Origin of the sequence: uncultured Parvibaculum sp., from assembly GCF_963975745.1 — a bacterium.
Classification (GTDB): domain Bacteria; phylum Pseudomonadota; class Alphaproteobacteria; order Parvibaculales; family Parvibaculaceae; genus Parvibaculum.
This window is the reverse complement of sequence record NZ_CAXBIB010000003.1, coordinates 166639-224051: the sequence shown is the minus strand read 5'-3', so window position 1 is coordinate 224051 and position 57413 is coordinate 166639. Positions and strand designations below refer to the sequence as shown.

Sequence of the window (57413 nt, the reverse complement as noted above, 5' to 3'; positions counted from 1 at the left end):
CTGTCAGATGGTCACGCCATGACTGGCAGCAAAATCGGCCAGCCGCTCGCGGACCGACCGGTCCGGCAGGTCGTAAAGCCCCTCCATGAAGCCCGCCAGCCTGGCCGCATCGAGCGAGCGGACCATCATCTTGACCGGGCCGATCGCCGCCGGCGACATCGAAATACGGCGGAATCCAAGACCCAGCAGCGCCATCGCCTCGAGCGGCTTGCCCGACATCTCGCCGCACAGCGTCAGGGCGGTGTCATGGGCACGACACTTCTCGACGATGTGCTTGAGGAAGCTCAGCACGGCCGGGCTGAGAAAGTCGTAACGCGAGGCCACCCGGGCATTGCCCCGGTCGGAGGCAAACAGGAACTGCAGCAGGTCGTTGGAACCGACCGAAACGAAATCGACCATCGGCAGCAACGTGTCGAGCTGCCAGGCCAGCGACGGGACTTCGAGCATGGTGCCGATTTCAAGCAGCGCCGGCCTTTGCTTGCCGAACTTGTCGAGCCGCGTCAGCTCCTTGTCGACCAGGGCACGGGCGCGCTGGAACTCGGCCACCTCGGCCACCATCGGGAACATGATCCGGAGCGAACGGCCGGCGGCCGCCGTCAGCAGCGCCCGGACCTGGTGGCGCAGCAGGCCCGGCCGGTCGAGGCTGATGCGGATCGCGCGCCAGCCCAGCGCCGGATTCTCCTCCTTCAGCGCCGCGAAATTCATGTAGGGCAACATCTTGTCGCCGCCGATATCGAGCGTGCGGAAGACGACCGGATTGTCGCCCGCGACATCGAGCACGGCACCATAGAGTTCGATCTGGTCGCGCAGGGAGGGCAGCGTCGAGGCGATCATGAACTGGAGCTCGGTGCGGAAGAGACCGATGCCCTCGGCGCCCGATTCCTCCAGATGCGGCAGGTCGACCTGCAGACCGGCATTGACGTAGAGCGAAACGCGCTCGCCATCGAGCGTGATCGCCGGCTCGCCCCGGATCGCCTTGTACTGTTCCTGCTTGCGGGCCCGGAAGCGCGCCTTTTCCGAATAGGAAGCGATGACCTCCTGCGAGGGCCGGAGATAGACCTCGCCCGTGTCGCCGTCCACGATGATCGCATCGCCCGGTTCGACATGATCGAGAATGTCGGCGGCGCGGCCGACAGTGGCGATGCCGAAGGCGCGCGCGACGATCGAGACATGCGCATTGGCCGCACCTTCTTCGAGAACGAGGCCCCGAAGCCGCGTCTTGTCGTAGTCGAGCAGTTCGGCCGGGCCCATGTTGCGGGCGATGATGATCGCGTCATTGGGCAGATTGGCCGACAGCGAGGCCAGCGTGACGCCGGTCAGCTGGCGCAGCAGCCGGTTGGCCAGATCGTCGAAATCATGCAGCCGGTCGCGGATGTAAGGGTCGGCCGCCCGCTGCAACCGCGCCCGCGTGTCGTTCTGCACACGTTCGACGGCAGCTTCGGCGGTCAGACCCGTGCGCACGGCCTCGAGCATGCGCTGCAGCCAGCCGCGGTCGTTGGCGAACATGCGATAGGCCTGCAGCACTTCGCGATGCTCGCCCGCATGGCTGAGATCGGCCGTCTCCAGCATGTCGTCGATCGAGCCCCGGAGCGCATAGACCGCCTGTTCGAGCCGCTTCAGTTCGAGGTCGGTGTCTTCGGCGATCAGCTTGGTGACATGGACGCGCGGCTCGTGCAGCACGGCATGGCCGAGCGCAATGCCCTCGCAGAAGGCTGTCGCCTGGATGTAGTGCGGGATCTGGCGGGCCTGGTCGGGCGACTCGAAGGCCTGCGGGTCGACCAGTTCGGCGGCGGCCACGACTTCGGCCAGCACCATCGCGACCGTCTGCAGCGCCTCGACCTCTTCCTCGGTGTAGTGACGTTTGGTGCGGTTCTGCACCGCCAGCACGCCGACGACCTTGCCGCTCCTGAGGATCGGCACGCCCATCAGCGACTTGTAGATTTCTTCGCCGGTTTCCGGCCGGTAGGCAAAACCCGGATGCGACTGCGCATCGGCGAGATTGAGCGGCCGTGCATGCTCGGCAATGTCACCGATCAGGCCTTCGCCGATCTTCAGCCGCGTATTGTGGACGGCCGACGGCTTCAGGCCTTCGGTGGCCGAGAGTTCGAGTTCGCGCTGCCGGTTGACCAGATAGACCGAGCAGACTTCGGCGACCATGTTGGAAGCGATCAGCACGACGATCTTGTCGAGCCGCTTCTGCGCGCTCTCCGGCTCCGCCATGACTTCGCGCAGCCGGCGGAGCAAAATGCGCGGACCGCCGACGGAGCCCGGCATCAGTCCGGATCCCGTTCGCTGCAGAGGGGGCGGCGAAAGCGCGTCAACGATCTGACCTCCGTTATCCGGCGTCGAGCTCGTAGGCCGTGTGCAGGGCGCGCACGGCAAGCTCGGTATATTCCGACGAGATCAGCACACTGACCTTGATCTCCGACGTGGTGATCGCGAGGATGTTGATGCCCTTTTCGGCCAGCGTCTGGAACATCGTCTTGGCGACGCCGGCATGGCTGCGCATGCCGATGCCGATGATCGACACCTTGACGACATTGAGGTCGGTCCGGACCTCCTGGCAGCCGATGCGGTCCTGCACCTTGCGGATCACGTCCTCGGCGCGGGTCAGTTCGGCCTGCGGCACGGTGAAGGTGATGTCGGTGCTGCGGCCGTCGTCGGACAGGTTCTGGATGATCATGTCGACATTGATGGCCGCATCCGCCAGCGGCCCGAACACGCTCGCGGCAACGCCCGGCTTGTCCTCGACCTTGACGAGCGTGACCTTGGCCTCGTCTTTCGAATAGGCGATGCCGCTGACGACCTGCTGTTCCAAGATTTCATCCTCGTCGCAAACAAGAGTGCCCGGTCCGGTGGCCTCGGGTCCATTGCCCTGCGCCGCATCGGGCGCATCGAAGCTCGAGCGGACCTGAAGGCGTACGCGATGGACCATGGCGAGTTCGACGGAGCGGGTCTGGAGAACCTTGGCGCCGAGCGACGCCATCTCCAGCATTTCTTCGTAACTGATCTTATCAAGCTTTCGCGCCTTCGCAACGATGCGCGGATCGGTGGTGTAGACGCCGTCGACATCGGTATAGATGTCGCAACGGTCGGCATGGATCGCGGCCGCGATGGCGACCGCGCTGGTATCGGAACCGCCGCGGCCGAGCGTGGTGATTCGGTTGTCGGGCGCCAGACCCTGGAAGCCGGCGACGACCGCCACTTCCTTGCGCGCCAGACGTTCGATCAGCAGCGCGCCGTCGATCTCCTGGATGCGCGCGGCGCCATGCGCATGGTCGGTGCGAATCGGAATCTGCCAGCCGAGCCAGGAGCGCGCCGGAATGCCGATGCGCTGCAGTTCGATCGCCAGCAGGCCGACCGTCACCTGCTCGCCGGTGGCGACGATCGCGTCATATTCGCGCGCATCATGCAAAGGCGCCGTCTCGCGCGCCCAGGCGACGAGCTGGTTGGTGGTGCCCGCCATTGCCGAGACGACGACGGCGACCTCGTGGCCGGCCTCGGTCTCGCGCCGGACATGCTGCGCCACATTACGGATCCGCCCGATATCCGCCACCGAGGTACCGCCGAATTTCATGACCAGTCTGGCCATTGTCGCTTCCATAATTCAGCGCCGCCGATCCCGCTCGGCGGCTGTCATTAGTTGGCCGGCGCCGAGGGTCCACTGGACCAATCCGGCCGCAACGCCCTATATCATATCGAGATGAAGGCCATGCCCCGCGCCCGCCGGGCGCGGCCATACATACAAGCCCCGCCCCGCCCCCGCAACCGGCGGAAACGGGCCGAAATGCCAGAGCGACGCAAGGGAACCCGCCATATGGCCCAGCCGGCCGCAGACAAGACCCCGAAGCAGGCGCCGAGCAGCGTCGATCCGGCCGAGATCGCCCGCTTTTCGGCCATGGCCGCCGAATGGTGGGACCCGGCGGGCAAGTTCCGCCCGCTGCACAAGTTCAACCCGGTGCGTCTGGGCTATATCCGCGATCATGTGTGCGCCCGCTTCGGCCGCGAGGCCCACGGCCTCCGGCCCTTCGAGGGGCTGCGCCTGCTCGATATCGGCTGCGGCGGCGGCCTGCTGGCCGAACCGATGGCCCGGCTCGGCGCCGAGGTGACGGCCGCCGACGCCTCGGAACGGAATATCGCGACCGCCCGCGTCCATGCCGCCGAGCAGGGGCTAGCGATCGACTATCGCTGCACGACCGCCGAAGCGCTGGCCGAAGCCGGCGAAAGCTTCGACGTCATCCTCAATATGGAAGTGATCGAGCATGTCGCCGATCGCGACCGGTTTCTGCAGGATTGCGGACGGATGGTGAAGCCGGGCGGGCTGATGTTCGTCGCCACGCTCAACCGCACGCTGAAGGCGCATGCGCTGGCGATTATCGGCGCCGAATACATTCTCGGCTGGCTGCCGCGCGGCACGCATGACTGGAAGAAATTCGTGACGCCGGCCGAAATGGAAGCCGGCCTGACCGGCGCCGGGCTCGATATCCGCGAGATGTCCGGCGTCAGCTACAATCCGCTCTTCGACCGCTGGTCGCTGTCGCGCGACACCGATGTCAATTACATGGTGGTCGCGGAAAAACCGGCGCGTTAGTTGGCGCGGGCCGGCGGCACGATCGGCAGCGGCGCCACCTCGACACCCTCCTCGATCAGTTCGCGCGCCTCTTCCGGCGTCGTCTCGCCATAGATGTCGCGGTGATCGGTTTCGCCGTAATGGATGCGGCGCGCTTCCTCGGCGAAGCGGTCGCCGACATAGTCGCAATTCTCTTCGACATGCTTCCGCAGCGCCAGCATCATCATGCCGAGCTTCTGTGCCGCATCGGGCAGGGCGGCCGGCGCGGCCGCCGGAGCGCCCTTCCTGGTGCCACGGCCCAGCTGCGGCGCCATCAGCGCCTTGCGCACCTCGCGGCTGCCGCAGACCGGGCAGACGAGGTCGCCCGATGCCGCCTGCGCCTCGAAACCGGCAGACGATGGAAACCAGCCGTCGAAAGGATGCTCGTGCTCACACAGCAGCGCATAGCGGATCATGACACCGGCCCCGCCGTCGCGACGACCGGCAGCGCAAAGGCGCGATCGTGACCGAGGCTCGGCACGCGGCGCCGCGCTTCGGCGACGCGGCCCCCGTCGATTTCGGCGATCAGCACGCAGGGTTCGTCATGTGCGGCCTCGGCAACGATCTCGCCCCAGGGGGCAACGACGAGACTGTGGCCGAAGGTCTCGCGGCCGCAGGCATGTCTGCCGCCCTGCGCCGGCGCGAACACGTAGCAGCCGGTCTCGATCGCCCGCGCCGTCAGCAGCGTGTGCCAATGCGCCGCCCCGGTCTGGCGCGTGAAGGCGGCCGGCACGGTCAGGAAATCGGCGCCCGCCTTGGCCAGCGCCCGGTAAAGATGCGGGAAACGCAGATCGTAGCAGATGCTCAGGCCGAGACGCCCCCAGGGCAGGTCGGCCAGAACCGCCTGCTTGCCGGGCTCGAATTGCCGGCTCTCGCGATAGCTTTCGCCGCCGGCGAGATCGACATCGAACATGTGAATCTTGTCGTAGCGCGCCGCCACGACGCCGTCGGGCGCGATCAGAAACGAGCGGTTGACGAGCTTTGTGTCCGAGAATCTCACCGGCAGCGAGCCGATCAGCAGCCAGATCTTCTTCTGCGCCGCCAGCGCCCGCAGCGTGGTGAGTGCCGCATCGTCCCTTTCCTCATGCGCATTGGCAAACAACGCCGCGCTCTTCGTCTCGAGCAGCGAGGTCATTTCCGGCGTCATGACGAAATCGGCGCCCTTGCCGGCGGCCTCTTCGATCAGCGCCGACACGTCGGCGATGTTGGCGGCAACGTCACGCCCGGCACGCATCTGGATGCAGGCAGCGGTGAACTTTCCGGCAGCGGTCATGGTTTCAGGCCGCCAGCAGAGCGTCGAGCTTGCCGGCCGCGTCGAGCGCCCAGAGATCGTCGCAACCGCCGATATGCGCATCGCCGATGAAGATCTGCGGCACGGTATGCCGGCCATGCGCGCGGGCCATCATTTCGCGGCGCTTGTCGACATCCATGCCGACATCGATTTCGGTGAAGGCAACGCCCTTGCGCCCGAGCAGTTCCTTGGCCCGGTAGCAATAGGGGCACATCATCGTGGTGTAGATGGTCACATCGGCCATCGCGGCACTCCGGAAACGGGGCCGGCAACCGCGCGGCCCGAAAAGTAACTATATATCATATAGATATGCCCCCGCCCGGAACAACCCGGGCCACGCAGAGCACCGCCACTTCGGCCGCCCCGCCGCGCTTCAGCGCCCGCGCACAGGCCTCCGCCGTCGCGCCGGTGGTCATCACATCATCGACCAGCACCACCTTGCGGCCATCGACAAACGCCGCCGCCCCGGCGGCAAGCCGGAAAGCGCCGGCCACGTTGCGCCGCCTGGCATCGGCGGTCAGGCCGACTTGCGGCCGGGTGGCCCGGACCCGCTGCAGCAGGTCGGGCCGGTGCGCCAGCCCGGTCAGCGCCGCCAGCCGCCGCGAAAGCTCCGCGGACTGATTGAACCGCCGCGAAAACAGACGCCGCTTGTGCAACGGCACCGGCACAAGGAGATCGGCATCGGCCAGCAATTCGGCACCGCTGCGCGCCAGCCAGCGCGCAAGGGCGGGCCCGGCTTCCATCCGGTCGCCATATTTGAAGCGGTGGAGCAAGGCGGCGCTGCGGTCGTTGTAGCGCATCACGGCCCGCGCCCGCGCATAAGCAGGCGGCTGCGCAAGCGCTACCGCGCTGACCGTCTCCGGGCCGGTATCGAAGGCGAAGGGCAGGCCGGTCACCGCGCAGAAGGGCCGCTCGATGAACTCGGCCTCGCTCCAGCAGCGGCCGCACAAGGCACCATGTGCATCGACGCCGCGTCCACAGCCGAGACAGAGTGGCGGCAAGGCGATGTCGGCAAACCGCAAGGCGTGCCGCCAACCGGCCGACCAGCTCTCAGAAATGTCCGCCGCAATCCCCATGCCGCCCCCGATCCTCTGCCAGACTAACATGGCGCGGGCCTTGCGGGCCACGGCAGGGCCCACCATGATGCGCGCCATGTCAGCCCCTGCCGCCATGCGCATTTTCGACCGCACGACCCATGCCCGCCACCGCGCGCGGGCGGCGGCCGGCTTTGCAGAGCATGATTTTCTGGTTCAGCGCGCGGCCACTGACATTGCCGAGCGCCTGGCCGGCATCAATCGCGACTTCGCCCTGGCGCTCGATCTTGGCTGCCACCGGGGGGCGCTCGCGACCGCCACCGCCGAACCCGGCATCAAGCGGCCGGCGTTCATCGTCTCGGCCGATATTGCGCCCGCCATGCTGGCCCATGCGCCGGGCCAGCGCGTGGCGGCCGACGAGGAGGCACTCCCCTTTCGCGACGGGAGCCTCGATCTCGTGACCAGCATCCTGTCGCTGCACTGGGTCAACGACCTGCCCGGTGCGCTGATCCAGATCCGCCGCGCCCTGAAAGCCGACGGGCTTTTCATGGCAGCCCTGTTCGGGGGTGAAACGCTGACCGAATTGCGGCAGTCACTGGCTCAGGCCGAGATCGAATGCGAAGGCGGCCTCAGTCCCCGGGTTTCGCCCTTTGCCGATATCCGCGACATCGGCAGCCTGATGCAGCGCGCGGGCTTCGCCCTGCCCGTCGTCGATGCCGACCGCGTGACGGTCCGCTATGCCGATCCGCTTCGTCTGATGGCCGAGCTTCGCGGCATGGGCGAGAGCAACGCACTCAGCGAGCGCCGCCGGACGCCGCTGCGCCGTGCGACATTGCTGCGCGCGGTCGAAATCTATCGTGAGAGGTTCGGACTGCCGGATGACCGTGTGCCGGCCACTTTCGAGATCGTCACGGCAACCGGCTGGGCACCGCACCAGAGCCAGCAACAGCCGCTGCAACCCGGCAGCGCCGCGACGCGGCTTGCCGACGCGCTGGGCTCCGAAGAACGCAAGGCCGGCGAGAAGACCGGTCGGGACGGTTGAAGCGGTATCCTAGAGGCCGACGGCCTCGGCGATCTTGCCGAACAGCGCCGTGTTGAGCGCTTCGCCGGCAATCCCGACAGCGATCGCGATCACAATCGACAGGCCGGCTGCGATCAACCCATATTCGATGGCGGTCGCACCGCCTTCATCAGCCGCAAACGACATCAACCGGCTTCTGAGCTTGCCCATCATCGCCCTCGTCCCTCCTCATCGATCGCGATGAGGAACGCAGGCACGCCCTCACAGCAAATCGCGCAACACGGCCACCAGCGGCTCGTCCGCCGGCGGCATCGGATAGGCCCGCAGACCGGCAGGCCTGACCCATTCGAGCGCCTGGCCCTCGCAGGACCGGACCTGACCCTCCCAGCGCCGGCAGACATAAAGCGGCATCAGGAGATGGAATTCCTCATAGGCATGGCTCGCAAAGGTCAGCGGTGCGAGACAGGCCCTGGTAACATCGATACCGAGTTCCTCATGAAGTTCCCGGATCAGCGTGTCTTCGGGCAATTCGCCCGGCTCCACCTTGCCACCCGGAAATTCCCAAAGACCCGCAAGCGGCTTGCCTTCGGGACGGCGGGCAATCAGCACCCGCCCATCGGCATCGACAAGCGCGCAAGCCGCAACAAGCAGGAGCCGCCTCGGCTCCCCTGTCCTGCTTTCGCGCTCATCGGCCATGCTGTTCCTGTCGGGTTAACGATTGGTGGCCGGCCGGGTATCAAGACCGCCCGCACCGTGTGCCTTGGTTAAATTGGGGTTACGCCGACCGCGTTCAGCTCCGGTAGTCGGCATTGATGCGGATATATTCGTAGGTGAGATCGCAGGTCCACACGACCGCCGACGACTTGCCGACCCCGACATCGACTTCGATATCGATTTCGCGCCCCTTCATGTGCCGGGCAACGGGCGCCTCGTCATAGCCGCGCACCGCCATGCCGCTGCGGGCCACGTCGATGCCGCCGATCCGGATCGCCAGCCGATCGCGATCCGCCGCCTCGCCGGACTTGCCGACGGCCATGACAATACGCCCCCAATTGGCGTCCTCGCCGGCAATCGCGGTCTTGACCAGCGGCGAATTGCCGATCGCCATGGCGATCCGCCGCGCGGCCTGATGGCTCTGCGCGCCGGACACGGCGATGCGCACGAACTTGGTCGCGCCTTCGCCGTCCTTGACCACCTGATGCGCGAGATCGAGCATCAACTCATCGAACGCCTGGCGGAATTCGCGCAGCCGCGGATCGCCTGCCCGCGTGATCGGCGTTTCGTCCGCCATCGCCGCTCCGGTTGCGAACGCCATGACGGTGTCGCTGGTAGAGGTGTCGCTGTCGACCGTGATGGCATTGAAGCTTTCCCGCGCGCCGAGCATCAGCAGCGTCTGCAGAATCTTCGACGGAATGGCCGCATCTGTGAAAATGAAGGCCAGCATGGTGGCAAGATCGGGAGCGATCATGCCCGAGCCCTTGGCGATACCGTTGATCGTGACCTCGGCCCCGCCGATCCGGACCCGCCGCGTCGCCAGCTTGGGATAGGTGTCGGTGGTCATGATGGCCCGCGCCGCCTCGTCCCAACGATCGGGCGCTGCGCCGGCAAGCGCCGTCGCGATACCTGCGACAAGCGGCGCCGGATCCATCGGCTGACCGATGACACCGGTCGACGCGATGAAGACATCGCGCTGCCGGCAATTGCCGGCTGCGGCCGCTGCCGAGGCGGTTGCCTTGACGGTGGCGATACCGGCCTTTCCCGTGAAGGCATTGGAATTGCCCGAATTGACAATCAGCATGCGGCCCTCGCCGCCATCGGCGAGATTGGCACGGCACCAGTCGACAGGCGCGGATGCCGTTTTCGAAGTCGTGAAAATGCCGGCCGCCTGCGTTCCCTCGATCATCCTTGCGACCAGCAGATCGGTACGTCCCTTGTATTTGATGCCGGCCGCCGCGACGCCCAGCGTGACGCCGCCGACCGCCGGCAATTCGGGAAAGCTTTGCGGCGCCAGCGGGGAGACCTTCGCGGCCGGCTTCTTTTTCGCCCGGGTCTTGGGCTTTACCGGCTTTTGCGGCCGCGCCAGCTTGCGTTGCGCCCGCGGCTGCCTGGCCTTGCTGCGCGGGCCCGCCTTGGCCTTGGGCTTGCTCTTCGCCTTGCCGCTGACCTTGCGCTTCGGCTTTGCCGATGCCCGAACGCTCGCGCGCGCACTCTTCTTGACCGCCATGACCGCCTCTGCCCCGAAACTGAAATCCGATTCCGCCCTTATTGCGCCTGCGGCACGATCTGCGGCCGCCCGCCAGACGGCGCCGATTCGACGCCGACCACGTCTATCTTCGCATCGGCACGCATTTTCTCCATGAGCTTTTGTCCTTCCGCGCGCACGATCGCGCGGACAATGTCCTCATGCGCCTCCTCGAGACTTGGCTTCGGCAGTGCGCGCGTATCGGCAAGCTGGATAATGTGCCAGCCGAAATCGGTCTGAACCGGCGGCGAGATCTCGCCGGGCTGCAGCGCAAACACCGCATCGCCGAATGCCGGCACCATCTCCTCGCGACGGAACCAGCCGAGATCGCTGTCTTCGGGCGTGCCGGCACCGCCGCCATAGCGGGTAACCGCATCGTCGAAGCTCAGACCGCCCGCGATCTCGGCCGCGATCTTGTCGGCTTCCGCCCTGCTCTGCACCAGGATGTGCCGCGCATTCGCCTCCTTTTCGGCCGGCGCCTTGGCGATGTTGGTCTCGTACCAGGCTGCGACCGCCGCGTCGGAGACCTTGTCCTGCATCAGTTGCGACCAATAGAAGTCGCGCAACGCCTTTTCGCCGAAATAGGCGCGGCGGCGCTGGACTTCGGGGTGGTCCTCGACCTGGGCGGCCCGCGCGGCCTCGGCCACGACGCGCCGGTCGATCAGCATGCCGAGCAGATACTGGAATCGCATCTCGGGTTCGAGCCGCGCCAGCGCCGCGCCCATCTCTTCATCCGCCATGGCCACGTCCGAATAGCGGATCGGCGTCCCCTGAACCGTCACAATGACAGCGTCCTGTCCATCATCCTGGGCCTGGGCCGGCGCGACAAACCCACCGGCAAGAAACGGGACGGCAAGCGGGAGGGCCAGCGCAAGAGCGGTCAGACGGCGCAAAAAGAACATCGGGGAACCTTCCTGTAACGTGATCCGGGGCCCCGTCTCGGGGGCCGGTTGCGGCTGCCGGCCGGTCTGTCGCCGACCGCCAGTTGAAATAGGCCGCGCTTTCGAGGCGGAATTTTGGCGCGCCATCATGGGCCCGCCATCCGGGTCGCACAAGCACCGGCCCATTACAGTAAATTAAAGAAAATCCGCCGCTTTCCGCCCTTCACGAGCCGGCCCGCCGGGCCCGGTTTCATTGACAAGGCATCGGCGCCCCCTTACATCGGGAGCGCACCGCATAGAGGATTTTGACCTGATGGCAAGCTTTGGCGCGTTCGCCAAGCGTCTTTTCGGCTCATCCAACGACCGAAGGATCAAGGCTTACAAGGCCCGGGTCGAGGCGATCAACGCCCTCGAGCCGGAACTGGCTCAACTGGACGACGCAGCCCTGCGCGGCAAGACGGCCGAATTCCGGGCCCGCCTCGAGGCGGGCGCGGCACTGGACGACCTCCTGCCGGAGGCCTTTGCGACGGTGCGCGAGGCTGCCAAGCGCACGCTGGGCCAGCGGCACTACGACGTGCAGCTGATCGGCGGCATGGTGCTTCACGAAGGCAACATCTCGGAGATGAAGACCGGCGAAGGCAAGACGCTGGTCTCGACCCTTGCGGCCTATCTGAACGCGTTGCCGGGCAAGGGTGTCCACCTGGTCACCGTCAACGATTACCTGGCCAAGCGCGACGCCGAATGGATGGGCGAGATCTATCGTTTCCTCGGCCTCAATGTCGGCGTGATCATGCACGGCCTCGACGACAACCAGCGTCGCGAAGCCTATGCCGCCGACATCACCTACGGCACCAACAACGAATACGGCTTCGACTATCTGCGCGACAACATGAAATACCAGCTCGCCTCGATGGTGCAGCGCGGACATCATTTCGCGATCGTCGACGAAGTCGACTCGATCCTGATCGACGAAGCCCGCACGCCTCTGATCATTTCCGGCCCGCTCGACGACAAGTCCGATCTCTATCTCTCGATCGACGAGATCATTCCGGATATTGCCGAGACAGATTACGAGATGGACGAGAAGGCGCGTACCGTCAATCTCACCGATGACGGCAATGAGCATGTCGAGGAACTGCTGCGTGCCCGCAACATTCTGACCGAGGGCAATCTCTACGACATCGAGAACATCACGATCGTCCATCACGTCAACAATGCATTGCGTGCCAACAAGCTGTTCCAGAAGGACAAGGACTACATCGTCAAGGCCGGCAAGGTGATCATCATTGACGAATTCACCGGCCGCATGATGGAAGGCAGACGCTATTCCGATGGATTGCACCAGGCGCTCGAAGCCAAGGAGCGCGTGCAGATCCAGCCCGAAAACCAGACGCTGGCCTCGATCACCTTCCAGAACTATTTCCGGATGTACAAGAGACTGTCCGGCATGACCGGCACGGCGCTGACGGAAGCTTCGGAATTCGGCGACATCTACAATCTCGAAGTGCTCGAGATTCCGACCAACCAGCCCGTCGCCCGCGTCGACGAGGACGACGAGGTCTACCGTTCGACGCGCGAGAAGTACGACGCCATCATTCTCCAGATCGAGGATTGCGCCAAACGCGGACAACCGGTCCTGGTGGGCACGACCTCGATCGAGAAATCGGAGAGGCTGGCCGAGCTTCTGAAGCAGAAGAAGGTCAAGCACAACGTCCTCAACGCACGGTATCACGAACAGGAAGCGCACATCATCGCGCAAGCCGGCGTGCCGGGCGGCGTGACAATCGCCACCAACATGGCCGGCCGCGGCACCGACATTCAGCTCGGCGGCAATCTCGACATGCGCATCGCCGATGAAACAGCCGGCATCGAAGATGAAGCCGCCCGCGCGCGCAAGATCGCGGAAGTGAAGGCCGACGTCGCAGCGAAGAAAGAGCGCGCACTCGCGGCCGGCGGTCTCTATGTCATCGGCACCGAGCGGCACGAAAGCCGCCGCATCGACAATCAGCTGCGGGGCCGGTCCGGCCGCCAGGGCGATCCGGGCCGTTCGAAATTCTATCTGTCGCTTGAAGACGACCTGATGCGCATTTTCGGCACCGACCGCATGGACGGCATGCTGCAGAAACTGGGGCTCCAGGAAGGCGAAGCGATCGTCCATCCGTGGATCAACAAGGCGCTCGAAAAGGCGCAGCAGAAGGTCGAGGCGCGCAACTTCGACATCCGCAAGAACCTGCTGAAGTTCGACAACGTCATGAACGATCAGCGCCGCGCGATTTTCGAGCAGCGCATCGAACTGATGAAGGCCGAGGACGTATCCGAAACCGTCGGCGACATGCGCCGCCAGGTCATCGACGACATGGTCGCGCTGCATGTGCCGGAAAAGGCCTATGCCGAACAATGGGACATGGTGGGCCTGAAGGCTGAAGTCGAGAAGACGCTCGGCCTCGATCTCCCGGTGGAAGGCTGGGCCGAGGAAGAAGGCATTGCGGAGGAGGAAATCCGCGAGCGCCTTTATGCGGCGACCGACCGCCACATGGCGGCCAAGTCCGCGCAGATCGGACCCGACCTGATGCGTCAGGTCGAAAAGGCCGTGCTGTTGCAGACGCTCGACATGCACTGGCGCGAGCATCTGATGATGCTGGACCATCTGCGCCAGGCCGTGGGCCTGCGTGGCTACGGCCAGCGCGATCCGCTGAACGAGTACAAGTCGGAGGCCTTCGAGCTGTTCGAAAGCCTGCTGCGCCGCCTGCGCGAGGACGTGACACGGCAACTAGCGGTCGCCCAATTCGTGACCGAAGCGCAGGCGCCGCGTATCGAGGATGCACCGCTGCCCGAAATGCATGCGCATCACATGGATCCGGCGACCGGCGAGGACGAAATGGGCGACGGCGACACGGCAACCCTGCAGCGCCCGGTCCGCAACGATCCGGGGGTGGCGCTCAACCCCGGCGATCCCGCGACATGGGGCAAGACATCGCGCAATGCGCCCTGCCCTTGCGGTTCGGGCAAGAAATACAAGCACTGCCACGGCGCGATCTGACGCCAGCTGTTGCCTTTCGAAACCGAAAGAGCCGCGCCCGGAAACGGGCGCGGCTCTTTCCATTTGAATGGCAGCAAGCCGCTAGGGCCGGATGCCCGCTTCACCGGAAGCTTTCAGCGCATGACCGGCAAGAAAGTAGTGGGCCGCCGCCCAGAGATTGAGCATCGCCGTGCCGAACAGCGCCCAGCGCAGCGACTGATTGCCGAAATCGAAACTGAAGTACAGCACGTCCGACAGGATGCCGACGAATTGCGGGCCGAAGCCGAGGCCGATGATGTTGATGATGAACAGCATCACGGCCGAGGCCAGCGCACGCTTGGCCGGAGGCGTCAGCGTCTGGATCATCGCGAAGCTTGGCCCCAGATAGAAGGCGCCGAGAAATGCGATCGGCACATAGACGACCCAGAGGATCGAGACCGGATAGCCGAACGCATGGAAGGCAGGCCAGTTGTCGATCAGGTAGAAGACGACGATGAAGGGAACCACCGCCACCTTGGCCCAGGCGACGACCCAGCTGTTCCAGCGCACATCCTTCCTGGCGAGATGGTCGGTCAGCCGGCCGCCGATATAGGCCCCGAGCCCGCCAACGATGCCGACCAGCGGCGCGAGGAACGAGGAGACTTCCCCGATCGACATGCCATGAGTGCGGATCAGGAAGGCCGGGCCCCAGATGACGCCGCCATAGCCGACGAACGAAGTCAACGTGACGCCTGCCACCACATGCCGTGTCGGCGCCGTTCGCCAGAGATGCGCAAAACCGTCCCTGACGACGGCGCGAGCCGCCCGGAAATCGGCGATCTCGACCTTGGCCGGTGCCATGCCGTCGGCATGGCCTCGCGGCGGCTCGACCAGCGTGTAGCGCACGATCAGCGCCAGCACCAGACCCGGCAGGCCCACCACGAAGAAGGCCGCACGCCAGCCGTACCACTCGGCAACCCAGCCGCCGACCAGAAAGCCGATCATCACGCCGAAATAGACACCCAGAGAGTAGATCGCCATGGCGCTGGCGCGCTCTTCGGGCGGATACATGTCGGCGATCATCGAATGGGAGGGCGGCGTCGAACCGGCCTCGCCGATACCGACGCCGATACGCGCCGCGGCCATCTGCACGAAATTCTGCGCCAGACCGCAAAGCGCCGTCATGCCGCTCCAGATCGCGATCGCATAGGCAATGATGTTGCGCCGGTTGCCGCGATCGGCCCAGAGCGCGATCGGGATGCCCAGCGTCGCATAAAACACCGCGAAGGCGATGCCCGACAGGAAACCGATCTGCGTGTCGGAAAGAAGCAGGTCGCGTTTGATCGGCTCGACGAGAATGCCGACAATATTGCGGTCGACATGGCTCGACGTGTAGCCGAGCACGAGCACGAACAGCGCATAGCGCCTGTAGGCCGGTGAGAAGGCGGCCGGCGCCGCCTGACCTGTCGGTGCAATATCGGCCATTCCCCGGGTCCCCCTCCACATTTCCGAGCGGTCACATTACGTTTGTCTGCCGCTCCCGGCAATCGCTTGCGGGCAGGCGCACCCCTGCCATAATCCGATCAAACAGAAACGACCCGCCGAGGAGGCCACGCCCCATGTCATCGCCCACACCCTTCACCGTCGACATTCCGCAGGAAAAGATCGACACAATCCTGAAAGAGGTCCGCGCCTATGAATGGCACGAGATGCCCGAGATCGCGCCAGACGGCGACCGCTGGGCCTATGGCACGGACATGGACTACATGCGTGAACTTTGCGGCTACTGGACGGAGAGTTTCGACTGGCGTGCGGCGGAGGCGAAGCTAAATGCCGTCCCGCAGTTCCTCGCGGAAGTGGACGGGCTGACAGTCCATTTCATCCACGTCAAAGGCTCGGGCGCCAACCCTGAAACGTTACTGCTCACCCATGGCTGGCCGGGTTCCGTCTTCGAGTTCTACGACGCGATCGAAACTCTGGCTCACCCGGAGAAATTCGGCGGCAAGGCGGAAGACGGGATCAACCTCGTCATTCCCTCGCTGCCGGGCTATGGCTTCTCGGGCAAGCCCAAAAAGCCGATGGGCCCGCGTGCCACCGCCGCGCTCTGGGACAAGTTGATGCGGGAGGTGCTCGGCTACGAAACCTACATCGCGCAAGGCGGCGACTGGGGCTCGGTTGTCACCGGCTGGCTTGGCTATGAGCATGGCGTGGACAAGAAGGGCGGCTGCAAGGCGATCCACGTCAACATGAACGGGCTGCGCCCGCCCGCACTGCCGGAGACGGAGGAAGAAGTGGCCTGGACCGATGCAGCGGCCGCCGCCTTCGCTTTCGACGGAGCCTATCTCCAGATTCAGATGACGAAACCGCAAACGCTTTCCTATGCGATGATGGACAGTCCCGTGGGCGCAACGGCATGGATTGTCGAGAAGTTCCATTCATGGTCCGACCGTCGGCATGGCGAGGTGCCGGGCCATCTGGAAAATGCATTTTCCAAAGATGCCATGCTGACGGGCATCATGATCTATCTCGTGACCCGTAGCTTCAACACGGCAATCTGGTTCTATCGTGGCATGATGGAGGAAGGCGGCACCAGCATGGCCCCCGGAACAAGGGTGGAGGTACCGACCGGTATGGCGAAGTTCCCACAGGAGGCGCAGGCCTATTGCATCGGGCCGCGCAGCTACATGGAAAAGGGCTTCAACATCGTGCACTGGTCCGAGCTTGACCGCGGCGGCCACTTCGCCGCCTGGGAGACAGGCCGTCTCTTTGCCGATGAAGTGATGAACTTCGTGAAGAAGATCAAAGGCTGAAAAGTTCCATGACCCATCGCATTGTGCCGGCCGATCCCTTCACGATTCGCATTTCCGAGGCGGAAGTCACCGACCTCAAGCGGCGCCTGCGCGCCACACGCTTCCCGAACGAACCGCTCGGCAACGAAAGTTGGGAATACGGAACGAACCTCGCCTACATGGAACGTCTCATCGAATACTGGCGCGACGATTTCGATTGGCGGAAGGCGGAGGAGAACCTCAACCGCTTTCCGCAATTCCTGACGACACTCACCGACGCCGACGATGAAGATCACACGATCCACTTCCTCTATGAACGCGGCTCCGGCGACAACGCGATCCCGCTGGTCCTGACGCATGGCTGGCCCTCGACCTTCCGCGAATTCCTCGACGTGGTCGATCCACTGGCCCATCCCGAGAAATATGGGCGCGAAGGCCCCGCCTTCGACGTCGTCGTACCCTCGCTGATCGGCTACGGCTTTTCCTCATTGCCGCGAAAGCCGATCGGCCCCGCCGCCATCGCCGATCTCTGGCACCGTCTGATGACCGAAGTGCTCGGATACGATCGCTATGCGGCACAGGCCGGCGATTGGGGCAGCTTCGTGACCTCACGGCTGGCGCTGCAGCATGCCGACGCGCTGCTCGGCATTCACCTGACCATGCTGCCGCTCCGGCCGACGCTGAAACACGAAAGCCAGCCGCCGGTCAGCGAGGAAGAGGGCCGCTGGATCGCCGAGATGCAGAAATGGTGGCGTCAGGAGGAAGGCTATCGTTCGATCCAGTCGACCAAGCCGATGGCGCTGGCTTTCGGTCTGACCGACAGTCCGGCCGGCCTCGCCGGCTGGCTGGCCGACAAGTACTACCGTCTCGGCGACACCGACAAGCGCACGACGATGGACGGCATGATAGCGCGCTTCCCCTTCGACGACATCCTGACCCAGTTCTCGATCTACTGGTTCACCGGAACGATCAATTCGGCCAACACGCTCTACAAGGCAGGGCCCGCCGAAGGTTCGGCCGCGCTGAAGCCGGGGGAAAAGGTGACGGTGCCGACCGCCTATTCCGAGTATCCCATCGACGTGCTGCCGGATACGCCGCGCAGCTGGGCAGAGCGCAGCTACAACATCGTCCGCTGGAAGATCATGGACAGGGGAGGTCACTTTGCGGCCATGGAAGAGCCGGAGCTCTTTGCCGACGACGTCCGCACGGCCTTCGCCGAAATGGATATCGGCTAGCCCCGCAGCGCCAACCGGAAATCAGGACAGTCCCAGCCGTCCCATTGCGAGAAACTTTTCCCGCCTGACGCGCCGGAGCGAATCGGCGTCGAGCTTTTCGAGGCCGCGCAACTCCTCGGCAATGGCGTCACCCGTTTCCTTGATCGTCTGGTTGCGCTCGCGATGCGCGCCGCCCACAGGCTCCGGCAAGACCCGGTCGATGACGCCGAGTTCGTGAAGATTCTGCGCCGTGATCTTCATCGCCGTCGCCGCATCCTTCGACTTGTCGGAACTGCGCCAGAGGATCGAGGCCGCACCTTCGGGTGAGATCACGCTGTAAACGGAATGTTCGAGCATCAGAACGCGATTGGCCGTGGCCAACGCCACGGCGCCACCCGAACCGCCTTCGCCGATAATGACCGAAACCAGCGGAACGCCCAGCGACAGGCAGCGGTCGGTCGAACGCGCAATCGCCTCGGCGACGCCGCGCTCCTCGCTGTCCATGCCCGGATAGGCGCCCGAGGTGTCGACCAGCGTCACCACCGGAATACCGAACCGCTCGGCCGTCGTCATCAGCCGGATCGCCTTGCGGTAACCCTCCGGACGCCCCATGCCGAAATTCCGCTTCATGCGGCTCTGCGTGTCCGATCCCTTTTCATGTCCGATGAACATGACCGATCGGCCGCGAAAGCGCCCCAGCCCACCGACGATCGCCGCATCTTCGCCATAGAGCCTGTCGCCAGCGAGCGGCGTGAAATCTTCGACCAGGCGCTCGATATAGTCGAGAAAATGCGGTCGTGCCGGATGCCGGGCGACCTGCACCTTTTGCCAAGGGGTCAGCGCCGCATAGATGTCGCGCAGGAGCTGAGCCGACTTCTGTTCGAGCTTGGCCACTTCGTCGGAAATGCTGACGGACGGATCATCATGCGCAAGGAGCTTCAGCTCCTGCACCTTGCCTTCCAGTTCCGCAATCGGTTTCTCGAAGTCGAGGTAGGTGTGCATCGCGCTCCGGCAACTCCCGCCCGCCCGCGAACCCGGCAACATGCCGGGAAGGCCCGGCCGCGGGCCCGCTTTTTCGCAAGTGCGCGGCACACTGGCCCGCGCCCGCGCCCTTGTCAACCGCGCTGTCCCATAAGGGTAAATGGCGGAATCCTGCGGCTCGCGGCCTTCCCCGCGTACAGCTGTCACAACTCCGGCCGCTGCCGCGTCTTGAGGACGAAACGCCACACTCCGGAGCACAGCCATGAACACCCGCGCGAGCCGACACCCGACCCTGCGTCTCCCCAAAGCCGTCGCGCTCGGCCTCTGGGGCACACTCTGGCTCGGCAACGCCCTCTGGATGCTGGCCGATCCCGCCGGCTGGTATGCCGGCGTCGATGGCGTGGCCAATACCGGCCCCTACAATCCGCATTTCGTCCGCGATATCGGCATGGCCTATCTGACGCTTGCACTGCTGGCCTTCGCGGCAATCCGCTGGACCGCCCATGCGGTGGCGCTGATCGGCGCCGGCACGCTGTTCCTCGGCCTCCATGCAATCTTGCACATCTGGGACATCGCGGCCACGCGCCTTCCGGCCGAACACATCCTGATGGACATGCCGGGCGTCTTTCTGCCGGTCCTGGTGGGCGCATCGCTGATGTGGTGGTGCCTGCCCGTCCGCAGTTGAACCCACAACAAAGGAGACGAACATGTTCGGATTTCTTGCCCGCCGCCTCATCGACGCACAGGAACGGATGACCGGATCGAGTGCAGACTATGCACGTGACCTCCATGCCGGTTCGCCCGGCGCCTTCTGGCGCTTCGTGATTTCCACGACGTCGACCCGCTATGTAAAGACGCTACCGCCGGAAGTCTATTGCGTCGCGGGCCTTGCCGCGCTGCGTGCCGAGGATTGCGGGCCTTGCGTCCAGATCGGCGTCAACCTCGCGCTCGCGCAAGGCATCGCGCCCGCCGTGATCCGCGCCGCCGCAACCGGCGACACGGCATCGCTCAGCGAAGAAAACAGGCTGGCTTATGACTTCGCCCATGCGGTCGCGACGGGTGACTTCCGCGCCGAGGAACTTCGGCCCATGATCGAGCGCAACTGGGGCAAGGCCGGCCTTGCCGAACTGGCGCTGGAGATTGCAACCGTGCGGGCCTATCCGGCAATGAAGCGCGCCTTGGGTTATGCTCGAACCTGCCAGCGCGTCGTCATTGGAGACGAAATCGCCGACGCGCGGCCAAGGGAGGCGACGGCGTGACTGCGGGGACGAATTCGACGGAGAGCGACGCGGTATTCGAAAACCACCGCGCCCGCGCCTTTTCGGTCGCTTACCGCATCCTCGGCTCGGTAAGCGACGCCGAGGACACCGTGCAGGACGCCTGGTTCCGCTGGCGCCGGTCGGACATTTCCGCGATCCGCAATCCGGAGGCCTGGCTGGTGACGACCGTCGCACGGCTCGCCATAGACCAGCTGCGCGCCGCCCGTGCGCGCCGAGAAACCTATGTCGGCTCATGGCTTCCCGAACCCATCGTCACCGCCGCCCAGGAAACCGACCCCACACCTGAAGAACGGCTCTTGCTGGCAGACGACATATCGATGGCACTGCTGCATCTTCTCGAGCGGCTCGCCCCGGAAGAGCGGGCGGCCTTCCTGCTGCATGACGCTTTCGACTATGACTATGGCGAACTGGCTGCGCTGCTCGGCAAATCGGAAGCAGCCTGCCGGCAGACGGTCAGTCGCGCCCGTCGCCGGGTCCATGACACACATCCCCGTTTCGACACCAGCGCGCGCGAACATGCGCGCCTGTCGGCCGCCTTCAATGCCGCAATCTCGGCGGCAGACCCGCAGGCGCTGATCGCCTGCCTCGCCGAGAATGTCACACTCTACTCAGACGGCGGCGGCAAGGCGATCGCGGCGCTCAAGCCGATCCATGGCGCCGATCGCGTGATGCGGTTCTTTTTTGGTGTAATGAAAAAAAGGCCCGAGGCCTTCAGCATCGTGCCGGCAAGGATCAATGGCCTGCCCGGCTTCGTCATGCGGGAGGGCGTCGCAATCCACTCGACACTTGGCTTTGCCGTGATCGACGGAAGAATTTCAGCGCTCTACATGACGCGCAATCCCGACAAGCTTGCGCATATAGACCATGATCCGAAACCTCAGGACGCCTTGTCCTTCTTCGCCAGGGGATGATGGGTCTCCACAAGCTCTTTCAGCCGCTCGTCCAGTACATGTGTATAGATCTGGGTCGTCGAGATATCGGCGTGGCCAAGCATCTGCTGCACCGCGCGCAGATCGGCACCATTGGCCAGCAAATGGCTTGCGAAAGCATGTCGCAACGTGTGCGGCGATACACGTGATGGATCAAGGCCAGCGGCAGCCGCAAGGTCTTTCAGCAATTGCGCAAAACGATGCCGCGTCAAGTGACCCTGCCGGCCGCGGGACGGAAACAGCCATGGCGACCCCTTGTCGCCAAGCCGCTGATCGCGCAAAGGCAGATAGGCATCGATCGCAGCACGTGCGGTTTCCGACAGCGGCACCAGCCGCTCGCGTCCGCCCTTGCCGCTGACCGCGAGAAACCGCTCATCGCCACGAACAGCCGAAAGCGGCAGGCCGACCAGCTCCGAGACGCGCAAGCCGGTCGCATACAGAACTTCCATCAGACAGACGAGCCGCGCGCGCTTGTAAGCGAGAACAGCCTCTTCATGCGTACGTCCGTCCGCCGCGCGCCGGGCGGCCGCCAGCAGCCCGTCCACTTCGTCGACACTGAGCGTCTTCGGGAGCGGCCGCGCGCGGCGCGGTCCCTCGATCGAACCGCAGGGATCGTCCTTGCGCACACCATCGGCAAAAAGAAATCCATGAAACTGCCGAATTGCCGAAAGTCGCCGCGCGGCCGTTGAAGCCGACAATCCCTGCCCGGCGACATGCTCGAGATAGTCACGAATGTCCTTTGCCGTCGCCTCGGTCTGCGTCTTTCCGCATGTCGCAAGAAACGCCGAAAAGTCTCGCAGGTCGCGCTCATAGGCGTCGAGCGTGTTGCGTGCCGCCCCCCGCTCGGCGCTCAGCATTTCGAGAAAGGCCTCAAGGTGAAGCCCGCGCTGCGCGGATACTTTCGACATTCCAATCACCCGATGTTACTCAACCACGTCCGGCATAGCTGCGCGCCAGAAGCGCTTCAAGAGCGAGTCGCCGGGCCTCGCTTTCAAGACCGATCGCCTTCAGGCTGGCCACCGCCTGCGCCACCGCTCTTGGATGCGCGGCGCCGGGTCCGCCCGGACCCAGCACGTCGAGTGTCAGCAAAATCGTCTCGCCGACGGCTTTCTTGTGACCGGCCATCTGCAGTTGATTGAGCTGCGCCTCGGTCGACGCGTCGCCCGACAGGACATTGCGCGCATCAAGCAGCGCTTCCCATACCTCCGGCGTCGGCGAATGCCCGAGCGCATCGAGAAGCAATGCTTCACAGGCTGCAAAGGCTTGCGCCGCGCGCTCACCGGAACGCAGATCGGCGACAATATCGGCCGACACACGCTCTGCATCGAATCCGGAAGCCGTTGCCCCGGAAATCCGCATTAATGCGGCAAATTCGCGACCATCGCGACCGAATCCGGGCGCATATTGCGTCAGTGCATACCACTCGGCAGCCTTCGCGCTCTCCCCCAACGCAAGAAACGCACGCGTTGCGCTCGCGGCCATCGGACGCAGAGCATCGGACGGCGTCATGCTGCCAAGATCGCTATATAGTGCTTCGATTGTCGGATAGTAGAGGCTGGCCGACTCCGCCGTGGCAAAGGCAAGCTTGAAAAGACGGATTCGGTCGTCGGCGGCAACGGCTCCATCGATCGCCTGGTGGATCATTGCACGCCGAAGTGGCGATATTTCAGGAATATCGGAGGTCAGAAGACCGGCCATCTGTTCGTCGGTAAAGGCCGGCATCCGGTAGTAAGTGGCAAGTTCGCGGCCGTCGATCAGATCGTAGCGTGCCGCCCGCTCGGCCACCGCCAGCCGCACTTCATCGCTTAAATCGCCATTGTGCAGAAGCCCCCGCAAGAGGGCCGCTTCGGCAATCTCGGCAACATTGCCCGGCAGATTTCTGCCGGCCAGCCGGTAGAAAGCAGCATCGGCAATGCCGAGCGCATTGGGCTCCGGCGCGCGCAGAATGATTCCCGCGGCCGCCTCGCTCGCCAGCGAAAAAAACAAGGCATCGCTCAGACCCTCCTCGCGGGCGAGGTCGAGCGTCAGGTTGGCGATTTCGGGGTTTCCGGCGACGATCTGGCAATAGGTCGCAAGCTTGACGGCAAAGGCAGCCATATCGTTCCGCGCCGGATCGTTACCGGGTGGAATATCGGAAAGTGCCGCACAGGCACGATTGTCATCGCCAACCGCCAGCGCCGCACGCGCCAGTTCGACAGCAATCTGCGGCGAGCGGGCAGCACCACCGGCCGCCGCCAGTTGCAGCGCCGCGTCCACATGGCCGGCAGCCAGCAACCTGTTCAACCGGGCCGCCAGAAGCGGCACTCCGCTCCCCGCTCCCTCGGGCGGACGCGCACCGGTCAGCAACAGACGGCGTGTCAGATCGGCCATCACGGGAGAACCGGTCGCGACCGGAAGTCGCATCAGGTAGATTTCGATATCGGCACGCGAAGCGCCCTGCCACATGGCCGGCCCAAAACCACCCTCCTGCATCCCTATCAAACCGACGCTTGACGTATCGACGCCCGACAGGGTGCCGACCTGGACATCGGTCCGCGCCGCGCCGGGCACGGCGCTGAGCATGCGAACAGCAGGTTCACCGGATTGCTGGCCTGTGGGGAACAGTTGCGACGGCACCACGGGCACGGCAGATGGCAATTCGGACGCAGGCAAGCCCGAGGCCGGTGTCGTTGCGCCATAGCCCGGAGGCACGATGCTCTGCGGCCCGGCCGGCGAAGATACCGGCGCACGCGCCGGCTCCATGCCTGGCGGCGCCTGAAGGACATTCGCCCCTTGGGCAACCACCGATGCAACGGGCATCGTGACGGAAAAGACAAGCGCTAAGCCGGCGGCGCAGCGCCCCTGCCTAGCGCGGAAACTGACCATCGGGGAGAACCTTCTCCACAGCCTGAACCTCGGGCGCAACAGCCCGATCAAGATAAAAGAGCCCGCCGACCATGCCCACCACAAGTACGGCAATGACGACAAGAAGCCCGGTAATGCGGCTCATCGAATCTTCCTTCTCCAGGTCCTTGGCGGACCTTCGGTTTATGCCGCCATAACGGGGAAAAAGCCTTAGGCCCACCTTGCGGCGAAAATGGGGCGTGACCTAGGCACCGCCGCACCCTATCTGCAACCACTGCCTCGCTGGAACCGTGCTAACAATCCATTAGGATGATGATTTTCCGCCACTTAACGGCCCTGTTTGGCAAGGAAACCGGCCGGAGAATAGATCAGCAAGGTTAAGGCCGCTATATCAAGCGGACATACGCGACATCGTTGATACCCAATCGGACAGGAAAATGGCGGAAAGCGAGCAGTGCAGCACGGCGGAAATGGAGCAAGGTGAAACACTTGCCCCGGTGCCGCTTGACGCGCGTTCGATCGTGCTGGTCGGGTTGATGGGTGCCGGCAAGACGACGGTCGGCCGTCGCCTGGCTCGTCGGCTTGGCCTTGAATTTGTCGATGCCGATGCCGAGATCGAACAGGCCGCCGGCGAAACCATCCCGGAGATCTTCGCCCGCCACGGCGAGGCGGCCTTCCGCGCCGGTGAACGCCGCGTCATCAAGCGCCTGCTTGCTGGCCCACCACATGTGCTGGCAACAGGCGGCGGCGCATTCATGGACCCGGTGACGCGCGCCAATATTGCGGCACGCGGCGTCTCGGTCTGGCTGAAAGCCGATCTTGATGTGCTGATGAAGCGGGTCGCCAAGCGCGGCGACCGGCCGTTGCTCCAGAATGGCGATCCGCTGACCACGATGAAGCGGCTGATTGACGAGCGCTATCCGGTATATGCCCAGGCTGACATATCGATCGAGAGTGTTGAAGGTCCGCATGAGGCAGTCGTTGAAACCATCATCGGCAAGCTGAAGGAATTTCGCGGTTCCGTCGATGGAGAAAGCCATGACTGATACCATTCGAAAAGTGAGGGTCGATCTGGGCGACCGGACCTACGATATTCTGGTCGGTCCCGATCTGATCGCCGAGGCAGGCTCGCATCTGAATCCGTTGTTGCGCCGCGCCCGCGTTGCCATTGTGACCGATCAGACGGTGGCGCATCTTCACCTGACCGGTCTGCAAAAGAGCCTTGAGGCCGCGAATATCCGTCACGATGCAATCGTGCTGCCGGCCGGCGAAAGCACCAAGTCCTTTGCCGAACTGGAAAGACTGACGGAGTGGCTGCTTGAAACCGGTATCGAACGTGGCGATCTCGTTGTCGCCCTTGGCGGGGGCGTGATCGGCGACCTGACCGGGTTCGCCGCAGCGATCTTGCGGCGCGGCGTCGATTTCGCGCAGATCCCGACAACCCTGCTGTCGCAAGTTGACAGTTCTGTTGGCGGAAAGACCGGCATCAACACGCGGCAGGGAAAGAATCTGGCCGGCGCCTTTCACCAGCCGCGCATGGTGCTTGCCGACGTCACGGCACTCGACACATTGCCGATGCGCGAGTTTCTCGCCGGATATGCCGAGGTCGTCAAATACGGGCTGATCGGTGATCGTGCCTTTTTTGACTGGTTGGAAGGAAATCTCGATCGCCTGAAGGCTGGCGACCGCGACGTGCGCATTCATGCCATCATCAAAAGTTGCGAAGCGAAAGCGGCAACGGTTGCTGCGGACGAACGCGAGGGTGGCGTCCGGGCCCTGCTCAATCTCGGCCATACATTCGGCCATGCGCTGGAAGCAGCAACAGGGTTCTCGCAGCGACTCATCCATGGTGAAGGTGTCGCTATCGGTATGGCACTGGCATTCGACCTGTCGGTGCGCCTCGGACTCTGCCCCGGCCAGGACGCCGAGCGCGTGCGTCGGCATCTGACGCGCGCCGGCCTGCCCACGCGGCTCGGCGACATCCCAGGAGACCTGCCGGATGCCGACACACTTATCGCCCTCATGGGGCAGGACAAGAAGGTCGTCGACGGCAAGCTGACCTTCATCCTTGCCCGCGGAATCGGCGAAGCCTTTATCACGCGCAACGTGGAAACATCTCCCTTGCGCGCATTATTGCGGGAACGGGAGCCCGCCTGACATGTTGTCTCTTGGCCTCAGCGCCATTCTTGGCGCCATTCTCTTGTTGCTGCTCTTTTCAGCGTTCTTCTCGGGCTCGGAGACGGCGCTCACCGCCGCATCGCGCGCACGCATGCACCGTCTTGCCGAAGAAGGCAGCCGGCGCGCCCGCACGGTCCTCGCCCTTACCGAAGATCGCGAACGCCTGATTGGTGCCGTCCTGCTCGGCAACAATCTCGTCAACATTCTGGCCTCGGCCTTGGCAACAAGCCTTTTCCTCGCGCTGTTTGGTGATGCAGGCGTCGTCTACGCGACACTGGTGATGACGGCCGTTGTCCTGGTGTTTGCGGAAGTGGCTCCCAAGACCGTCGCCATCACCAATACCGATCGTGTGGCGCTGGCGGTTGCGCCGATTCTGCGCATCGTGACCTTTGTGTTCGGACCGATTACGGCGGCGGTGCAGTTCATCGTGCGCCACGCCTTGCGGCCTTTCGGTCTCGATGTCGGCGAAAACCAGCAAGTTCTTTCTGCGCATGAGGAGCTGCGCGGTGCGATCAACCTGCACCACCACGAAGGCAGCGTGGTCAAGATCGACCGCGACATGCTGGGAGGAATTCTCGATCTGCGAGATCTCGAGGTCAGTGACGTGATGGTACACCGCAAGAACATCGTGATGATCGATGCATCTCAACCCAACAGCGACATCATCTCGCAAGCGTTGGCAAGCCCGCACACGCGCATTCCACTCTGGCGCGACGGCCCGGAAGACATCGTCGGCGTCCTGCATGCCAAGGATCTGCTACGCGCACTTTCAGGCGCCGAATGGAAGGCAGATACAATCGACATTCTTTCGATAGCAACCAAGCCCTGGTTCGTGCCGGACACGACCGCACTGCAGGATCAGCTCAACGCATTTCTTCGCCGCAAGACGCACTTCGCCCTCGTCGTGGACGAGTATGGCGCGTTGATGGGTCTGATCACGCTGGAGGACATCCTTGAAGAAATCGTCGGCGATATTCGCGACGAGCACGATATCGAAGTAGCGGGCGTGAGGCTCCAGCCTGATGGCTCGGTCATCGTCAGCGGTGTTGTGCCTATCCGCGACCTCAACCGCGCCTTCGATTGGTCATTGCCTGACGAAGAGGCGACGACCATTGCCGGCCTCGTCATTCACGAAGCGCGCACCATCCCCGATGTCGGCCAGACCTTCACCTTTCACGGCTTCCGCTTCGAGATCCTGCGCCGCCAGCGCAACCAGATCGCCCAACTCCGCATCGCACCCGCCCGCAACCTCAAAACAGGCACGGGAGACTAGTCCGTTTCGGCTGCCGCTTCCTCCGGCGTCAACGCACGGATGCCAAGCGCATGGATTGGATGGTCCATCTCGTCCTTCAGCGCCGTCATGACCATACGCTGTCGCTCGATCCGCGATTTTCCCGCAAAACCGGAAGCAACGACGCGGACATGAAAATGGCTCTCGCCGCCTGGCCGGTGCCCGGCATGACCCTTGTGGAGATGCGACTGGTCCTCGATCTCGATCACGATCGGGGTGAGTGCCGACTCAAGCTTGCGGCGCATGGTCTCGGCGACAGACATCTGGATTACCGGCTAACCTGTTTGTTAATGCAGCTTTGTCAACTTGAAGGCGAAACGCCACATGCTTTCTTGTTTTAGGTCCGGCGCCAACCCATAATTTGAACCGTGAAACTGAACTCGAAATACTTCGATTCGATCCGGATCGCACCGCGCAAGATGCGTGGTCTGGAGCAGCCTCCGCGTGCGCGCGCTTCCGCCCATGAAGCGCCCCGAAGTTGCGATTGGGCCGGGTGCCGCGAAACGGGCCTCCATCGGGCCCCCCGCACCGCTGCAGCAAGCCGGCCGGACGCCGATGCCGACGCCCAGTATGTGTGGTTCTGCGCGACCCATATTCGGGAGTTCAACAGCAATTACGACTTCTTCAAGGGCATGACCGACGCCGAGGTCGCCGCTTTCCAGCGCGATGCGCTGACAGGTCATCGACCAACCTGGAATTTGGGCGTCAATGCCGCGAATGCGGCTTTCGGCCCCCGCTTTGGCGCCCACATGGGCCGAGCTTCGCCTTTTCGCGATTCCTTTGGCTTTTTTGAGGATACCGCAGGGTCAACTCGTCCTGAGGAGCCGCAAATGCGGCGCAAGCCCCGCGCATTGGAGCAGCAGGCGCTGGATACGTTGGGTCTGGACGGGACCGCCTCCTTGAACGAGATCAAGGCACGGTATAAGGAACTGGTCAAAAGGCACCATCCCGACGCCAATGGCGGCGACAGGTCGGCCGAGGAGCGTCTCCGCAAGGTCATTCAGGCCTACGATTACCTCCGGAAGAGCGGCTACCGCTGATCGGCGACAGGCAATGACGGGCTGGAAACGCCCTCTACCGGGCGGCGCGCCGGCTTGGGCAGGAACGATCGAGTTTTGGACGACACGCAGGGAAGTAGGCCAGGAATGAGCTTCGAAGCACGAAACGGTATGACCGAGAATCTCCCGGACAAGAAGGTTTCGGTCCGCGAGACCTTCAAGATCGACTTCGACATGGAGGTTCCGGCTTTCTCGGAGCCCAATGAATATGTGCCGGATTTCGATCCCGACTACCTGTTCGACCGCGACACGACGATAGCGCTGCTGGCCGGCTTTGCCTTCAACCGGCGCGTCATCGTTCAGGGCTATCATGGCACCGGCAAATCAACCCATATCGAGCAGGTTGCCGCGCGCCTCAACTGGCCGTGCATCCGCATCAATCTCGACAGCCATATCAGCCGCATCGATCTTGTCGGCAAGGACGCGATTGTCCTGAAGGATGGCAAGCAGGTGACCGAATTCCGCGAAGGCATCCTGCCCTGGGCGCTGCAACATCCCGTGGCGCTTGTCTTCGACGAGTATGACGCCGGACGCCCGGACGTGATGTTCGTGATCCAGCGCATTCTCGAGGCCTCGGGCAAGTTGACGCTTCTCGACCAGAACCGCGTCATCCGTCCGCACCCTGCGTTCCGCCTTTTCGCGACGGCCAATACGGTCGGCCTGGGCGACACTTCGGGTCTCTATCATGGCACACAGCAGATCAACCAGGGTCAGATGGACCGGTGGAATATCGTCACCACCCTGAACTACCTGCCGCACGCCGAGGAAGTGAATATCATGCTCTCCAAGCTGAAGAGCTATGACACCGAAGAGGGCCGCAAACAGATCGCAGCCATGGTCCGCGTTGCCGATCTCACGCGCTCGGCCTTCATCAACGGGGATATTTCGACCGTGATGAGCCCGCGCACGGTGCTGACCTGGGCGGAAAACGCCAGGATCTTCGGCGGCGATGTCGGTTTTGCCTTCCGCGTCACCTTCCTCAACAAATGCGACGAACTCGAGCGGGCAACGGTCGCTGAATTCTATCAGCGTTCCTTTGGCGAGGACCTCCCCGATTCGGCGGCCAACATAAAGGTCGCCTGACAAACCCGAAGAGCGACACGGCCCATGAAATCGAAGGAAGGCCCCGTCGAACCGTTCAAACGCGCGCTGGCTCAAACCATGCGCACGATTGCGGCTGAGCCGGAGCTGAACGTCACATTCGGCACGGAAGCGCCGGGCCTGCGTGGCCTGCGCGCCCGCCTACCCCTGCCGAGCCGCGCGCTGCCACCCGAGGAAGTGGCGCAGGTGCGCGGCGTTTCCGACGCCTACGCGCTGCGCCTCGCCCATCATGACGAAAAGATCAATGCGACGTTGCAGCCCGAGGGCGGCAACGCGCTTGCCGTGTTCGATGCAGTGGAACAGGCGCGTGTCGAGGCCATTGGCGCCAATCAGATGGCGGGCATGTCGAAGAACCTGACCGCTGCATTGGAACAGCGCTGCGCATCGCGCGGCTATGATCGCATTACGTCACGCGATGAGGCGCCGCTGGCCGAAGCAGTCGCCATGATGGTCCGCGAGAAGCTGACTGGCGAGGCACCACCCCCGTCGGCCCGCAAATTGGTCGATCAATGGCGGTCATGGATCGAGGACAAGGCCGGCAAGGATCTGGATCGTCTCGGGGAAGTGATCGGCGACCAGAAGGCATTTGCGCATGCGACGCGCGACATTCTGGCCGATCTCGATATGGGCGACGAGCTCGGCGAAGCGCCAGACCAGTCCTCCGACGATGCCGACGAGCAGGAAGGCGACAGTCAGGACAGTTCCGAGCAAAGTCAGTCGGGCGAAGCCGAACAGCCTGAAGGCTCGTCCGCGGACCAGGTAGAGTTCACGGAAGGCGAGGGCGAGGAAGGCGACGAACAGACGGTTGAAGTCGATTCCGACGACATGCCATCTGATGGTGACACGGACGAGACCAGCGAAGGCAATCAACCCTGGCGTCCGAACCAGCAGGGCGATGACAAGAATCGCGCCGCCTACAAGATCTTCACCCCGCAATATGACGAAGTGATTGCGGCCGAGGATCTCTGCGACATCGAGGAACTATCTCGCCTGCGCCAGTATCTCGATCAACAACTGCAGCAGATGCAGGGTGTCGTTTCGCGCCTCGCCAATCGCCTGCAACGCCGGCTGCTGGCGCAGCAGAACCGAACCTGGGAATTCGACCTTGAGGAAGGCATCCTCGACGCGGCGCGGTTGACGCGCGCCGTCGTCGACCCGATGCAGCCGCTCGCCTTCAAGGTCGAGCACGACATGAACTTCCGCGACACGGTGGTGACGCTCCTGCTCGACAATTCGGGCTCGATGCGCGGCCGGCCGATCACGGTTGCAGCCATGTGCGCCGACATTCTGGCCCGCACACTGGAGCGTTGCGGCGTCAAGGTGGAGATTCTCGGATTCACGACACGCGCCTGGAAGGGCGGTCAGTCGCGCGAACGCTGGCTCGCCGAAGGCAAGCCCGCCCAGCCCGGCCGCCTCAACGACCTTCGCCACATCGTCTACAAATCGGCCGACAGTCCCTGGCGACGTGCACGGCGCAATCTCGGTCTGATGATGCGCGAAGGCCTGTTGAAGGAAAACATCGACGGCGAAGCGCTGATCTGGGCCTATAACCGCCTGCTGGCGCGACCGGAGCAGCGCCGCATCATGATGGTGATTTCGGACGGCGCGCCAGTCGACGATTCGACGCTGTCGGTCAATGCCGGCAACTATCTCGAGAAGCATCTGCGTTCGGTCATTGAGCAGATCGAGACTCGTTCGCCGGTCGAGCTGATCGCCATCGGAATTGGCCACGACGTAACGCGCTACTATCGACGCGCCGTTACCATTGTCGATGCCGAACAGCTCGGCGGCGCAATGACCGAGAAGCTCGCAGAGCTTTTCGACGATGAGACGACGCTGCGCCGCGGCCAGTTGAAGGCACGCGGCCAGGACGCGCCAAAGAAGCGGGGCGGCGTCTCTGCCCGGGCGGCCCGCGCGGTGCGCTAGACGATCACGCGGCCTTTCCGATCCGGTATGTACAGCGCCGCCCGCCGTCGAGCAGATATTCCTCACGTTCGACCCGCGCGCCATCGCCCAGCATCATGCGAAAGAGCGTGAGTTCAGACCGGCAGAAACCCCGACAGGCCGTTGCTGCGGCACAGATCGGGCAGTGATCCTCGATCAGAATGAAATCCTCGCCGTCGCATTCGACCCGCGCCATGTAGCCCTCCGCGGCGCGGACCGCCGCCAGCGCCTCGACCCGCGCCGCGAGCGACGTCGCGCCGGCCAGCGCCTTGTCGTAACTCATCCGCATGTCGCGCTCGCGCTCGGCGACGAGCCTGGAGAGGCCATCCTCGCCAAAAAGGCGGCGCACATCGCCGATCATCTTGGCCGTCAATTCCGCATGGGCGTCGCCGAAGCGCACATGGCCAGCGGACGTCAACCGCCAGAACCTCCGCGGGCGCCCGACACCTTCGGACTTGTCGAAGGACTCGATCTGACCGGCCTCGCCGAGCGCGTGCAGATGGCGGCGCGCGCCCATCGAGGTCATCGACAATGCGTCGCCGAGCATCTCGGCGGTTTGCGGACCGTTTTTCTTGAGGAGGTGCAGGATACGCGCGGGCGTCGAATGCATAATAACATCATGCCGCCACAGGACCTGTTTTTCAAGTTATTCGATTACAAAATAAGTGATCAATCTCAATGGCTTGACAAGAGAGGTTACAAATTTCCTTTATTTTAAAAACATTATTGTTTATTTAATAAATCTCCTTCGGAGCGCCGCTCATGTCAGGCTTGGCCCCCGTTCAGCCTCGTCGCAAGCGCAGCCTCGCTGCGGCCATCATCTCGATGGGGATGGTCAATCTGTCGATGGGCATCGCCTTCCCGCTCGCCGCCCTGATCATGGCTCGCCAAGGCGCGGAACCGGGTCTGATCGGGCTTTCGGCCGCGGCACAAGCGGCGCCGGTGTTTCTGATCTCGCCAATCGCGCCGTGGATCATGCGCCGCTTCGGACCGGCCAATGTGATGATCGGCGGATTGTTGCTGGCCGGCTTCTCGTTCCTGTTGATCGGCTGCTACGCCAATTTCCTAGCCTGGTTCCCGCTTCGCTTCCTGCTCGGCGTCGCCGGCACACTGCTATGGGCGACCAGCGAGGCATGGATCAACGCGCTGGCCGAGGATGCAAAGAGAGGAAAGATCATCGGTATCTATGGCGCCTCGGCGGCAGCCGGCTTTGCGCTCGGACCGGCAACGCTGGTGGTGCTCGGAACGGGTGTCGAGCCCTTCTATCTGGGCGGCGCATTGATGATTGCGGCCGCCATTCTGGTCACCACCGCGGACAAGAGCCGCAACCACTTCGAGAAAACCGAAAAATCGTCCCCGATGTGGCGTCTGGTCTTCGTCGCGCCGGCAGCGCTGCTGGTCAACGTTTTCTATGCCGCCGCCGAAGAATCTCTGGTCACGTTTTTCCCGCTCTATGCAATCCGCTCCGGCATGGCCGAAAGCGGCAGTCTGGCACTGCTGACCGTCGCCGCGGTCGGCGCCATCGTCATGCAGCCGATTGTCGGCGTGGCCGCCGACCGGATGAACCGGCTCCGCCTCCTGATCGGATTGGTACTGGCGACGATTGCCGGCTACGCGTTGCTGCCCTTCGCGGTGCCCATGTTGATCGCGACCGGGATCGTCCTCTTTCTGGTGGTCGGTCTCGCCAACGGCATTTTCACGCTCGGCATGGTGCTGGTCGGCGAGCGTTTCCGCGGCGCCGAACTGGCCGGCGCCAGCGCCTTCACAACCGCCATGTGGGGCACCGGCGCCCTGATCGGCACGCCGCTTTCGGGCTTTGCGATGCAGCTCTGGGACCCGCAGGGTCTCGTGCTGGCAGTCGTTCTGATCTTTACAGCCTATCTACCGTTTCCGATCATTGCATTGCTGCAGGAACGCAAATCGCGAATCGCTTGAAATTTGCGCTTGAGATTCAGACGGATACGGATAATCTGCGCGGCTTTTCTCCGTTCAGGGCTTTCATCGTCATGCGCGCCGCGCTTGCCACATTCCGCTCGGATCATCGTCTCTGGATCGACGAGGCGAAGGCGACGCTTGCCTTGTCGTGGCCGCTGATCTTCACCAATCTCGCACAGGTCGCGATCAACGCCACCGACGTGCTGATGATGGGCTGGCTCGGTCCGGAAACGCTGGCCGCCGGCACGCTCGGGTCGAACCTCTATTTTCTCGTCTTCATCTTCGGTATCGGCCTGATGACCGCCGCCTCGCCGATGACCGCCGCCGAGCTCGGCCGCCGCAAACATTCCGTGCGCGACGTGCGCCGCACCGTGCGTCAGGCCTTCTGGGCGGGACTTGCGATTGTCATACCGTTCTGGGTGGTGCTCTGGAACGCCGAGTGGATTCTGCTCGCGCTCGGGCAGGAACCGGTGCTGGCTCAGGAGGGCGCGTCCTATGTGCGGGCCATGCAATGGTCGCTGTTGCCGATGCTCTTTTACATCGTGCTCCGCGCCTTCATCGCCGCGCTCGAACGGCCGCGCTGGGCCTTCGTCATCAGCGGCATCGCCGTTCCGTTCAATGCCTTCGCCAACTACTGTCTGATGTTCGGACATTTCGGTTTTCCGGCGCTGGGTCTCGTCGGCGCGGGCATTGGCAGCGTGCTCTCCTGCAGTTTCATGTTCGGCGCACTGAGCCTTGTTGTGCTCTTTGACCGGCAGTTTCGCCGCTACCACCTGTTCGGCCGTTTCTGGCGCGCGGACTGGTCGCGCTTCCGCGAAATCTGGCGGCTTGGTCTGCCGATCGCCGTGACGCTCGGCCTTGAGGTATCGGTCTTCAACGCCGCCGTCTTCCTGATCGGCCTTTTCGGCGCCGCCTCACTGGCCGCGCACGCCATCGCCCTGCAGATCGCCGCCATCTCCTTCATGGTGCCGCTCGGTTTCTCGCAAGCGGTCACGGTACGCGTCGGCCGCGCATATGGCGCCGGCAACCGCGATGCAATCCGCCGCGCTGGCTGGACGCCGTTCGTCATGGGTGTCGTCTTTATGGGATTTATGGCGCTGGTGATGATCCTCTTCCCCTATTCGCTGATCGGCGCCTTTATCGACCGGACAGCGCCCGAAAACGCGGGCGTGATCGAGCTTGCCGTCACTTTCCTCGCCGTCGCTGCGCTTTTTCAGGTTTTCGACGGCGCGCAATCGATCGGCGTCGGCATGCTGCGCGGCCTTCACGACACGCGCGTGCCGATGATCTATGCGGGCATCAGCTATTGGCTGATCGGCCTGACATCTGGCGTGGTGCTCGCATTTCCATTCAAAATGGAAGGTTTCGGCATCTGGCTCGGCCTTGCAACGGGCCTCGCTGCCGCGTCGTCGCTGATGCTTTACCGCTGGCTGCGGCGTGGCGCGCTGCGGCTCGACGAAGCCCCATGGGCACGGCGCACCTGAATCCCTTGTCTGTCAACCGCACACCGATATGATGCCTCCCGGCCGAGCCGTCGGCCGGATTCCCGGCGGTCCGAAGCAGAGGATCCGTAAATTGCGTCGCCCGACCATGATTGCCGGTCTGCTGGTTGTCTTCGCATTTGTTGCGATAAGCGCGCCGGTCTATTCCCCTGCCCATGCCGAAGCCGAGCGCATCGACATCAAGACAAACCCGCTTGTCTGGAACCCGGAAGACCGCAGCGAAACGCGCACCGGAAAGCTGGAATGGGCCGGTGGCATCGAAATCAGATCGCCGAAGACGGAATTCGGCGGCTGGTCGGGCTTGGCCATCAGTTCGGACGGCACGGTACTGCTTTCCGTTTCCGATGAGGGGCATTGGCTGAAAGCAAGGGTCCTCTACGACGAAAGAGGCCGGCTGTCCGGGCTGGCGGAAGGTCACATGGCACCGATGCTGGGTCTCGACGGCAAACCGATCGCAGGAAAGATGCTCGGCGATGCCGAAGGCCTTGTGGTCGATACGGCCAACCCGCTGGAGGGCCGTGCCTATGTCAGCTATGAGCGGGCACACCGTATCTGGCGATACAATCTCGGTGAGGCGGGATTCGCAGCGCTGCCCGAACAACTCCTGACTCAACGCCATTTCGGCCGTCTCAAGACCAATGCGGGCATCGAGTCAATTGAATTGCTGCCGCGTCTCGAAGGCGATGGTGAACCGCGCATCCTCGCTGTCACGGAGGACACATTCGATCCGCGCGGCAACCTCAAGGCCTTCATTGCCGATGGCCACGATATTTCATGGTTCGCGGTAAAGCCCCGCGAGCCGTACAAACCGACGGATATGGCTTTGTTGCCGAATGGCGACCTGCTGCTTCTGGAGCGGCGTTTCTCGATGCTCGCCGGCGTCGGCATGCAGATGCGCCTGATCGAGAAGGATGACATTGTGCCAGGAGCACTCGTCGACGGTCCGGTTCTGATCGATGTCGGGCAGCGCTATTCGATCGACAATATGGAGGGACTGGCCGTTCGTGAGGACAGCAATGGCGACCTGCTGATCTACGCGATATCCGACAACAACTTCAACATGCTGCAGCGAACGCTTCTGTTGATGTTTCGCCTGAGCGGAACATCCCCCGCAGCAACTGCCGATACGATCAGGCACCCCCAAAGCCAGACAGCGGACGAATGGTCCGGCGCAGCATCCCGGTCGGAAGAAGCTGCAGCAGCGCCCAACTGAAATACAGTCCAGCCTCGACAATGAGCCGCGCGATCAACGCATCGTCCCATGAAGCTGTCGGTCGCATGCTGAAGGCAACGGAAAAAGCCAATCCCCCGATCAATGCCGCCAGAAAGGGCGCCTTCCACCAGGGAATACCACGCACCCAATCGAAGGTCAGAATATTGACCAGCTGCGCGAGCGCCATAGCGCCGGCGAAGGCGGCTGCCTCGGGATAGGGAGCGATCTCCCGCTCGAAATCGACGATGATGCCGTCGCGCAGTGCCCAGAAAAGTGCGCCGCCGATCAGCACCCATGCGACAAGGGCCGCAGTGAGCGTGAGGGCCGGCCCATAACGGCGGCTGGTCAGATTGAGAATGAAGAAAACACCCGGCAGAACCACAAGACCCCATGTCAGCCAGGCCGACGCGTCAAGCCGGGTATCGAAGATAGCCAGATAACGCCCCTCGGCGACCGGCATTTCGCGAAGAAAATATGCGGAGAGAAAGGCCGTGCTCAAGGCAAGGACCGGCACGATCAGGCGCACGATCGTCGTGATCAGCCGCGCAACAAAGCCCGGCCGGCTGATCGGCACTCGATCAACCCCGCTATCCAGCATCCGCACACCCCCAATTACATCGGGCAAAGTCTAGCGGCGCGTACCACATCCTGAAAAGGGGACATCCGGACTTTCGATAAACTGGGTAAAATTCGCCGGAAAAGAAAAGGGCGGCCGAAGCCGCCCGTTCCCGGATATTCGCAGAAGCTGGCCCCCGTCATGCAGCCGCGGCCTGGGCCTTTTCGACCGCACGCTTCAGTTTGAGCGCACGCGAGGACAACTGCGCGTCCGCGGCTTTGAGAAGAAAGGGGTCGAGCCCGCCATTATGCTCCACCGAGCGAAGCGCATGCGCCGAAATGCGCAGACTGACCTGCCGACCCAGCGCATCGCTGATCAGCGTCACCTGGCAGAGATTCGGCAGGAACCTGCGCCGGGTCTTGCGGTTGGCGTGGCTGACATTGTTGCCGGACATCACGGCCTTGCCGGACAGTTCGCAGCGGCGGGACATGGGAATTTCCTTTGCAAATTCGTCGGGCTGCCGCAGTTTCCCGCGCAGCCCTTTCAGGCGGGCACGTATAAAAGGCCCGCAGGGGCCAGTCAAGGCCGTTCAGGCCTGTTCTGCGGTCCCGAACACCAGGTCCAGAAGCCGCCTCGCAGCGGCCGTAGGGGTCGACTGTCCTTCCTCGACCTCCCGTTCCAGTTCAGGCATCAATGCGGCGGCCTTCGCATCGCTCTTGAGCGTCGAAATCAGGCCCTCACGCAGCTCGGTCCAGAACCAGGCCCTGGCCTGATCGGCCCGTAATCGGGCGAGATCGCCAGACGCCGTCAGGGCCGCCCTGTGCGCCTCGGCTGCCTGCCAGACCTTGTCGAGCCCCTCGCCCTTGAGCGCAGAGGCCAGCAGCACATGCGGCGCCCAGGCGGGCGTTTTGGGCCGCATCAGGTGAAGAGCCGCCTGATACTCGGTCTGAGCGCGCCGCGCAGCGGGCACAAGATCGCCATCGGCCTTGTTAACCACGATCAGATCCGCAAGTTCCATGATACCGCGCTTGATCCCCTGCAATTCATCGCCGCCGCCCGGCGCAAGCAGCAGCACGAACATGTCGACCATGTCGGCCACGGAAGTCTCTGACTGGCCGACGCCCACTGTCTCGACGAGAATGACGTCATAACCGGCCGCTTCGGCCAGCAACATCGCCTCGCGTGTCCGCCGTGCGACACCGCCAAGCGTCCCCCCCGACGGCGAGGGCCGGATAAAGGCATTGGGATCCCGCGCCAACAGCTCCATGCGTGTCTTGTCGCCGAGAATGGAGCCGCCAGTCCGGGCCGATGACGGATCGACCGCCAGAACGGCCACCCGCAGGCCCTTGCCGGTCAGAAGCCGGCCAAATGCTTCGATAAAGGTCGACTTGCCAACGCCCGGGGTTCCGGACAGGCCCAATCTGACGGCCTTGCCTGTTTCAGGCAGCAACTCGGCCAGCAGCGCCTGAGCAATTGCCTGATGGTCCGCACGGGACGATTCGACCAGCGTAATGCCCCGTGCCAACGCACTTCGGCTACCGGAACGGATTCCGGCGGCCAGTTCGGCTGGATCCGGCAACGCCCGGTTCAGGGTCTGCCGTTGATGATGCTTTTGATCGGGTCCACTTGCCATGCCAGTTGCATACTTGGTCAGGACAGCCCGCGTCCAGCCCCGGACGGCCATCTGAGTGGCTGTTCATCGCCGGTTCATGCGGAATTATCGATCATCAGTCGAGGCACGGTCTCTGGCGGACCGGCGCAATCCAGAGAGGATCAATGGCCCGTATCGAACGTGGAAATGAGTGGCGCAGGGTGGCAGGTCTCATGCTGACCATGACCACGGTCGTCCTTGTCGCCGCGTCGACATCCACTGGCGCCGCGCCGGTTCCAGCCGAACGGGAGGCCCGGATGCCCGGCGTGACCGCCGATTACACTGTCTATATCGGCGGCTTCAAGGCAGCCGAGGGCAGCATCAATGCCACCTTGCGCGGTGAAAATTATTCAATGACAAGTTTTCTTGGCGTTGCCGGCGTTCCGAAGAACTTCCTCGACGCGAAATGGACGATGGAAAGTGCGGGTCGCATTGATGAGGCGCGGATTCAGCCGCAGCGTTTTACCTTTCAGTCCGACGAGAAAGGCAAGATCAAGCACCGCGAAATGACCTATGACGGTACGGACCGTCCGGAAACGACATTTGATCCACCACTACCGCCGCATGAAGACATTTCCGTACTTCCCTACGAACGGCAGAATACGCTTGATCCGATCAGCGCGTTGCTGGTGCCGGTCGCCGCAGGCGAGAATCCCTGCAACCGAAGACTCGCCATCTTCGACGGCAAACGGCGCTACGACATCCAGCTGGCTTTCGACAGCGAAGGCACGGTGACAACACGCAACAAGGGCTACAGCGGCATGGCCATCCGCTGCTCGGTTCGAATGATCCCTCGCAGCGGAATGAAGCAGACGAGCTTCACGAAAATGCTTCAGCAACGCGGCAATGCTCATATCTGGCTTGCCCCGATGAATGACGGAAACATCTATGTTCCCGTTCGCATTCAGGTAAGAACGCCGATCGGCGGTGCCGTCATGGACGTGGTGAGTCTTCGCCAGTACGCAACGAGAACTGCGGCGGTTCGATAAATGGGCTCAGCTCTCGTCCGCCCTTCCTGCTGCTGATGAACGGCTCACTTCTGCGTAGAGCGCACGCAGCCGCTTGACGAGGTCGTCCTCAGGCGAGGTTCCGGCCTGCTCGATTTCCTTCAACAATCCTTCAAGCCGCGTCGACAGCATGTCGTAATACGCACGCTGTTGCGCATCCGGATTCTTCATCCGGGGATCGCTCATGTCGACAAGACGCCGCCGCTTTGGGCGTGCAAAGCCTTCTCCGGTGCTCATCACACCTCCAGAGATCTCTCATTGCTGAAACCTGTGCGGCGGTCATGTTTTCCCGGGGTTTCCCGACCCGGGAGGGCACAACTCACCTGGCATGGCCCATTGGCGGCGGCTCTGAGATCGTTTGAGCGGCACGCGTGCCATCACCTGTCCGAATCTCTGTCCGGACGTTCGCGGTTGAGATAACGGCGCTTGTGAGCAGTTGCAACATCGAACAATCGCGTCGTGCGCATTTGACGCACGCCGCGCCTTATTCGTAGGCAGACGGGAGAATTGGCGATTTTACGGGCAGCCTCAGGCCGCCCGCCGCCTTTTTTCGCTGATAAGCTTCAGGATTTCCAGCGCTGCCGCCGGAATATTCGTGCCCGGGCCAAATATGGCAGACGCACCGGCCTTCTTCAGGAAGTCGTAGTCCTGTGCCGGAATGACACCACCGCAGATGATCAGGATGTCGTCGGCCCCTTCGTCCTTGAGCGCCTTTGCGAGCGCCGGCACAAGCGTTTTGTGCCCGGCGGCAAGACTTGAAATGCCGATCACGTGAACGTCATTTTCGATTGCATCGCGCGCCGCTTCTTCGGGTGTCTGGAAAAGCGGACCCACATCGACATCGAAGCCGAGATCGGCGAACGCAGTCGCAATCACCTTCGCACCGCGATCATGCCCGTCCTGCCCCATCTTGACGACCAGCATACGCGGCCGCCGGCCTTCGGCCTCGGCGAACGCTTCGATCTCCTTGGAAATCTGCATGAAGCCCTCATCCCCTTCATAGGCCTGAGCATAGACACCGGAGATCGACTTGATCTCGGCGCGGTGCCGGCCAAACACCTCTTCCATGGCATCCGAAATTTCACCAACAGTCGCGCGCGCACGGGCCGCGTCGACGGCAAGCGCCAGAAGATTGCCGTCGCCTCGCGCTCCCGCAGTGAGCGCCGCCAGCGCCGCCTTGCATTTCGTTTCGTCGCGCTCGGCGCGCACTTTCTTGAGGCGTGCGATCTGCGAGTCGCGCACCTTTGCATTGTCGATGTCGAGGATTTCGAGGGCATCTTCCTTCGGCAAGCGATACTTGTTGACGCCGACAATCACCTCCTGCCCGCGATCGATCCGCGCTTGCTTGCGTGCAGCGGCTTCCTCGATCCGAAGCTTCGGCATGCCGGTCGCGACCGCCTTTGTCATGCCGCCAAGCTCTTCAACCTCCTCGATCAGCTTCCAGGCCTCGCCGGCAAGCGAATGTGTGAGGCTCTCCATGTAGTAGGAACCCCCCATCGGATCGATGACATTGGTGATACCGGTCTCGTGCTGGATGACGAGTTGCGTATTCCGTGCAATGCGCGCTGAGAAGTCGGTAGGCAGTGCGATCGCCTCGTCAAGCGCATTTGTGTGGAGCGACTGGGTGCCGCCCAGAACCGCAGCCATCGCCTCGATCGTGGTCCGGATGACGTTGTTGTAAGGATCCTGTTCGGTCAGCGAAACACCGGATGTCTGGCAATGCGTGCGCAGAATCGACGACTTTGCATCCTTGGGATTGAACTCCGCCATGATCTTCGACCATAGAAGCCGCGCGGCACGCAGCTTCGCGATCTCCATGAAGAAGTTCATGCCGATTGCAAAGAAGAAGGAGAGACGCGGTGCAAATTCGTCGACGTCCAGACCTGCAGCCAGCGCAGCGCGCACATATTCACGCCCATCCGCAAGCGTGAATGCAAGCTCCTGAACCTGCGTCGCACCCGCTTCCTGCATGTGATAACCGGAAATCGAGATCGTGTTGAATTTCGGCATATGGCGGGAACAGAAACCGATGATGTCGGCAACGATCCGCATCGACGGTTCGGGCGGATAGATATAGGTGTTGCGGACCATGAACTCCTTGAGAATGTCGTTCTGGATGGTGCCGGAGAGCTGATCCGGCTTCACGCCCTGCTCTTCTGCCGCCACGATGTAGTTGGCAAGGATGGGGATGACGGCGCCGTTCATCGTCATCGACACCGACATTTCGCCGAGCGGAATCTGATCGAACAGAATCTTCATATCCTCGACCGAGTCGATGGCAACACCGGCCTTGCCAACATCGCCGACAACACGCGGGTGGTCGCTGTCATAGCCGCGATGGGTCGCAAGATCGAAGGCAACCGAGAGTCCCTTCTGGCCGGCGGCGAGATTGCGCCGATAGAAGGCGTTCGACTCCTCGGCTGTCGAGAAGCCGGCATATTGTCGGATGGTCCATGGCCGTCCCGCATACATCGTCGCCTGCGGACCGCGTGTGTAGGGCGCAAATCCCGGCAGGCTATCCGCGTCGTATCCTTCGCCCGCGATCCGTTCCAGATCGCTCGCCGTGTAGAGCGGCTTGACGTCGATACCCTCTGGCGTCTTCCAGACGAGAGACGCCGATCCGGCACCCTTGGTCTGTTTGCTGACTGCGGCTTCCCAGTCGCGAAGCGTCTTCTTGTCGGCCATCTCGTCTCTACCCGCTCGAAATTCGAAGGAAATCTGTACAGCGACATCCTAACATAGCGCCGCCGGCCCCAAAATGCGGGCGGAGTATCGGGGAACCGCAAGACAGGGTCAAACCACCTTGAAGAGGGGGCGGATGCAACCTGCCGTTGCGGCAGATCGACCGAAATTCCCTTGCCGGTGCTGGCCGTCAATCGACACATGCCTTACGCTGGGGCTGCTTCGACATTGGCATCCATATCCGCGATGCCGCAGAAGAAAATTGAGGGGAAGAATGCCTGCAACCCGAATTCGCCTTGGCGCGTCATCCACCGCAATCATGCTGCTTTGCCTGGCGGCGTTCGCGATAACCGCCTGCAGCGGCGGCGGCGCCGCACGCAAACGCGACGCCGACGGGCGCATCATACCGACTTTGGCGGAGCAGGATCCGGTCGGCACACTCTATGCGAAATCGATCAGCGACGCGGCGCGTGGCGAATGCGACGATCGAACGCTTGATGTTTTGACCTGTTTTTCCTACCGCGGACACGGATATGAAGGCGCGCAGACCGCTCTCGGTCAATGCCTGATCGCAACCGGCAGCAACAGCGAAGGGCTCGTGTGGATCAACCGTGCCGCGGGTGCGGGCTGGGCGGACGCGCAGAAGCTCCTGGCGCAGCTATATCTTGCAGGAGACGTGACGCCACGCGACGGGGTGCAGGCGGCCAAATGGGCAAAGCTCTACACCCGCAATCCGTCTCTGCTTTCGCTTGGTGTACAGCCGGACCGGAATTTCACTCTGGCATTTGAGGGCGAAATAACGACCGGCGAGAATGCGGAGGCCGACAGGCAAGTCGCGGCCTGGTCGCCGCGCTACTGGGTCCCGACCACGCAGGTCGACCAGAACGTCAAGCGCAGTTGCGAGGTCGAAGGCCGTCGCCCGCCCCGGACGCGCCAGGACGTGCCCCTGATAACGGTCCCAGACGTCTACTGACCACTCTGAACTCCACTGCAAAAACGTTGCATCATCTGCCCGCACCCTCGCGCCGGCAGATGATGCGCCGTGCCTGCACGGCCAACCTGGCGGCCATTTTCTCCATAAAACCCTGCGTTTAGGGAAACTTTACTTCCCTCCCCTAAACCTTTCACAGGTGGGGTCGCTAGCTTGGGGGAGGAGACCCCGTTCATATGCCCGGCACGCCAACGGACACGAAGCCATCCGCGGGGCTTGTGGCAAGTCTCGCACTAAGGTTGTTCGATAACGCTCCCGGGAACGACGCCTCTCCGGAAGCCGATACGCGCTCGCGCCGCGTTCGCCTTGAGCTCTACCGCTCGGTGATGACGACCTTCCGAACGCTGCCGATCTACTTCCCCGCGATCGTCGGCGCTATAGCGATTGCCTTCGATCCCGCCGCACCTGTTCCGGTCGTCTTTGGCTGGTGGCTTGTCATTCTGGTGATCCATCTTGAGTACGCGCTGTTTCAGAGGCGCTTTTTCTCTGCCAACGAGGACGGAATAGATCCGGATACATGGATCACGGCGACGGCAATCCGCTACTGGATCATGAACATCGTCTGGGTCGGCCTCATCCCGCTTTTCTGGCAGGCGGACGGCAACATCCAGAACCTTGCCGTCCTGATGATCTTCATCGTCCATGTCGTGATGTCGGCCCAGACGGCGTTTCCCGTGACCGCCCTTCTGATTGCGGCAACGCTGCCGGTCATGGCAGCAGTCATTGTTGTCGGAATCTGGACCGGCGAACAGACATTCGTGGCGCTCGGAATCGCCTGCATCCCGACCTACCTCTACCTCTCCCGCATTGCGCAGCAGCAGCGTGCGGCAGCAACCGAAACGCTCGAACTGCGCTTTCGCAACGCCGATCTCATTCGCGATCTGGAACGCGCGCACGACATGTCGGAAACGGCCCGTCTTCACGCCGAGGAAGCAAACGCCCAGTTGCTTCGCCGCGAGCATCACTTCCGCGCCCTGGTCGAGAATGCCTTCGATGTCGTGCTCGTCACCAATGAAGAAGGTGTCATCCAGTATGCCTCGCCGGCAGCCGAAAAGATCGGCATCCCGCCGGATGCGCTTGTGGGCTTGAACGGCATCGACCTTCTGTCGCCCGAACAACAGGAAACGTTGCGCGAGGACGCCGTCAAGGCCAGTGACGATTCACGGCCCACCGCCCGCACCTATGAACTCCTGATCCCGCGCTACGAGAACCGTGCAATCTGGATCGAGGCCACGGTCACGAACCTGCTGAAGGACGAGAATGTCCGGGGCTTCGTCGTCAATCTTCGCGACATTACACAACGCAAACGGGCCGAGAACGAACAAAAGAGCCAGTTCCGCGTGCTGCAGGCGCTGGCAACCGGCCTTGCACTCGACGAGGTGATGTCGCTTCTGGCGCTGGGCGCCGAGGAAACGAACCCGGGTGCACGCGCGGCTGTGTTCCTGCTTGATGGCGAGGAAAACCTGATCACCTGTGCTGCTCCCCACCTTCCGACCGATTTCGACGATTGGGTAACGCGCTACTGGAAGGAACAGCGCAACGGACCCTTCGGCGAACTCGCCCTTGCCGGTCACAAGATCATCGCAACCGATCTGCAGGAAGAACAGCACGGCCCCACGGTCACGCCCTATATGCGCAAGGCAGATATCCAGACCGTCTGGTTCCAGCCTATCCTGTCGCACAACGATCGCGTCGTCGGTGCCTTCGCCATGTATTTCCCGGACCCGCGCCAACCGGGCCCTTGGGAGGACGCCTACCTGCTTGGCGCCGCACATCTGGCCGGCATTGCCATCGAGCGGCGGCGCGCCGAACAGAGCCTCAAGCAGGCGACCGAAAATGCCGAAATGGCTAACCGTGCCAAGACCAAGTTCCTCGCCAACATGAGTCACGAACTGCGCACGCCGCTGAATGCGATTATCGGCTTCTCCGAGATCATGCGTGACGGTATGTTCGGCCCGCTCGGCAACGAGCGCTATCGCGACTACGCGATCGACATTCACGACAGCGGACGTCACCTACTCAATGTCATCGATGACATTCTCGATATCTCGAAGATCGAAGCGGGTCGCTACGCGATCGAGGAACAGGAAATCGACCTGGCGGATGTTCTTTACTGGTCCGCCGAAATGATGCGGGCGCGCACGATGGACAAGAACCAGATGGTATCGCTCGATCTCCCCGACAGCATGCCGCACATCAATGCCGACCAGCGCGCCATGCGGCAGATCATGCTGAATTTGCTGTCGAATGCAGCCAAGTTCACGCCGGCCGAGGGCCGCATCGATATCGGCGTTGCGCTGACAGAAACGGGCGAACTGAAGGTCGCCGTATGTGACACGGGAATCGGCATACCGGCCGACAAACTTGGTGAGGTAATGGAGCCGTTCGGCCAGGTCGACGACACCAACGCCCGTCAGCACGGCGGTACCGGCCTTGGCCTCCCGATCACGAAATCGCTGATCGAGATGCACGACGGCGAGTTCATACTGGAAAGCACCGTCGGTATCGGCACAAGTGCGACGATGATACTGCCGGCATCGCGCCTGATATGGGCGAAGACGGGCGAAGCCGCGGCGCACTGAGCCGTCACCGGCAGCTCCGCCCCGAAAATGCGCCTATTCGGCGGCCTTCTTCTGGCGTTCGCTGGCCCCGATGAAGCCGAAGAGATGTCCGCCCACTTTGCGCATCTGGATTTCCTCCGAGCCTTCGGTGATGCGATAGCGCCGGTGATGACGATAGATGTGCTCAAATGGCTTGTGCCGCGAGTAACCCATACCACCATGCACCTGGATCGCGAGGTCGGCCGCCTGACAGACGAGCCGGTTCGCGCGGTAGTTGCACATCGACACCTTGTCCGACAGATGCCGTGCGACGTCCTTCTTCGACATCTGGTCCATCTGCCACGCGGTCTTGTAGACGAGATTGCGGATCATCTCGCATTCGGTATGCGCTTCGATCAGCGGAAACTGGATTGCCTGGTTGGCGGCAAGCGGCTTGCCGAACGGCTTGCGCTGCTTGGCATATTTGACGCTTTCATTGATGCAGAACTGTGCCGCACCCACACCGGACGCGGCCTGCCGGATACGGTTCTCGTGCACGAAATGCTGCGCAAGCTCGAGGCCCCTCTCCGGATCGCCGAGAATGGCATCTTCCGGCACCCAGACATTCGTGAACGAAACGCGCGGGTGGTCGGTCGGCATGTTGAAGGTCCAGAGATATTCCTCGATCTTGACCCCGGGTGTCTCCGTCGGAACGATGAAACAGGTGATGCCGAGCGGGTCGCCATCCTGGCCGCTGGTGCGCGCGAACACGAAATCATGCGTCGCGACATGCATGCCTGTGTTCCACATCTTCATTCCGTTGATGACCCAGCCGTCCTTGCCGTCGCGTTTCTCGCGGCGGCCGCGCGTCTCCATCCATGTGGCATCCGAACCGTGTTCGGGCTCGGTCAGGCCGAAAGCGACACGCACGGACCCATCGAGCGAACCCGGAATGAAGACCTTCTTCTGGTCTTCCGTACCGAAATCGCGAAACATCAACACGGTCGGAAAATTGCCGACGATCGAGTTCTCGTTCTGCAGGTCGTTGTGAAGACCGAGTCCCTTGGCAGCCAGATGCTCGCGGATTACCGCCATGCCGAGATTGGTGCCGTCCTTCCCGCCATATTCCTTCGGCAGGGCGTAGCGCAGATGTCCGGCCTTGTCGGCGCGCTTCCGCATCTCTCCGAGCAGTTCTTCCCAGTCATGGCGCGGCAAGCCCTGATTGTCCCAATCGGTGCGTGCATGCTCACGGCGATGGTCGAAAAAGCGCTCATTGTCGTCCTGCGCCTGCAGTGGCTTGATTTCCTTTTCGATGAAATCGTCGAGCACACTGAGATAGTCGATGATTTCCTTGGGGATCGTGAAATCCATATCGTCCTCCCGGATGTCGTCAGCCTCTGACGGGCCTGATGCAAATGTCGATAGGCGCCACTATAGACCGCGGTCCAGTATCGGAAAGGGTCTGCAAATCCGGCATGGAGGCACCGCCGCCCGGACGCTGCGGAAGGTCCCGGAATTTTTTCCTGTTAACGTTTTGTCTGCCTAAACCATTATCGGAACACAACATTTAGCCGTGAACGAAGACGGAAGATTGAACGGTCAGCGATTCGGACCCGGTTCGTTCGCCCAATATTCCTGCAATTAACACGGGCAGCGTTAATGACATCTCGCCCTTGTCAGATGAGCGTTTTGCCCCGAAGGTGCGCCCCGAAACATGAGTATCCCGCCCACCCCAGTATCCGGCCACCACGCCCGCGACGGCCTCGCTGAACGCCGCCGCATAACCGCGGTGCTGGGCCCGACAAACACCGGCAAGACCCATCTCGCCATCGAACGGATGATGGCGCATCAAACAGGCATGATCGGTCTGCCCCTGCGTCTGCTGGCGCGCGAGGTCTATGACCGCGTGGCCGGGGTGAAGGGCGCCCGCCATGTGGCTTTGATCACCGGCGAAGAAAAGATACTGCCGCCCACAGCCCGCTATTTCATCTGCACCGTCGAGGCGATGCCGCTCGACCGGCCGGTTGAATTTCTGGCCGTCGACGAAATCCAGCTCGCCGCCGACCGGGAACGCGGCCACACCTTCACCGATCGCCTGCTGCGCGCACGTGGACTTTCCGAGACCATGATGCTCGGCTCGGAAACCGTTCGCGGCTTGATCCAGAAATTGCTGCCGGAGACCCGGTTCATCGTCCGGCCTCGCTTCTCCGAGCTGTCCTGGACAGGCGCAAAGAAGCTGACACGATTGCCGCGCCGATCGGCGATCGTCGCCTTTTCGGCCGACAGGGTCTATGCCATCGCGGAATTGGTCCGGCGTCAGCGTGGTGGCGCGGCCGTCGTGATGGGGGCGCTCTCGCCACGCACGCGCAACGCCCAGGTCGCGCTCTATCAGTCGGGCGAAGTCGATTTTCTGGTTGCAACCGATGCCATCGGCATGGGCCTCAACATGGATGTCGACCATGTCGCCTTTGCGGCAACCCAGAAATTCGACGGTCATCAGCATCGCGCGCTGCATGTGGCCGAGCTGGCACAGATCGCCGGTCGGGCCGGCCGGCACATGAATAACGGCACCTTTGGCGTAACCGGCGACACGCCGCCGCTCGACGACGAGATCGTTTCCCGCATCGAGGATCACCGGTTCGAACCGGCGCGATACCTGCAATGGCGCAATCCGCATCCCGATTTCTCGAGCATTGCGGCGCTGTTGCAGAGCCTTGATCGGCCGCCCGACCGGCCTGGCCTGGCACGCGCGCCCGTTGCCGACGATCTCGAAGCGCTGACGCGCATGGCTCGCAACCCCGACATTCAGGCGTCGGCGAGGTCGTCCGCGGCCATTAAGCGTCTCTGGGAGGTGGCCCAGCTTCCCGACTTCCGCAAGACGCTGGCAAGCGAGCATGCCGAACTGCTGACACGCCTCTATCTCTTCCTTATGGAACCTTCCGGCCATGGCCGGGCGCACATCCCTGACGACTGGCTGGCACGCCAGATCGAGCGTCTGGATCGCGCCGATGGCGAGATCGATACCCTGGCCGCCCGTATCGCCCATATCCGCACATGGACCTATGTGGCGAACCGTCCGGACTGGCTTCACGATCCTTCTCATTGGCAGGAGCGCGCGCGTGCGGTAGAGGATAGGCTGTCGGACGCATTGCACGAGCGGTTGACGCAGCGTTTCATCGACCGGCGCACCAGTGTGCTGATGAAGCGTCTGCGCCAGAACGAGGATCTAATGGCGGTTGTTAACAGCAACGGCGAGGTATTGGTGGAAGGCGAATATGTCGGCCGCCTTCAGGGGTTTGTCTTCGTTCCCGATCCGCGGGCCGACGACGATCAGGGTCGCGTGTTGCGCGCAGCCGCCGATCAGGCGCTGGCAAGCGAGATTGCGGGGCGCGCGCAACGACTGGCGACAGCCCCGGATGCGGATATTTCTTTGTCCGATCACGGACGGATCAACTGGGCGGGTCACCCCGTAGCCGAGCTGAAGCCCGGCGCGGAGCCGCTGAAGCCGCGTGCAGCATTGATCGCGGGCGACGAACTCAACGGCCCGGCCCGCGAGGCCGTCCAGGCACGACTCGATGGCTGGATCGCCATGCATATCGCAAACGTGCTGGCGCCGCTGATAGCCCTGCGCGACGCGTCTGATGTCGAAGGTCTCGCGCGCGGGGTCGCTTTTCGTCTGATCGAAAATCTAGGTGCGCTGCGGCGCGAGGTGGTGGCTGAGGATATTCGCACGCTTGACCAGGCGGCGCGTGGCCAGTTACGGAAGCATGGCGTCCGGTTTGGCGCTCACTCGATTTTCATGCCGGCATTGCTGAAGCCGGCACCGGCCCGCCTGTTGATGATGCTCTGGGCGCTGACACGTACGGATGTCGACGATGCGTTCGCCGGCCTGCCGCAGCCGCCCGCACCGGGACTGACCTCGATCCCGGCGGATCCGGCAGCGCCGCAGGGCTTTTATGAAGCGCTGGGCTTTCGTGTTTGCGGCGGTCGCGCGGTTCGACTCGATATGCTGGAGCGCATTGCCGATCTGATCCGGCCGGTCATCGCCGCCCGGACATACAATGGCGGATTTGTCATCACGCCCGACATGATGTCGCTGGTCGGCTGTTCGGGCGAGGAGTTCGCGGGCCTGCTTCAGGGGCTGGGTTATCGCGTACAGCGTGAAACCATCGTTCCGCGTCCGTCGGGCAGCGAAGCATCTGCCGCATCGAATGCAGAGCCGGACAGCGCAGCGTCGCCGCAAACGACAGCGGAGGCGGCGCTCGCGGCGATCGTCGACGCAATCGCGGCACCTGTCGCCGACGCACCGGCCGAAACGGACTCAGCCGAAGCTGTCCCCGCCACACCGGCAGCGCAGGATCACACCGGCGCAGCCGAGACCGCCGGGCCGGCGGAACCGGTCGCACCCGCGGCTGCGGTCGAACTTGAAATCTGGCGGCCGGTCCGCCGCAGGCCGGAAGGAAAGCCGGCGCGACGGCGCAAACCGAACAAGGCCAGGACCGTGACGGCCGAGACGGGCGAGACGGCCGAAAAGTCCGGCGATGCGCGCGGCGAGCGCCACAGGAAGCCCAAGCGCAAGCCGGACGACCGGGGCGAGCGTCACATCAAGGGAGGTCGTTCCGACGGCGGCTACCGCGAACCGCGCAAACCGCGCGAACGCGAGCCGGATCCCGATTCGCCCTTTGCTGCGCTGGCGGTGCTCAAAGAGCGCGCCGGCGGCAACTGATCTCCCATGGAAGACGCCGCGGGCCAGCCCGGCCAGCGCATCGACCGCTGGCTCTGGTGCGCACGCTTCGCCAGGAGCCGTTCGATAGCAGTCGCTCTTGTTCAGAGCGGCCGGATGCGGGTCAATGGCGCGCGAATCTCGAAGGCGAGCCGAAATGTGCGCCCCGGCGATGTTCTCACATTTCCCCTTGGAGCCCATATCAGGATCATTGAAGTCGTAGCGCTTGGATTGCGGCGAGGTCCGGCCCCGGAGGCCGCCACGCTCTACCGGGACCTCGAACCGCCACCGGCGCCGGGTACGGCGACAACGCCAGTTGAGCCGGCCGGCGGACGCCGGTCCGGGGCCGGGCGGCCGACAAAAAGGGACCGGCGCAGGACGGACGCTCTGAGGCAAACGCATTAAATACATAAACGTAATGTAATTGAATTGTTCTACCGGTTCGTGTAGGTGAAATATCATGCTCGCCGCGATCAGATCATTCCTTCTTGGCGCGCCCGAAGGCGCCGCTCCCCGTTTCGACGACCTGCAGGTTGCCGTGGTGGCGCTGCTCATCCGCGCCGCGACGACGGATTCGGATTTCAGCGAGGATGAACGCCGCGCCATCCGGAGTATCGCTACCGACACATTTGGCCTCGCACCGTCGGAGATCGACGAACTGGTGGCGGCGGCCGAGAGCGAGGAAGCCAGGACACTCGACCTGCACAAATGGGCGCAGGAAATAAAGCGCGGCTACAACGAGGCCGAGCGCATAAACCTCATCGAGAAGATGTGGGAGATCGTCTATGCCGATGGCCTCCTTGACGACTACGAAGCCAATCTGTTGCGGCGTGTCGCAGGCCTGATATACGTTCCCGACCGCGAATCCGGCGAGGCGCGGCAACGTGTTCTTGCGCGACTCGGATCGCCGGACCGGCCCGCCCGCCCCCCGGAAACCTGAAAGGACCGCGCGAAAGTCCGCGCGAACGGAGACTGCGATGACCTATATCGTGACCGAAGCCTGCATACGCTGCAAATACATGGACTGCGTCGAGGTCTGCCCCGTGGACTGTTTCTACGAGGGCGAGAATATGCTGGTCATCCATCCCGACGAATGCATCGATTGCGGCGTGTGCGAGCCGGAATGCCCGGCCGAGGCGATCAAGCCGGATACCGAGCCGGGGCTTGAGAAATGGCTCGAACTCAATACCGAATATGCCTCGAAATGGCCGAATATCACGATCAAGCGCGAGCCGCCGGCCGATGCCGATGAATGGCAGGGCGTCGAAGGCAAGTTCGACGAGCATTTCAGCCCTGAACCTGGCGAGGGCGACTGACCGCGCCGGGATTTCTATCCCGGTTTGACAGGAGGCTGACCGGTCCCCGGACAGCAAGGTCGGCCATCGGCAGGCGCGACAAGGGCCATTTACCGCGGAAACCTGCACCAATCAGGTGGGGCGGCAGCCTATCTCCCTGTGTTAACTGTCCTTTTGCCCCGCCCTCCTTCCAAGAGGGGGGTTTTTGTGTTATATATCCCACAGTTAGATGCTGCGAATACGGATGCGAGACGGACCTCGGCGGCGCAGCCTTGCGTTGAAGATGCCGGGATTGACTTGCACTTCGTCACCTCGCGCCGCTTTTCAGCCTTGGAAAGGCGGGGCGGCGGGTAGGCAGATGGCCGACGGCATGCCGTTCGGCTGCGCTGGGCCTGCTGGCGGGAAAAGGTGTCATCCACAGGCGTCGGCTGCTGCGTTTGGCGGTCGAGAGTCAGGCCGAAAACCTCTTTCGGCCTGAGGTGTCTGACGGCCTCCTTACGGAGACCTGGCGCGTCCTGGATGAAGGTCGTCGACCGTAGCGCATCGATATTGAAGGTCCGGCGGGGAGACATCGTGTCTCCGGTCCGGCCCCGGTTATGAAAGGCTGGGTATAGGAAAGGCCATGGCGAGCAAAGTGACGAAATCCTCGAAGTCCGCGAAGACCACCAAGTCGAAACCGACGGCCAAGGTCACGGCCAAGGCTGCAACCGCCAGGACCAAGGCGACCAAGGCGAAGGCCAAAGCCAAAGCCAAACCCGCGGCAGCGAAGAAGCCCGCCGCCAAGACAAAACCGGCCGCGACGAAGAAGCCGGCTGCGAAAACGGCCAAGCCGGCCGCCGCCAAGCAGAAGGCCAAGGCCGCGCCCGCCAAGGCGCCGGCGAAGAAGGCTGCGCCCGCCAAGGCGCCGGCGAAGAAGGCTGCGCCAAAGGCGAAGGCGGCAAAGCCCGAACCCGCCAAGGCGCCGCCGCCGCGCAAGGCGCCGCCCAAGCTCGCCAACGCGGCCAGCAAGCTGATGGAAGCGGCCAAGGGCCGCGCCGAAAAGGCCCGCAAGGCCGAAGCAGCCGAACGCGAAGCCAGCGCCAAGCGCGCCAAGGCCGAAGCGGCGGCCAGGCCTGCCAAGGTCGAGGCGCCGAAGGAACCGGCGAAACCGGCCGCGCCGCGCGCCAACTTCAAGGCCAAGGAATATGTCGTCTATCCGGCGCATGGCGTCGGCCAGATCCTCGAGATCGAGGAGAAGGAAGTGGCCGGCCACAAGCTCGAGCTCTTCGTCATCAACTTCGACAAGGAAAAGATGACGCTGCGCGTACCGACCAACAAGGCGGGCGCCGTCGGCATGCGCAAGCTTTCCGACACCGGCGTCGTCGACTCCGCGCTGGAGACGCTGCGCGGCCGCGCCCGCATCAAGCGCACCATGTGGAGCCGCCGCGCGCAGGAATACGAAGCGAAGATCAACTCCGGCGATCTGATCTCGATCGCCGAGGTGGTTCGCGATCTCTATCGCTCCGAACGTCAGCCCGAGCAGTCCTATTCCGAGCGTCAGCTTTACGAAGCCGCGCTCGACCGCATGGCGCGGGAAGTGGCGGCCGTCGAACGCATCGGCGAGGACGCGGCGATCGAACGCGTCGAGCAGGCCCTTCAGGGCACGCCACGCGGCGGCGGCGACAAGACGCCCAAGGAAGGCGAAGCCAGCGAAGCAGCCTGATCCTTCGACACAAATCTGTCGAAAAGGCCCGGCTTCGCGCCGGGCCTTTTTGCATTGAAAGGGGCCTGCCCCTTTCTGGCCATGAAATGACGCTACAAAACACCATCGAGTGCATCCGGCGATGATCCGGAACCACGGACGGATCGTAGCAAGGTTGCTGACCGAAACTTCGGACACGCGCAAGCGTGCCGCGGCACGGAGGAGTGACTGACATGGCCCATACAGACACACCCGAAACGCAGCGCGCCAACCGCCGCTTCATGCGGAATGCGATGACCGTTCCGCTGCTCGACCGGGAAACCGAATTTGAACTCGCGCGACGCTGGCGCGAGAACGGCGATGAACAGGCGCTGCACCAGTTGACCTGCGCCTATATGCGTCTCGTCATTTCGATCGCCACGCGCTTCCGCAATTACGGTCTGCCCTATGGCGACCTCGTTCAGGAAGGCAATGTCGGCCTGATGCAGGCGGCCGCCCGCTTCGAACCCGAACGCGACGTGCGCTTCTCGACCTATGCCACATGGTGGATCCGCGCCGCCATTCAGGACTACATCCTGCGCAACTGGTCGATCGTGCGCACCGGCACCACCGCGGCCCACAAATCGCTCTTCTTCAATCTGCGCCGCCTGCGCGCCATGATCGACGGCGGCACGCGCCAGACACTGCGTCAGCAGGACCGGATTTTCATCGCCGAGCGTCTCGGCGTCGGCGTCGGCGACGTCGAGACCATGGATGCCAGGCTGATGGCGGGCGACCGTTCGCTCAATGCCACCTTGTCCGATGAAGGGGCCGAAGACGGCGGCGCCGAATGGCAGGACATGCTGACCTGCGACCGGCCGCAACCGGACGAAGAAGTGATGGAGCGGCACGACGACGCGTACCGCTCGCGCTGGATCGCCGAAGCTCTGTCGGAACTCAACGAACGCGAGCTTCTGATCATCCGCGAACGGCGCTTGCGCGACGATGCGCAAACGCTCGAAACGCTGGGCACGCAACTCGGCATCTCGAAGGAGCGCGTCCGGCAGATCGAGCATCTGGCGCTGAAGAAGATGCGCACCGCCCTGCTGAACAAGGTCCCCGATCCCGAAGCCGCCGGCCTTCTGGGCTGAGGCGATCCCTATTCGGTGACGAGCTTGACGCGCGTACCCGCACGCGGTTCTTCACCCGCGGCAAGGCCGTTGAGCACCCGGAAGCGCTCGGCCGGAAAATCCGAATAGACCATGCGACGGCCGAGCGAGGCCGCGCTGTCGCCCGGCCGCACCGTGACGATGCGCAGCCGCAGCGGCCTGACGGCCGCCGCCTCGGCTTTCGAGATCCGGCGAAAACTCATCACAAGTTCCTGCAGCGCAGCGTCGTGGCGCGTGCCCGTCTGCGGCAGCGTTCCCGTCAGAAAGCGGTAGACGCGGTCGGGCGCAAATTCGATCGCCACCAGCCGCGCCCGATAGTCGCCAATCCGCGTCGTGGCGGTCGCCGCATTCATGCCATTGACCTTGAAAAGCTGCAGCCCGGCAAGCTGTACGCCCCTGCCCCATTGCTCGGTCAGATAGCGGCCGATATCGAGACCGGGGTTCTTTGCCTCGGCATTGAATTTCGCCAGCGTCTTCTCCGGCCCTTCGACGAGCACTTCCGCCGGCCCATTGGTGATGACGAAACCACGCGGCGCCTTGAAGGCAAAGCCGAGCTTCGGATGCACGAAGTCGCGGTCGCGCACAACGCCCTGCGCCGGGCTGTCGCCATAGAGCATCCCATCCAGCGCCTTGAGATAGGCATCGCGATTGCGGGCACCCTGGCCGGGCACCGCACCGGTCTCGCGCGCATGGTTCCGTGCGGCATCGACGCGCTGGGCGCTGGCCGGATGGCTCGCCAGCCAGCCGCTGCGCGTCGCGTCATGCGGCAGGTTGCGAAGTCGTGCCTGAAGCGCATCATGCGCGCCCAGCGATGTCAGGAAGTCGGCCGCCGCGTAGGGATCGTATCCTGCCGCCGCCAGGTAGCGCACGCCCAGCATGTCGGACTCGAATTCCTGGTCGCGTGAATAGCTGGCGAGGAAACCCCGCCCGCCAAGTGCAATGGCCTGGCTCGCCGCCTGGCTACCGATCACCGCGCCGAGCACCGCGCCGACGACCGACGTGCCCATCGCCGCCGTCTGGCGCTGCGCGGCGTGGCGTGCCGCAACATGCCCGAGCTCGTGGCCGATGACGCCGGCAAGCTCCGCCTCGTCATTGGCAAGTGCCACCAGACCGCGCGTGACATAGACATAGCCGCCCGGCAGCGCCATGGCGTTGACGACCGGACTGTCGAGAAGCGTCACGCGATAGGGCGCGTCGGGCGCGTTGGTGACCCGCGCCATGCGCATCGTGATCTCGGCGACATAACCGCCGAGTTCCTGATCCGGATAGGCGCCACCAAAGGCTTCGAGAATCTTCGGATGTGCTTCGGCGCCGATCCGCGCTTCCTGTTCGACGGAGACCAGCGGTGCGACCTGACGCTGCCCGGTTGCCGGATTGGTCGCGCAGGCCGCGACGGAAAGAATCAGCACCGCAAGCAGCGGCACCACAAATGCCGGACGTGCCGTCCCTTCGTCCCGCCCCCTCGTCCCGTTGGTCATGATCCGTTGTCCAGAAATTCGATCTGCTCGGGATGCGTCAGGGTGATTTCAGGACCGTTGTAGCGGCCGAGCCATCCGCGAACCCGCACCCGCCGGTCCGCGAGACCCGCAAGGCCGCCCGCCGCATCAAGCAACGGCGCCCAGACCGGATCGTCGTCGAAAAGCCTAGCGTCCCCCGGCGCCACTGTCACGGTGAAGTCGGTGCGCCAGTCGTCGCCGAAATTGAGATAGAGACGGCCGCGGACACGCGCAGCCGAAACCACCCGGCCCTCGACCAGTTCGAACCGGCCGTGAAGCCGCGCGAGCGCCGTCGCATCGGACGCATCGCGGATCGCGTAGAAGGGATCGGCCCAGATGCCGCGCGCAGCCTGTCGGGCGTCGCGCTCGGCAGCCAGCAGTTCGGTCGCACAGGCCCGATTGTCGCGGAACGTGTAGACCCGCGCCAGACCGAGCCGCAGCATTTCATGCTGCAGCCAGACCTCCCTGCCATCGGCATCGGTGACAAAGAGATGGGCGAGGATGCGGCCATGCCGGTCCGCGCGGCGGCCGCCATGGCGCAGCGTGACGCGCGCGCCGCGCGCCAGATCGGAGAGGGTGGCGCGCGCAACCTCGGCCAGCGGCCAGGCTTCGAAACCGGCGCGTCCGAGCGGCAGCTTCGGCGCCTGGATGCCGGTGAAGCGAACCTGCCGGCCATTGTCGAGCACCAGCGTGTCGCCATCGACGATCTCGACCGCGCGCGCCTCGGCGCCCGTCTCCAGTTCGCAAGCCGCCTCTGCCGCCGGCAGGACGAACAGCAAGGCACCGAGAAGCGTGGCGGCGAACCGGAAGCGGCGGCCGACGGCGAGAATCTGCATCAAAAACCCCCGTTCCCCCGAAGCCCCGGCCCCGGCTATCTAGGCGCAAAGCGGCGGGCAGGTAAAGGGCGCCCACCAGACGATTGCAGCGCCGCCGGTGCTGACGTAGGTTGCGCGACGCGGGGGTTGCGGCTGCCCGTGCCTCTGCCTGCATCCTCTCGATGTGGCCCCGTAGCTCAGCTGGATAGAGCATCAGATTCCTAATCTGAGGGTCGTGCGTTCGAATCGCGCCGGGGTCACCATCCTTCCTGCCGGCGATGGGCCGCCGTCCGAACCGCCGAATGAGAGAAGACCGGAGACCGATGCCAACCGCCGCCTTCCCCGCCGACGCCCGACGTATCCTGATCATCAAGCACGGCGCCTTCGGCGACGTGATCCAGGCCGAAGGCGCATTGCGCGACATTCGCGCCAACCATCCGGACGCGCATATCGCGGTGTTGACCATGCCGGCCTATCGCGGATTGCTGGCGCG

General features: G+C 63.4%; 52 protein-coding genes and 1 tRNA gene (1 of these 53 running past the window's edge). 28 read left to right on the top strand and 25 right to left on the bottom strand.

The features are described 5' to 3' along the window. Positions 1-3: 3 nt before the first annotated feature. A complete protein-coding gene (ptsP, locus tag AAC071_RS04120; protein WP_339830306.1) occupies positions 4-2274 on the bottom strand; it encodes a phosphoenolpyruvate--protein phosphotransferase in 2271 nt (756 codons plus the stop codon). Positions 2275-2335: 61 nt separating this feature from the next. Continuing rightward, positions 2336-3592 carry an aspartate kinase gene (locus tag AAC071_RS04115; protein WP_339830303.1) on the bottom strand — a complete coding sequence of 419 codons (1257 nt, stop codon included), beginning with the start codon at positions 3590-3592 and terminating at the stop codon, positions 2336-2338. Between the two features lie 225 nt (positions 3593-3817). Between AAC071_RS04115 and ubiG the strand changes: the two genes are divergently transcribed. Then, positions 3818-4591, top strand: coding sequence for a bifunctional 2-polyprenyl-6-hydroxyphenol methylase/3-demethylubiquinol 3-O-methyltransferase UbiG (gene ubiG, locus AAC071_RS04110; protein ID WP_339830300.1), 774 nt, complete (start codon positions 3818-3820; stop codon positions 4589-4591). On the opposite strand, the gene AAC071_RS04105 is transcribed toward ubiG, so the two are convergent. The 4 genes from AAC071_RS04105 to AAC071_RS04090 are packed head-to-tail and all read right to left on the bottom strand — an operon-like array spanning position 4588 to position 7072. Then, complete coding sequence (locus AAC071_RS04105) at positions 4588-5025, bottom strand: DUF1178 family protein (protein ID WP_339830298.1); 438 nt, start codon at positions 5023-5025, stop codon at positions 4588-4590. The genes ubiG and AAC071_RS04105 overlap by 4 nt on opposite strands. Then, positions 5022-5882 carry a carbon-nitrogen hydrolase family protein gene (locus AAC071_RS04100; protein ID WP_339830296.1) on the bottom strand — a complete coding sequence of 287 codons (861 nt, stop codon included), beginning with the start codon at positions 5880-5882 and terminating at the stop codon, positions 5022-5024. Before AAC071_RS04100 ends, AAC071_RS04105 begins: the two co-directional genes overlap by 4 nt. A gap of 4 nt (positions 5883-5886) precedes the next feature. Continuing rightward, positions 5887-6144 (bottom strand): glutaredoxin 3, encoded by a 258-nt coding sequence (gene grxC, locus AAC071_RS04095; RefSeq protein WP_339830294.1) that lies wholly within the window; start codon positions 6142-6144, stop codon positions 5887-5889. 55 nt (positions 6145-6199) lie between these two features. Next, positions 6200-7072, bottom strand: a complete 873-nt coding sequence (locus tag AAC071_RS04090) for a ComF family protein (RefSeq protein WP_339830292.1) — start codon at positions 7070-7072, stop codon at positions 6200-6202. On the opposite strand from AAC071_RS04090, the gene AAC071_RS04085 reads away from it, so the two are divergent. Continuing rightward, complete coding sequence (locus AAC071_RS04085) at positions 7053-7976, top strand: methyltransferase domain-containing protein (protein WP_339830290.1); 924 nt, start codon at positions 7053-7055, stop codon at positions 7974-7976. The genes AAC071_RS04090 and AAC071_RS04085 overlap by 20 nt on opposite strands. Positions 7977-7985: 9 nt before the next feature. Here AAC071_RS04085 and AAC071_RS04080 read toward each other — a convergent pair whose 3' ends face one another. The 4 genes from AAC071_RS04080 to AAC071_RS04065 form a co-directional block, all read right to left on the bottom strand. Further along, positions 7986-8165 (bottom strand): Flp family type IVb pilin, encoded by a 180-nt coding sequence (locus AAC071_RS04080; protein ID WP_339830287.1) that lies wholly within the window; start codon positions 8163-8165, stop codon positions 7986-7988. A gap of 51 nt (positions 8166-8216) precedes the next feature. Beyond that, on the bottom strand, positions 8217-8651 hold the full coding sequence (locus AAC071_RS04075; protein ID WP_339830285.1) for a (deoxy)nucleoside triphosphate pyrophosphohydrolase: 435 nt from the start codon (positions 8649-8651) through the stop codon (positions 8217-8219). A gap of 94 nt (positions 8652-8745) precedes the next feature. Continuing rightward, a complete protein-coding gene (argJ, locus tag AAC071_RS04070) occupies positions 8746-10179 on the bottom strand; it encodes a bifunctional glutamate N-acetyltransferase/amino-acid acetyltransferase ArgJ (RefSeq protein ID WP_339830283.1) in 1434 nt (477 codons plus the stop codon). 38 nt (positions 10180-10217) lie between these two features. Continuing rightward, positions 10218-11099 (bottom strand): peptidyl-prolyl cis-trans isomerase, encoded by an 882-nt coding sequence (locus AAC071_RS04065; protein ID WP_339830281.1) that lies wholly within the window; start codon positions 11097-11099, stop codon positions 10218-10220. Between the two features lie 292 nt (positions 11100-11391). On the opposite strand from AAC071_RS04065, the gene secA reads away from it, so the two are divergent. Then, a complete protein-coding gene (gene secA / locus AAC071_RS04060; RefSeq protein WP_339830280.1) occupies positions 11392-14118 on the top strand; it encodes a preprotein translocase subunit SecA in 2727 nt (908 codons plus the stop codon). A gap of 81 nt (positions 14119-14199) precedes the next feature. Here the strand turns inward: secA and AAC071_RS04055 are convergent, their stop codons facing one another. Continuing rightward, entirely contained in the window at positions 14200-15561 is a 1362-nt protein-coding gene (locus tag AAC071_RS04055) for an MFS transporter (protein ID WP_339830278.1), read from the bottom strand. Between the two features lie 134 nt (positions 15562-15695). Here AAC071_RS04055 and AAC071_RS04050 point away from each other — a divergent pair, with 134 nt between their 5' ends. Beyond that, a complete protein-coding gene (locus tag AAC071_RS04050) occupies positions 15696-16886 on the top strand; it encodes an epoxide hydrolase family protein (protein WP_339830276.1) in 1191 nt (396 codons plus the stop codon). Between the two features lie 8 nt (positions 16887-16894). Then, positions 16895-18100: an epoxide hydrolase family protein gene (locus tag AAC071_RS04045; protein ID WP_339830274.1), complete on the top strand. Its 1206-nt coding sequence runs from the start codon at positions 16895-16897 to the stop codon at positions 18098-18100. A 21-nt stretch (positions 18101-18121) separates the two neighbouring features. Here the strand turns inward: AAC071_RS04045 and AAC071_RS04040 are convergent, their stop codons facing one another. Further along, positions 18122-19081 (bottom strand): acetyl-CoA carboxylase carboxyltransferase subunit alpha, encoded by a 960-nt coding sequence (locus AAC071_RS04040; protein ID WP_339830272.1) that lies wholly within the window; start codon positions 19079-19081, stop codon positions 18122-18124. A gap of 241 nt (positions 19082-19322) precedes the next feature. On the opposite strand from AAC071_RS04040, the gene AAC071_RS04035 reads away from it, so the two are divergent. The 3 genes from AAC071_RS04035 to AAC071_RS04025 are packed head-to-tail and all read left to right on the top strand — an operon-like array spanning position 19323 to position 21251. After that, the gene (locus AAC071_RS04035) at positions 19323-19745 is read left to right on the top strand and encodes a hypothetical protein (RefSeq protein WP_339830270.1); all 423 of its coding nucleotides are present in this window, start codon (positions 19323-19325) and stop codon (positions 19743-19745) included. Positions 19746-19767: 22 nt separating this feature from the next. Further along, a complete protein-coding gene (locus AAC071_RS04030; RefSeq protein ID WP_339830268.1) occupies positions 19768-20319 on the top strand; it encodes a hypothetical protein in 552 nt (183 codons plus the stop codon). Next, positions 20316-21251: a sigma-70 family RNA polymerase sigma factor gene (locus AAC071_RS04025; RefSeq protein WP_339830266.1), complete on the top strand. Its 936-nt coding sequence runs from the start codon at positions 20316-20318 to the stop codon at positions 21249-21251. Before AAC071_RS04030 ends, AAC071_RS04025 begins: the two co-directional genes overlap by 4 nt. Here the strand turns inward: AAC071_RS04025 and xerD are convergent. From xerD to AAC071_RS04010, 3 genes are all read right to left on the bottom strand, one after another. After that, positions 21218-22177, bottom strand: a complete 960-nt coding sequence (gene xerD / locus AAC071_RS04020; protein WP_339830264.1) for a site-specific tyrosine recombinase XerD — start codon at positions 22175-22177, stop codon at positions 21218-21220. The genes AAC071_RS04025 and xerD overlap by 34 nt on opposite strands. A gap of 19 nt (positions 22178-22196) precedes the next feature. Beyond that, positions 22197-24011, bottom strand: a complete 1815-nt coding sequence (locus tag AAC071_RS04015; RefSeq protein WP_339830262.1) for a hypothetical protein — start codon at positions 24009-24011, stop codon at positions 22197-22199. A gap of 103 nt (positions 24012-24114) precedes the next feature. Further along, a complete protein-coding gene (locus AAC071_RS04010) occupies positions 24115-24258 on the bottom strand; it encodes a hypothetical protein (RefSeq protein WP_339830260.1) in 144 nt (47 codons plus the stop codon). A 292-nt stretch (positions 24259-24550) separates the two neighbouring features. Between AAC071_RS04010 and AAC071_RS04005 the strand changes: the two genes are divergently transcribed. The 3 genes from AAC071_RS04005 to AAC071_RS03995 are packed head-to-tail and all read left to right on the top strand — an operon-like array spanning position 24551 to position 27564. Next, positions 24551-25159 carry a shikimate kinase gene (locus AAC071_RS04005; RefSeq protein ID WP_339830258.1) on the top strand — a complete coding sequence of 203 codons (609 nt, stop codon included), beginning with the start codon at positions 24551-24553 and terminating at the stop codon, positions 25157-25159. Further along, entirely contained in the window at positions 25152-26270 is a 1119-nt protein-coding gene (gene aroB, locus AAC071_RS04000) for a 3-dehydroquinate synthase (protein WP_339830256.1), read from the top strand. The genes AAC071_RS04005 and aroB overlap by 8 nt, the downstream gene beginning before the upstream one ends. Before the next feature lies 1 nt (position 26271). Then, on the top strand, positions 26272-27564 hold the full coding sequence (locus AAC071_RS03995) for an HlyC/CorC family transporter (RefSeq protein ID WP_339830254.1): 1293 nt from the start codon (positions 26272-26274) through the stop codon (positions 27562-27564). Here AAC071_RS03995 and AAC071_RS03990 read toward each other — a convergent pair. Continuing rightward, a complete protein-coding gene (locus AAC071_RS03990; RefSeq protein ID WP_339830252.1) occupies positions 27561-27845 on the bottom strand; it encodes a BolA family protein in 285 nt (94 codons plus the stop codon). The two genes, AAC071_RS03995 and AAC071_RS03990, sit on opposite strands and share 4 nt — an antisense overlap. A 105-nt stretch (positions 27846-27950) precedes the next feature. Here AAC071_RS03990 and AAC071_RS03985 point away from each other — a divergent pair, with 105 nt between their 5' ends. From AAC071_RS03985 to cobT, 3 genes are all read left to right on the top strand, one after another. Beyond that, positions 27951-28622 carry a J domain-containing protein gene (locus tag AAC071_RS03985; protein WP_339830250.1) on the top strand — a complete coding sequence of 224 codons (672 nt, stop codon included), beginning with the start codon at positions 27951-27953 and terminating at the stop codon, positions 28620-28622. A gap of 129 nt (positions 28623-28751) precedes the next feature. Further along, a complete protein-coding gene (cobS, locus tag AAC071_RS03980) occupies positions 28752-29723 on the top strand; it encodes a cobaltochelatase subunit CobS (RefSeq protein ID WP_339830248.1) in 972 nt (323 codons plus the stop codon). A gap of 24 nt (positions 29724-29747) precedes the next feature. Further along, entirely contained in the window at positions 29748-31667 is a 1920-nt protein-coding gene (cobT, locus tag AAC071_RS03975) for a cobaltochelatase subunit CobT (protein ID WP_339830246.1), read from the top strand. Between the two features lie 4 nt (positions 31668-31671). Here the strand turns inward: cobT and AAC071_RS03970 are convergent, their stop codons facing one another. Continuing rightward, on the bottom strand, positions 31672-32295 hold the full coding sequence (locus AAC071_RS03970) for a metalloregulator ArsR/SmtB family transcription factor (RefSeq protein WP_339830245.1): 624 nt from the start codon (positions 32293-32295) through the stop codon (positions 31672-31674). Positions 32296-32447: 152 nt separating this feature from the next. Here AAC071_RS03970 and AAC071_RS03965 point away from each other — a divergent pair, with 152 nt between their 5' ends. From AAC071_RS03965 to AAC071_RS03955, 3 genes are all read left to right on the top strand, one after another. Then, positions 32448-33620 carry an MFS transporter gene (locus tag AAC071_RS03965; protein ID WP_339830242.1) on the top strand — a complete coding sequence of 391 codons (1173 nt, stop codon included), beginning with the start codon at positions 32448-32450 and terminating at the stop codon, positions 33618-33620. Positions 33621-33691: 71 nt separating this feature from the next. After that, positions 33692-35104 (top strand): MATE family efflux transporter, encoded by a 1413-nt coding sequence (locus AAC071_RS03960; protein ID WP_339830341.1) that lies wholly within the window; start codon positions 33692-33694, stop codon positions 35102-35104. Positions 35105-35195: 91 nt separating this feature from the next. Beyond that, positions 35196-36335, top strand: a complete 1140-nt coding sequence (locus tag AAC071_RS03955; RefSeq protein WP_339830240.1) for an esterase-like activity of phytase family protein — start codon at positions 35196-35198, stop codon at positions 36333-36335. Here AAC071_RS03955 and AAC071_RS03950 read toward each other — a convergent pair. The 3 genes from AAC071_RS03950 to meaB all read right to left on the bottom strand — a co-directional run bounded on the left by AAC071_RS03950 (position 36253) and on the right by meaB (position 38524). Further along, a complete protein-coding gene (locus AAC071_RS03950) occupies positions 36253-36933 on the bottom strand; it encodes a hypothetical protein (RefSeq protein ID WP_339830238.1) in 681 nt (226 codons plus the stop codon). The two genes, AAC071_RS03955 and AAC071_RS03950, sit on opposite strands and share 83 nt — an antisense overlap. A gap of 157 nt (positions 36934-37090) precedes the next feature. Further along, complete coding sequence (gene rpmB, locus AAC071_RS03945; protein ID WP_339830236.1) at positions 37091-37381, bottom strand: 50S ribosomal protein L28; 291 nt, start codon at positions 37379-37381, stop codon at positions 37091-37093. A 99-nt stretch (positions 37382-37480) separates the two neighbouring features. Next, entirely contained in the window at positions 37481-38524 is a 1044-nt protein-coding gene (gene meaB / locus AAC071_RS03940; RefSeq protein ID WP_339830234.1) for a methylmalonyl Co-A mutase-associated GTPase MeaB, read from the bottom strand. 143 nt (positions 38525-38667) lie between these two features. On the opposite strand from meaB, the gene AAC071_RS03935 reads away from it, so the two are divergent. Continuing rightward, the gene (locus AAC071_RS03935; RefSeq protein ID WP_339830232.1) at positions 38668-39531 is read left to right on the top strand and encodes a DUF3108 domain-containing protein; all 864 of its coding nucleotides are present in this window, start codon (positions 38668-38670) and stop codon (positions 39529-39531) included. Positions 39532-39537: 6 nt separating this feature from the next. Here AAC071_RS03935 and AAC071_RS03930 read toward each other — a convergent pair whose 3' ends face one another. Together AAC071_RS03930 and scpA are read right to left on the bottom strand one after the other, a co-directional pair. After that, positions 39538-39786: a hypothetical protein gene (locus tag AAC071_RS03930; RefSeq protein WP_339830230.1), complete on the bottom strand. Its 249-nt coding sequence runs from the start codon at positions 39784-39786 to the stop codon at positions 39538-39540. A gap of 291 nt (positions 39787-40077) precedes the next feature. Further along, positions 40078-42234, bottom strand: a complete 2157-nt coding sequence (gene scpA / locus AAC071_RS03925) for a methylmalonyl-CoA mutase (protein WP_339830228.1) — start codon at positions 42232-42234, stop codon at positions 40078-40080. Positions 42235-42505: 271 nt separating this feature from the next. Here scpA and AAC071_RS03920 point away from each other — a divergent pair, with 271 nt between their 5' ends. Both AAC071_RS03920 and AAC071_RS03915 read left to right on the top strand, forming a co-directional pair. Then, on the top strand, positions 42506-43204 hold the full coding sequence (locus AAC071_RS03920; protein WP_339830226.1) for a hypothetical protein: 699 nt from the start codon (positions 42506-42508) through the stop codon (positions 43202-43204). Between the two features lie 194 nt (positions 43205-43398). Next, positions 43399-45804, top strand: coding sequence for an ATP-binding protein (locus tag AAC071_RS03915; RefSeq protein ID WP_339830224.1), 2406 nt, complete (start codon positions 43399-43401; stop codon positions 45802-45804). Positions 45805-45837: 33 nt separating this feature from the next. Here AAC071_RS03915 and AAC071_RS03910 read toward each other — a convergent pair whose 3' ends face one another. After that, the gene (locus tag AAC071_RS03910; protein WP_339830222.1) at positions 45838-47133 is read right to left on the bottom strand and encodes an acyl-CoA dehydrogenase family protein; all 1296 of its coding nucleotides are present in this window, start codon (positions 47131-47133) and stop codon (positions 45838-45840) included. Positions 47134-47476: 343 nt separating this feature from the next. Between AAC071_RS03910 and AAC071_RS03905 the strand changes: the two genes are divergently transcribed. The 6 genes from AAC071_RS03905 (at position 47477) to AAC071_RS03880 (ending at position 54591) form a co-directional block, all read left to right on the top strand. Further along, entirely contained in the window at positions 47477-50488 is a 3012-nt protein-coding gene (locus AAC071_RS03905; RefSeq protein ID WP_339830220.1) for a helicase-related protein, read from the top strand. 6 nt (positions 50489-50494) lie between these two features. Then, positions 50495-50890, top strand: a complete 396-nt coding sequence (locus tag AAC071_RS03900) for an RNA-binding S4 domain-containing protein (RefSeq protein ID WP_339830218.1) — start codon at positions 50495-50497, stop codon at positions 50888-50890. Between the two features lie 55 nt (positions 50891-50945). Continuing rightward, a complete protein-coding gene (locus AAC071_RS03895) occupies positions 50946-51425 on the top strand; it encodes a TerB family tellurite resistance protein (protein ID WP_339830217.1) in 480 nt (159 codons plus the stop codon). 37 nt (positions 51426-51462) lie between these two features. Next, positions 51463-51801, top strand: a complete 339-nt coding sequence (fdxA, locus tag AAC071_RS03890) for a ferredoxin FdxA (RefSeq protein ID WP_339830215.1) — start codon at positions 51463-51465, stop codon at positions 51799-51801. A gap of 601 nt (positions 51802-52402) precedes the next feature. Further along, positions 52403-53482, top strand: a complete 1080-nt coding sequence (locus AAC071_RS03885; RefSeq protein WP_339830213.1) for a CarD family transcriptional regulator — start codon at positions 52403-52405, stop codon at positions 53480-53482. 212 nt (positions 53483-53694) lie between these two features. Beyond that, on the top strand, positions 53695-54591 hold the full coding sequence (locus AAC071_RS03880; protein WP_339830211.1) for an RNA polymerase factor sigma-32: 897 nt from the start codon (positions 53695-53697) through the stop codon (positions 54589-54591). Between the two features lie 8 nt (positions 54592-54599). Here AAC071_RS03880 and AAC071_RS03875 read toward each other — a convergent pair whose 3' ends face one another. Together AAC071_RS03875 and AAC071_RS03870 are read right to left on the bottom strand one after the other, a co-directional pair. Beyond that, positions 54600-56087 (bottom strand): M48 family metalloprotease, encoded by a 1488-nt coding sequence (locus tag AAC071_RS03875; RefSeq protein WP_339830209.1) that lies wholly within the window; start codon positions 56085-56087, stop codon positions 54600-54602. Further along, a complete protein-coding gene (locus tag AAC071_RS03870) occupies positions 56084-56941 on the bottom strand; it encodes a thermonuclease family protein (RefSeq protein ID WP_339830207.1) in 858 nt (285 codons plus the stop codon). Before AAC071_RS03870 ends, AAC071_RS03875 begins: the two co-directional genes overlap by 4 nt. A gap of 165 nt (positions 56942-57106) precedes the next feature. On the opposite strand from AAC071_RS03870, the gene AAC071_RS03865 reads away from it, so the two are divergent. Further along, a tRNA-Arg gene (locus AAC071_RS03865) sits at positions 57107-57183 on the top strand. Between the two features lie 60 nt (positions 57184-57243). Then, a protein-coding gene (locus AAC071_RS03860) for a glycosyltransferase family 9 protein (RefSeq protein ID WP_339830205.1) crosses the window boundary here: on the top strand, positions 57244-57413 show its beginning. 802 nt of this gene lie beyond the right edge of the window; only the first 170 of its 972 coding nucleotides appear in the window; its start codon is at positions 57244-57246; its stop codon lies beyond the right edge, outside the window.

Coding starts and splice junctions, on each gene's coding strand:
- AAC071_RS03915 (WP_339830224.1), top strand. CDS start 43,399: ATGCCCGGCACGCCAACGGACACGAAGCCATCCGCGGGGCTTGTGGCA.
- AAC071_RS03995 (WP_339830254.1), top strand. CDS start 26,272: ATGTTGTCTCTTGGCCTCAGCGCCATTCTTGGCGCCATTCTCTTGTTG.
- AAC071_RS03875 (WP_339830209.1), bottom strand. CDS start 56,087: ATGACCAACGGGACGAGGGGGCGGGACGAAGGGACGGCACGTCCGGCA.
- AAC071_RS04015 (WP_339830262.1), bottom strand. CDS start 24,011: ATGGAGCCGGCGCGTGCGCCGGTATCTTCGCCGGCCGGGCCGCAGAGC.
- AAC071_RS04040 (WP_339830272.1), bottom strand. CDS start 19,081: ATGCACACCTACCTCGACTTCGAGAAACCGATTGCGGAACTGGAAGGC.
- AAC071_RS03920 (WP_339830226.1), top strand. CDS start 42,506: ATGCCTGCAACCCGAATTCGCCTTGGCGCGTCATCCACCGCAATCATG.
- scpA (WP_339830228.1), bottom strand. CDS start 42,234: ATGGCCGACAAGAAGACGCTTCGCGACTGGGAAGCCGCAGTCAGCAAA.
- fdxA (WP_339830215.1), top strand. CDS start 51,463: ATGACCTATATCGTGACCGAAGCCTGCATACGCTGCAAATACATGGAC.
- AAC071_RS03965 (WP_339830242.1), top strand. CDS start 32,448: ATGTCAGGCTTGGCCCCCGTTCAGCCTCGTCGCAAGCGCAGCCTCGCT.
- AAC071_RS04075 (WP_339830285.1), bottom strand. CDS start 8,651: ATGGCCGATGAGCGCGAAAGCAGGACAGGGGAGCCGAGGCGGCTCCTG.
- AAC071_RS03910 (WP_339830222.1), bottom strand. CDS start 47,133: ATGGATTTCACGATCCCCAAGGAAATCATCGACTATCTCAGTGTGCTC.
- cobT (WP_339830246.1), top strand. CDS start 29,748: ATGAAATCGAAGGAAGGCCCCGTCGAACCGTTCAAACGCGCGCTGGCT.
- AAC071_RS04085 (WP_339830290.1), top strand. CDS start 7,053: ATGTCAGCCCCTGCCGCCATGCGCATTTTCGACCGCACGACCCATGCC.
- meaB (WP_339830234.1), bottom strand. CDS start 38,524: ATGGCAAGTGGACCCGATCAAAAGCATCATCAACGGCAGACCCTGAAC.
- AAC071_RS04115 (WP_339830303.1), bottom strand. CDS start 3,592: ATGGCCAGACTGGTCATGAAATTCGGCGGTACCTCGGTGGCGGATATC.
- AAC071_RS03930 (WP_339830230.1), bottom strand. CDS start 39,786: ATGAGCACCGGAGAAGGCTTTGCACGCCCAAAGCGGCGGCGTCTTGTC.
- aroB (WP_339830256.1), top strand. CDS start 25,152: ATGACTGATACCATTCGAAAAGTGAGGGTCGATCTGGGCGACCGGACC.
- AAC071_RS04105 (WP_339830298.1), bottom strand. CDS start 5,025: ATGATCCGCTATGCGCTGCTGTGTGAGCACGAGCATCCTTTCGACGGC.
- AAC071_RS04035 (WP_339830270.1), top strand. CDS start 19,323: ATGAACACCCGCGCGAGCCGACACCCGACCCTGCGTCTCCCCAAAGCC.
- AAC071_RS04100 (WP_339830296.1), bottom strand. CDS start 5,882: ATGACCGCTGCCGGAAAGTTCACCGCTGCCTGCATCCAGATGCGTGCC.
- AAC071_RS03970 (WP_339830245.1), bottom strand. CDS start 32,295: ATGCATTCGACGCCCGCGCGTATCCTGCACCTCCTCAAGAAAAACGGT.
- AAC071_RS04045 (WP_339830274.1), top strand. CDS start 16,895: ATGACCCATCGCATTGTGCCGGCCGATCCCTTCACGATTCGCATTTCC.
- cobS (WP_339830248.1), top strand. CDS start 28,752: ATGACCGAGAATCTCCCGGACAAGAAGGTTTCGGTCCGCGAGACCTTC.
- AAC071_RS04030 (WP_339830268.1), top strand. CDS start 19,768: ATGTTCGGATTTCTTGCCCGCCGCCTCATCGACGCACAGGAACGGATG.
- AAC071_RS04065 (WP_339830281.1), bottom strand. CDS start 11,099: ATGTTCTTTTTGCGCCGTCTGACCGCTCTTGCGCTGGCCCTCCCGCTT.
- rpmB (WP_339830236.1), bottom strand. CDS start 37,381: ATGTCCCGCCGCTGCGAACTGTCCGGCAAGGCCGTGATGTCCGGCAAC.
- AAC071_RS03880 (WP_339830211.1), top strand. CDS start 53,695: ATGGCCCATACAGACACACCCGAAACGCAGCGCGCCAACCGCCGCTTC.
- AAC071_RS04050 (WP_339830276.1), top strand. CDS start 15,696: ATGTCATCGCCCACACCCTTCACCGTCGACATTCCGCAGGAAAAGATC.
- AAC071_RS04080 (WP_339830287.1), bottom strand. CDS start 8,165: ATGGGCAAGCTCAGAAGCCGGTTGATGTCGTTTGCGGCTGATGAAGGC.
- AAC071_RS03895 (WP_339830217.1), top strand. CDS start 50,946: ATGCTCGCCGCGATCAGATCATTCCTTCTTGGCGCGCCCGAAGGCGCC.
- xerD (WP_339830264.1), bottom strand. CDS start 22,177: ATGTCGAAAGTATCCGCGCAGCGCGGGCTTCACCTTGAGGCCTTTCTC.
- AAC071_RS03870 (WP_339830207.1), bottom strand. CDS start 56,941: ATGCAGATTCTCGCCGTCGGCCGCCGCTTCCGGTTCGCCGCCACGCTT.
- AAC071_RS03905 (WP_339830220.1), top strand. CDS start 47,477: ATGAGTATCCCGCCCACCCCAGTATCCGGCCACCACGCCCGCGACGGC.
- argJ (WP_339830283.1), bottom strand. CDS start 10,179: ATGGCGGTCAAGAAGAGTGCGCGCGCGAGCGTTCGGGCATCGGCAAAG.
- AAC071_RS04010 (WP_339830260.1), bottom strand. CDS start 24,258: ATGAGCCGCATTACCGGGCTTCTTGTCGTCATTGCCGTACTTGTGGTG.
- ptsP (WP_339830306.1), bottom strand. CDS start 2,274: ATGCCGGGCTCCGTCGGCGGTCCGCGCATTTTGCTCCGCCGGCTGCGC.
- AAC071_RS03950 (WP_339830238.1), bottom strand. CDS start 36,933: ATGCTGGATAGCGGGGTTGATCGAGTGCCGATCAGCCGGCCGGGCTTT.
- AAC071_RS04055 (WP_339830278.1), bottom strand. CDS start 15,561: ATGGCCGATATTGCACCGACAGGTCAGGCGGCGCCGGCCGCCTTCTCA.
- AAC071_RS04090 (WP_339830292.1), bottom strand. CDS start 7,072: ATGGCGGCAGGGGCTGACATGGCGCGCATCATGGTGGGCCCTGCCGTG.
- AAC071_RS03935 (WP_339830232.1), top strand. CDS start 38,668: ATGGCCCGTATCGAACGTGGAAATGAGTGGCGCAGGGTGGCAGGTCTC.
- ubiG (WP_339830300.1), top strand. CDS start 3,818: ATGGCCCAGCCGGCCGCAGACAAGACCCCGAAGCAGGCGCCGAGCAGC.
- secA (WP_339830280.1), top strand. CDS start 11,392: ATGGCAAGCTTTGGCGCGTTCGCCAAGCGTCTTTTCGGCTCATCCAAC.
- AAC071_RS03990 (WP_339830252.1), bottom strand. CDS start 27,845: ATGTCTGTCGCCGAGACCATGCGCCGCAAGCTTGAGTCGGCACTCACC.
- AAC071_RS03960 (WP_339830341.1), top strand. CDS start 33,692: ATGCGCGCCGCGCTTGCCACATTCCGCTCGGATCATCGTCTCTGGATC.
- AAC071_RS03900 (WP_339830218.1), top strand. CDS start 50,495: ATGGAAGACGCCGCGGGCCAGCCCGGCCAGCGCATCGACCGCTGGCTC.
- AAC071_RS03885 (WP_339830213.1), top strand. CDS start 52,403: ATGGCGAGCAAAGTGACGAAATCCTCGAAGTCCGCGAAGACCACCAAG.
- AAC071_RS04005 (WP_339830258.1), top strand. CDS start 24,551: ATGGCGGAAAGCGAGCAGTGCAGCACGGCGGAAATGGAGCAAGGTGAA.
- grxC (WP_339830294.1), bottom strand. CDS start 6,144: ATGGCCGATGTGACCATCTACACCACGATGATGTGCCCCTATTGCTAC.